Source organism: Klebsiella sp. HMSC25G12 (assembly GCF_001807705.1).
Lineage (GTDB): Bacteria > Pseudomonadota > Gammaproteobacteria > Enterobacterales > Enterobacteriaceae > Klebsiella > Klebsiella variicola.
This window is the reverse complement of the sequence record NZ_KV789880.1, coordinates 32,229-87,852: the sequence shown is the minus strand read 5'-3', so window position 1 is coordinate 87,852 and position 55,624 is coordinate 32,229. Positions and strand designations below refer to the sequence as shown.

The following is a 55,624-nucleotide window of genomic DNA, read 5'->3' as shown; positions in this document are numbered from 1 at the left end:
CACGGGGCGTTCTTTGGCGTCGGCGCGATTATCCTGTCGAAAATCGCGCCGCCGGGGAAGGTGACCGCCGCGGTGGCGGGGATGATCGGCGGGATGACGGTGGCTAACCTGGTGGGGGTCCCCGGCGGCACCTGGCTTGGGCATCACTTCAGCTGGCGCTATACCTTTGCCCTTATCGCCGTGTTTAACGTCGCCGTGTTGATGACTATTTTCTGCTGGGTGCCCACCCTCTATGATCGCACCAGCACCCGGCTGCGCGAGCAGTTCCGTTTTCTGGCCTCCCCGGCGCCGTGGCTGATTTTTGCCGCCACCATGTTTGGCAATGCCGGCGTGTTTGCCTGGTTCAGCTATATTAAGCCCTTTATGCTCAACGTCTCCGGCTTTGCCGAAGGCAGGATGATGCTGATTATGATGCTGGCGGGGCTGGGAATGGTGGTCGGCAATCTGTTCAGCGGCAAAATTTCCGGGCGCTTTAGCCCGCTGCGCATTGCGGCCATAACCGACGGGGTCATTGCCGTGACGCTACTGCTGATCTTTGCCTTCGGTGAGCATAAAGTCGCTTCGCTGACCCTGGCGTTTATCTGCTGCGCGGGACTATTCGCCCTGTCGGCGCCGCTGCAGATCCTGCTGCTGCAGAACGCCAAAGGCGGCGAGATGCTGGGGGCGGCAGGAGGGCAGATTGCCTTCAACCTCGGCAGCGCCATCGGCGCCTTCTGCGGCGGGATGATGATTGCCCAGGGCTTTGGCTGGAACAGCGTGGCGCTTCCTGCCGCCACGCTGTCGTTTCTGGCGATGAGCGCCTTGCTCATCTATGGCTGCCATCAGCGCCGACAAGCTTGCTAACGACGCTTACTCACGCCAGGGTTCGCCAAGGGTCAGCATCAGCCGGTTGGCCCAGGCGAAAAAGGCCGCCGACTGCAGCAGATCCAGCTGGGCCAGGGTATCTAAACCCTGCTCATCAAGCGCCGCCAGATGGCGGGCATTCAGCCCCGGCGGCGTCACCGACAGCGCAGCGGCGGCGTCGATTTCCGCCTGCCAGCGCGGCGACTGGCCGTCACTCAAATTCTCCCCCGGCGTCACCGCCAGCAGCGTGTCGACAGCGGTCTCGTCCTTCGCCAGCTGCGCCGCTTTGCGGGCATGCACCGAGGCGCAGTAAATACAGCCGTTGATTTTGCTGGTCACCGTGGCGGCCAGCTCGCGTTCGGCGCGCGGCAATCCTCCGGGGGTATAGAAAATGCCTTTATCGGTCAGCGTCCGCTGCTCCAGCACCGGCTGATTGCGCGCCAGCAGGCGAAAGTAGGGGGAGTCGCTATGGCCATATTTGGCCAGAATCGCCAGTTCTTCAGCGTTGAATTCCGCCAGCGGTTTATCGGCCAGCCAGGGTTCCCAGTGCAGCTCGTCGCGGGTGAAGCGAACCGGGGCCGCTTTGCCGCTCTGGGTATGCGGTGTGGTATGCCAGTATCCGGCGACCAGCGGCGTATCGGCGCTGACAGTGGGCTTATGGTTCAGCGCCCGCAGGCCCAGCAGCAGTCGGCTCTGGAAGCTGACAAAGGCCACCAGTTGCGCCAGAGTGACGATGCCCCGCAGGCTCCAGCCCGCGCCGGTTAAGGTGTGCAGCGCGCCGGGGGTGGCTTCGACGGGGGTGAAGGTGAGCAGGCGGGCAAAGGCCAGCGCCGGGACCAAACGATCGGTGGTTGGATCGGCGAGCCCGAAACCGGCATAGTGCGCCGCCAGCGCGTCCGCCTGGTGCAGTTTCGCCACCTTCGCGGCCACCGCGAAGCGTTCATCAAGAGGAAAGTCAGCGTCCTGCTGGCTGAACAGCACTTCATAACTTCCCTGGGCGTGACGGGTGGCGGCATCGCGTACGGCGCGCGCCTGGTCGAGCGGGGAACCGGGGGCAATCTCCGCCAGTTCGGCCAGAATATCCTGACTCAGCGTCATGGTGACTCCTTATCTGATGTGGGGGGCAATATGCTGAGCGATCAGCTCAATGGAACGCAGCGTATCCCGGTGCGAAGGCTCCACCGAGTGCACCTGAAACGAAATATCGGTGGCGCGGGCCAGCACGCTGTCCTGCGCCAGGGAGGCAATAACATGCTCAGGATCGCCGACGTGGGCATCCAACTGTTGCAGATAGTCGGTGACACTGTCACCTTCTATCGTATGACCCGCCGCCCGGTGCTGTGTCGCCTGCTTGCGCAGACCGGGCTCGGCGATCTGCAGGGCGTGGGCGTGACTGTCGGCGACGAAGGCGGTGCGCGAAGCGAGGATCCGCGGTGCAACCCCGTCCGGCAGCGCCGCCAGGTAGGCATCGATGATCGGGTTCTGGATCGCGTCCAGCGGCAGACGTGGCTCGCCGGGGGGCCTTGGCTGGGTGCGCGACAGCATCAGCCCGTGTCCCGCCTGACCGGCGCGGATGGCGCCCTCCGCCGAGAAGGTGGCGATCCAGATACGCTCCGCCAACTGCGGTGCGGGCGGATAGAGACGGTTGTCCGGGTGGCTCAGCGTGTCGCCGCGCCAGGCGCTATGGATCAGGTGCAGATGGTCGGCAAACACCGCCCCGCGCTGCTCGCTGGTCAGGCCGAAGGGCAGAAACGACGTTGGCGTGCCGCCGGAACCAAACCCCACCTCCAGACGCCCGTCGGTGAGTAAATCCAGTACCGCCGCGTCTTCGGCGACGCGCAGCGGATTTTCCATCGGCAGAGTGATAATCGCCGTGCCGAGGCGGATCCGGTCGGTCTGTGCCGCCACGTGGGCGAGAAACACCAGCGGCGATGGCAGGCCGCCTTCCTGTTCATGAAAATGGTGCTGGGCAATCCATGCGCTGTCGAAGCCCAAACGCTCCGCGTGGCGGATCTGTTCGGCCGCCAGCCGGTAGCGCGTTTGCGCGGAGCCCTGATCGAGCAGACGGGTAAAAAAGCCGAGGCGTTTAGGCATTATGCGTTCTCCGTGTGAGCCTGTGCTAAGCGGGGTGAAACCTGGGGAATGGCGGCGATCAGTTCGCGAGTGTAGGCCTGCTGCGGAGTGGCGAACAGGCGGTCAACGTCGCCATGCTCCACCACCTGGCCGGCGCGCAGTACCGTGACGCTGTCGGCAATCCGCCTGACCGTCGCCAGATCGTGGGTAATGAACAGGTAGCTCAGACCCAGCTGCTGCTGTAACTGCTGCAGCAGGGCAAGGATCTGCGCCTGAACGGTGACGTCGAGCGCCGAGGTCGCTTCGTCAAGGACCAGTATCGCCGGCTCGAGGATCAGCGCCCGGGCAATCGCCACCCGCTGCCGTTGACCGCCGGAGAGCTCCCGCGGCGTACGCGACAGTAGCTCCGGGGCCAGCGCCACCCGCGCGGCGACGGTCTCCACGCGCAGGCGACGCGCCGACGCGCTGAGGCGCTCAAAGTTCTTTAACGGCTCTTCGATAATCGCAAACAGCGTCTGGCGCGGGTCGAGCGAGGCGAAGGGGTTCTGGTAGACAAACTGGATTTTCCGCCGCAGCTGACGCTGCGCCTCGCGGCTGAGATGCCCGGCGTCGATACCGTCGATGGTCACCTGTCCGGCATCGGCGCGCTCAAAGCCCAGCAGGATCCGCGCCAGGGTAGTTTTCCCGGAGCCGGATTCGCCCACCAGCGCATGGGTGGTGCCGCGTCTGACCTCAAAACTGACGCTGTCGAGCGCCTGCAGCGCCTGTTTGCCCAGCGAGAAACGTTTACTGATCCCCTCCACGCGAATGGCCGGCGTGGCCAGCGGTCGGTGACGAGCCGCCGTCAGCCCCAACGGCGCATCCTGCAGGTCGTGGAGCAGCTGGCGGGTGTAAGGGTGTTGCGGACGCTGGACAATCGTCTCGGTGGCGCCCTGTTCCTGAATCTCTCCCTGACGAAACACCATGATCCGGTCGGCGCGTTCTGCGGCCAGCGCCAGATCGTGGGTGACAAACAGCACGGCGGTACCCGACTCGCGACGCAGGATATCGAGCAGGTCGAGAATGCGCTTCTGCACCGTGACGTCGAGAGCGCTGGTGGGCTCGTCGGCAATAATCAGATCCGGCTGCAGGGCAATGGCGATGGCGATCAGCACCCGCTGTTTCATCCCACCAGACAGCTGATGCGGATACTGGTCAAAACGCTGTTCCGGGTGGCTGAGACCGACTTTAGTGAGCAGGTTAAGGACCTGCTGTCGGCGCTCAGCGGCGGAGAGGGACTGATGCAGCCGCAGGATCTCTTCCACCTGCTGGCCAATGGTTTTTACCGGATTGAGCGAATTACCGGGATCCTGCGGGACCAGGCTGATGCTCACTCCGCGCAGGCGGTTAAGGCGTTTTGCCGACCAGTCGCTAATCACTTCGCCATTGAGGATAATCCGCCCGGCATCCCGGCGGGCATTATCCGCCAGCAGGCCGATTATGGCCTGCGCGGTGGTGGTTTTCCCCGAGCCGGATTCTCCGACGAAGGCCAGCATTTCGCCACGCTGGATGGAAAAACTCACGTTGTGCACCACCTCGCGCCATTCGCCCCGCGAGCGGTAGCTGATGCGCAGGTCTTCAACGGACAGAACGTTCATGGGCGTACTCCACTCCACTGGCGGCTAAGACGATTGGCGGCAAGGACCACGGCGACCACGGCGAGGCCGGGGAAGGTGGTCAGCCACCAGGCGGTCGACAGGTAGTTGCGACCTTCGGCGATCAATAATCCCCACTCCGGGACCGGCGGCGGGGTGCCGTAGCCGAGGAAGCTGAGGGTGGCCAGGGCCAACATCGCCTGTCCGAACTGCAGCGTCGCGAAAGCAAGCACCGCAGTGAGCGAGTTGGGCAGAATATGGCGCCAGAAGACGGCGAAAAAGGTGCCGCCGCTGCCCCGGGCCGCCTCGACGTAATCGCTGTGGCGCACGCGCACGACCTCCGCCCGCGCCAGGCGTGCGAAGCTGGCGATAGCCGCCACGCCAACCGCCACCGCCGCATTCACCGTGCCGAAACCAAGCAGAATAATTACCGTGAGCTGCAGCAGCAGGGAGGGGATGGCCAGCAGGACATCGACCAGGCGCATGATCGTGGATTCAACACGTCCGGTCAGCGCCCCGGCGAGCGTACCAAGGGCGGTACCTACCACCAGGCCGATGGCGACGGCGATCAGCGCCGCCGACAGGGAATGTACCGCGCCGTAAACCACCCGCGTCCACAGGTCGCGCCCCAGCTGGTCGGTACCCAGCCAGTAGTGCGCTTGCGGCGCCAGGCGCTGAGCGCCGGGGATCCCTTCCAGCGGGTTAGCGGAGGTAAACCACTGCGGGGCGAGGGCCATTAACAGCGCAGTGATCATCACCGCCCACGCCAGCCACAGGCCAGGCTGCAGACGCACCCTGCGCCATTCCGGGCGGCGGCGAACCGCGATGGCATAATCGACCAGGCTCATTTCGCACCTCCGGCCTGTAAATGGAGTCGGGGATCCAGTCGCGGCATGACCAGGTCGACAAGCAGGTTTATCAGGACGAAACCGAGGGCGGAGATCATCACCACTGCCTGCAGCACGGCGATATCCTGGTTATTGACCGCCTGCTGGGTCAGTTGGCCGAGGCCGCTGCGGCCGAAGACGGTCTCAGTGATCAGCGCCCCGGCAATCAGCTCGCCCAGCAGCAGCCCGGCAATATTCAGCGCCGGCAGCAGGGCATTACCCATCACATGGTGCCAGAGGACGCCGGTCTCGCTCATTCCCTTGGCGCGGGCGACCGCGACGAAGGGCTGAACCGCCACCTGATCCATGCTGCGCATCAGGATCTGCGCCAGCGGGGCCGAAATGGGCAGCGCGACGGCGATAACCGGTAAAATCAGCCCTTCCAGTGGGCCGGGGTTGATCACCGGGATCCAGCGCAGCTGAAACGAGAAGAGCTGGATCAGGGCGATACCCAGCCAAAAAGTCGGCAGAGAGATAAACAGCACCGGCAGCGACTGCAGGAGGTTACTCAGCCAGCGCAGCCCCGGCAGACGCGAGGCGAAGGCGAGGGCGAACGCCAGCGCCACGGCCAGCAGAAAGGCCGGCAGCGCGAGGCTTAAGGTATCCGGCAGGTTGCTGGCAATCAGACTACTGACCGCTAGCCCCGCCTGCAGAGAATAGCCGAAGTCGCCGTGCAGCATCGCCAGCAGCGTGTGCAGGTACTGGCGCCACAGCGGGCTATCGGCGCCGTAGGCCAGTCGCATGTCGGCGATTTGCGCCGGGCTCAGGCCAAGATCCGGATTCTGAAACTTGATCAGCACCGCATCTCCCGGCAGCACCTGCAGCAGGAAAAAAGTGAGGGTAAATGCCGCCCACAGGACCAGCAGCCCCTGGCCGAACCGTCGCAGAAGATAAGCGCTCATACCCGGCCTCTTAGTGCTTGTCCAGCCACGCGCCGTAGAACGACGGACGACCGACGGCCTCGAAGCTGACGCCTTTGACCCACGGCGCGCCGGCGAATACCTGCGGCTCTTCGAAAATGGGGATCACATAGGCGTTATCGATCAGATAGCGCTGGGCGTCACCGGTTAACTGCAAGCGCTGCTGCGGCTCTACCGCCGCGGAGATGCCGGTCAGCAGGTCATTCAGCTTATCATCGCGGAAATGCTGCACTTTATCGCTGGAGCCGCCTTTCTGCAGCAGCGCATCGCGGTTGTTGGGGAAGAACATACTTTTCACCACATCCGGGTCGGCGCGGCCCACTTCTGAGACGGTGAGCGGGGTTTTCTGCGGGTCAAGATTGTCCAGCGTACGGCTACCGGCATCCCCGGCTTTGACGGTCAACGCCACACCTACCTGGCGCCACTGCTGGGCGATCAGCTGCAGCACTTCCTTATTCTGCGGCTGCGGCAGCGACTCATAGACCGTCAGCGCCAGCCGTTGGCCGTCTTTACTGCGAATACCGTCGGCGTCGGGCTTCCAGCCGGCGTCGTCCAGCAACTGTCGGGCTTTGGCCTGGTCGAAGGTCAGTTTATCGCTCAGATTGACATAGCCGGCGGCGGAGCTGGCCAGTACGGAGGTCGCTTGCGGGTAGTTAGCGGAGAACAGCGTCTCCACCACCTGTTTGGCGTTGGTGGCATGAAGCAGGGCCTGGCGCACCCGCAGATCGGCGACCAGCGAGTTATCCGGGCGGAAGCTCAGGCTGTCGTTGACCCCGCGGGTAGGGGCGGCGTAGACCTTAAATCCCTGATCGGTCGCCTGCTTTTCATCGTAGGCCTGCACCTGGCGAATAAAGCCCGCCTGACCCGCCAGCAGCGCGCCGATGCGCACACTGTCTTCCGGGGTCACAATATAGGTGATGCCATCGAGGTTAGCGGGCCCCTGCTGGGCACTGTTTTTCGGCCCCCATTGATAGTCCTTGCGCGCCACCAGCGTCAGCTCGCGGCCTGGCTTTTCATCCTGCACCACAAAGGGCCCGGAGCCGATAATATGCCGGGCATCGCCCAGCTCTTCAAAATTGCGCTGCAGGGTGCTGAGTGATACCAGACCGGAGCCGATGGTGGCGGTTCCCTGCAGGAAGCCCGGCGACGGTTTGTTGAAGTAAAATTTCACCGTCAGCGGGTCGATCACTTCGCTGCGCTGGTAGTTATTGATGACCTCCGAGACGGGCAGGCGATGGGCTTTATCTCCCAGACCATAGGTGTCGAAGTTTTTAGCCACGGCGGCGGCGTCAAGCGGCGTGCCGTCCGAGAAGGTGACCCCTTTGCGCAGGTGGAAAGTGTACTCGGTTTTATCGGCATTGCTGGTCCAGCTCTCGGCAATCCACGGCTCAATCTCCAGCGTTTTCGGGTTCTGCCAGGTGAGCTTGTCGGTTATCTGATTGAGAATACCGCCATTCGGATAAAAGCCGCCGGCGGGCGGATAGAGATTGGTGTGCGGTTGCTGCTCCAGATAAATTAAGGTGCCGCCTTTAACCGGCGTGTCGGCGGCCCAGACGGAAAAGGCGCCGGAGAGAAACAGGGCGGCCAGCGCGGGCAGGCGAAAATGACGATGCATGGTGAATTCCTTTGTTATCTATTGTGTTGCCATCATCGGGCGCGGCTAAAAACAAAGGAACCAAGGAATTGCGCTAAGCATTTGCGGAAATTGGATTTACTTCGCGAGTGGGAAGCGTGGGGCAAGCGCCTCTCCCGGGCGGGAGAGGCGTTGGTGATTAGCTGCGCAGATCGATAACCATACGGCCGCGGATCTGACCCTGCTCCATCTCTTTAAAGATGGCGTTGATATCTTCCAGCGGGCGCAGGGTGACTTTCGGCACCACTTTGCCTTCGGCGGCAAACTGGAAGGCTTCCACCAGATCCTGACGGGTACCGACCAGCGAACCGACCACCTCGATGCCGTCGAGCACCAGACGTGGAATATCGAGGCTCATCGCCTCCGGTGGCAGGCCCACCGCGACCACGCGGCCACCGGCACGAACGGCATCTACCGCCGAGTTAAAGGCCGCTTTGGCCACCGCGGTCACTACGGCAGCATGCGCGCCGCCGGTTTTTTCCTGAATCACTTTCGCCGCATCTTCATTACGGGAGTTGATGGTCAGATCGGCGCCCATCGAGGCCGCCAGCTCCAGCTGCCCGTCGTTGACGTCGATAGCGATCACTTTGGCGTTAAAGACATTCTTCGCATACTGCAGCGCCAGGTTGCCCAGCCCGCCGAGACCGTAGATAGCGATCCACTGACCCGGTTTGATGTGAGAGACCTTGACCGCTTTGTAGGTAGTGACGCCCGCGCAGGTGATACTGCTGGCGGCGGCGGAGTCGAGGCCGTCCGGGACTTTTACCGCGTAGTTGGCGGTGACGATGCACTCTTCCGCCATGCCGCCGTCGACGGTATAGCCGGCGTTTTTCACCGAGCGGCACAGCGTCTCATTGCCGCTGTTACAGTAATCGCAGTGGCCGCAGCCTTCGAAGAACCACGCTACGCTGGCGCGATCGCCTGGCTTCAGGGAGGTGACGCCCGGTCCGACTTTTTGCACCCCCCCGATCCCTTCATGGCCGAGAATGACGCCGGTTTTATCGCCAAAATCGCCGTTTTTCACGTGCAGGTCCGTATGACACACGCCGCAGCATTCCATTTTCAACAACGCTTCACCGTATTCCAGCGGGCGCAGCGTTTTTTCCGTGACGTTAACCTGATGGTCGTGGGTAACAACAGCAGCCTTCATGCCTGTCTCCTTGTGAGGGGATTGTTTAATTTTATTAATGCAATAGTACCCAATAAGGATTAGACGCGATGGAGAAAAATACAAGGCGCTTTAGTATAGGATGTGGTTTTTTGCTACAGCGGTAGCACAAAATTCAGGCAATACCTCTAATTTTGGTAGGTAATAATAGCGTCACTGAATGGTCATGTTTTCTTCATCACCCAACTCTATCGTTTTGCGCATCAATTTCTTATAACAACAGAGTGATACAACAATGCATCTGGTAAAAACCATCCTCACTGCCGGTCTGTTTCTGTCCGCCGCCGCGCAGGCGCAGAACGTACTGGAATTCCCCCAGCCGGAAAACAACCCGGAAGAATTTTACGCCGTCACCGAGATCCCGGCAGGGGGCATCATTAAGTATGAAACCGACGCCAAAACGGGGTTTATCATCGCCGACCGCTTTCAGTCGATGCCGGTGGCTTACCCGGCGAACTACGGCTCGCTGACCCAGTCGCTGGCCGGAGATGGGGACCCGCTGGACGTGGTGTTTTACACTCGCGCGCCGATGGCGCCGGGTACACTGATTAAGCTGCGGCCGATCGGTGTCCTTAAGATGATAGACGGCGGTGAGAAAGACGACAAAATCATCGCCGTGCCGGCCAGTAAAATTGACCCAACCTATGACGACATCAAGACCATCACCGATCTGCCAAAAATCGAGCAGCAGCGGCTGGAGGCCTTCTTCCGGGTCTATAAAGAACTGCCAGAGGGGCGTAAAAAGGTTGAGCTGGCCGGTTTTAACGATGCCGCCGCTGCGAAGCAGGAGATCAAATCGGCCTGGGAAGCCTGGAAAGCGAAGAACCCGCAATAATATTCATCGCGGGCGCTGTCCGGCGCCCGCGGCATTCGCTTTCATGATCCCTGTGGCGGCGAAATCACAGGTCACACGGCAACGCTTATCCCACCATATTGCATCTTGACGCAGGATGAAGTTGATGGTTGTATTGTACAACCATTTCATTTTCTGGACCCGCTGCCATGCCTGACACCCCCTTAATCCAACAGATTCGTACCGCCTCGCGGTTAATGGTGCGCGAGCTGGGCTTTATGAGCACCACGCTGGCCGCCACCCATTATTCACCTTCGGCGGTGCACACCCTGCTTGAGGTATCGATGAGGGGGGAGATGACGGCCGCGCAGCTGGTCACGTTGCTGGGACTGGAAAAATCAAGCGTCAGCCGGATGGTCTCTCGTCTTCTGGCGGCCGGTGAGCTGGAGGAGCGTCCTTGCGCGGAGGATGCGCGCGCGAAATCACTCGCCCTGACGGCAAAGGGGCACGATACGGTGGCGAAAATTAACGCCTGGGGTACCCGTCAGGTGGTGGAGGCGTTAGACCATCTGGATGAGACGCAGCAGCACACTGTCGCCACTGGACTGGCGGCCTATGCCCGGGCGCTGGCGCAGTGTCGGGATAGCGCGCTCGCGGATACGGCTCCGCAAATTTCGCTGATGACCGGCTACCAGCCGGGGATGATCGGCCGGATAGCCCAGATGCACGGGGAGTATTACGCCCGTCATCATGATTTTGGCGTTTTTTTTGAAGGCAAGGTCGCCAGCGGCGTAGCGGAATTTGCCACCCGGCTTTCCTCCCCGGCCAACCAGATCTGGCTGGCGATCCGCGAAGGGAAAATCGTCGGTTCGCTGGCTATCGATGGCGAGGACCTCGGCCAGCAGGAGGCGCATTTGCGCTGGTTTATTCTCGATGACACCTGCCGGGGAACCGGCATTGGCAGGCGGCTCATCAGCGAGGCGATGGCTTTCTGCGATAGTCGCCAGTTTAGCGCGGTGCAGCTGTGGACCTTTAAAGGGCTGGACGCGGCCCGCAAACTGTATGAATCCTTTGGCTTCACGTTAACCCGCGAATGGCAGGGAGAGCAGTGGGGAAAGGTAATGACCGAGCAGCAATTTACCCGGTCCGGAAACACCGGCTAAGGGCGTGACGCCTTAGCCGGTGGGGGAACCTGGAGATTACGCCAACTGGTTAAGCAGGCGGTTAATCTCCTCTCGCCACTGCGCCTGAAGTGATGGCTTTTGATGTTTTGGCTTGCGGGCCATATCGTCAGCCAGCCATTGCTCCAGGTCAATCAGCCGCGCCAGCAGCGCCTCCTCATCATCGTCAGCCCCGGCGGGCGTACTCTGCAAAGCGAGTCGACTGTCCGGGGCGGGCGCCACGGCCTGCAGACGGGCATAGACCTCCTCCAGGCTGTGCCATTCCGTTAACCCGGCGTTGTCGATCAGCCAGAAGCGGTTACAGCTTTCGCTAATCAGCTGGCGGTCATGACTGACCAGCAGCACGCCGCCGGGGTAATCGCGCAGCGTCTGCGCCAGCGCCGCTTTACCCTCCATATCAAGATGGTTGGTGGGTTCATCCAGCAGCAGCAGACTGTAGCGCGCCAGCGAGAGGCCAACAAACAGTAGCCGCGACCGCTCGCCGCCGCTGAGGGTGCTGACCTTCTGGCTATGTCTCGCCCAGCCAAACCCGGCGGCGATCAGCGCCCGTTTACGGGTGTCGGCCGACGGGGCGAACGGCGTCAGCGCGTCGAGCAGGCTGGCATCGTCCGGTAACTGCTCCAGCGTCTGGTCATAGTAGCCGGGGTGCAGCCGGGGATGCAGGCGCAGCCCCGGGAGTGGCGATGCGTCGTTCATCTGCTGCCACAGCAGGCGCAGCAGGGACGATTTACCGCCGCCGTTGCGCCCCATGATGGCCACGCGATCGCCGCTGCGCAGGCGCGCCACGCCGGTGGTGAAGAGGGATGGCAGGCCCGGCGCGGGCGCGACGGGCAGGGTGTCCATCTCCAGCAGGCGGTCGGCCGGCAGGGCGTCCCCCTGCAATGACAGACGCCACGGCGGGCCGACGCTGAGCTCGGTTTGCTCGTCTTTCAGGCGGGCGACCTGCTTCTCCATCTGTTTGGCTTTACGGGCGAGGTCTTCGTTGTCATAGACGCGACCCCAGGTGGCCAACCGCCGGGCGCTGGCGCTGACCCGGTCGATCTCCTTTTGCTCGGCCTTATGGCGCAGCGCGGCGCTTTCATCCTGCTCCTGCAGTGCCTGACGGGCAGCGCTGCAGGGCAAGGCGAAGCTGTGCAGCGTCTGGTCGCGGAGGATCCAACTCGCATTAGTTACAGCATCCAGTAAGGTGTTGTCGTGTGACACCAGTACGAAGCTCCCCTGCCAGGTTTGCAGGAAGCTTTCCAGCCACAGCAGGGTCGGCAGATCGAGGTGGTTGCCAGGCTCATCCAACAGCAGCAGGTCAGGCTGGCGGATCAGCGCCCGGGCCAGCAGCAGGCGCGTGTGCTGGCCGCCGCTCAGGGTAGTGGTTTGCTGCTCCATCACCGCCGGGGTAAAGCCCATCTGCGCCAGCAGGCGTTCGGCCAGCCAGCGCTGCGCTTCCCGTACATCAGCGGGTAACGGGGCCAGTACTGCCTGCAACAGCGACTGCGAACGCAGCGCCTCCGGCAGATGCTGTTCAACGCGGGCCATCAGACACTGACCGGCGAGTGAGACGCTGCCCGAGGTGGGCGCGAGGGTGCCGTCCAGCACCTGCAACAGGGTGCTTTTGCCGCAACCGTTATGGCCGATGAGACCGATACGGTCGCCTTTCTTCAGGGTGAAGGAGAGGGTGTTAAACAGCGGCCCAAAGGCAGTCTCCACGTGGAGCGCATGGGCAGTTAGTAATGTACTCATAGTCAACTTACTCAAGAGTTACAGGCATGCAAATGCCTCGTCAAAACTCGCTGACGATAACCCGGTAAGCCGGAGAGAAGGGATTGCGTGAAGTGTCTTCGCTCAAGCCATAGTTATCGCAGCACGATACCGATAACGCTTGAGCTGGCGCAATTGCCTAATGCATGTGAAACAATAAACATTTCACAATACAGCATGGGGGGCCTCCTTTTTTATTCAGTCAGTGGGTGGGTGCTGGCAGTGTAGTGGGGAAAGGCTAGCGACGCCAGTGACAAAACTGGCAGGGGGCCCCGCCAGCTTTCACCTGCGCCGTCTTTGTCTACGATGCCGGGTTGGCGCAGAGGGCTTATGTGTTTGCTAGAACATGATGGGAAACCAGCGGGCGTGGTCGCGGGTATATTCCGTCATCGCCTGGGGATCCTTTATCGCCTGGCAGGGAGCCTCAAGAATATTCGGATACGCATCCGGATACCAATCCTCTTCGGTTGTTAAGGTAAAAAAGCGAGACTCACGGTGGGTTTCACAGGTATAGGCGTTTTTAATATTGTCGGCTTCGCGATGTCCCCTGGGATCGCGATATTCGATATACACTTTGTACTCAGAGCGGGTACCCCGCCACGCGCCCGGCTCCGGTTTCTGCCAGCGGACCGTCTGGTAGTAGCGCTCCCGCTCGCCGTAGCGATAGACAGGGGTCTCCCCGCCGGGAATCACGTCGGGTCTCAGGAAGAAAAACACCAGTCCTGCCAGCAGGAGTAACACCGGTGGGAGAATGTGGGTCAGCAGCCGCGGCGGGATCGTGCTGACGATAAAAGCAAAGAGGATTTTTGCCGGCGTATAGAGTTCATGCACCGAAACCTCGCCGGCTTTCGCCGCGTAAAACGCCTGCTTATCGCCGAAATACCAGTACTCACCGTGAAAGGCGCTGATGGCGCTCACCAACAACAGTCCGCTAAACAGCCCCAGCCAGAGGCGTAATATCGGTTGCAGAACCATTTTTTGCTGGCTCATTTACGGCTCCTGATGGTTTTAGTGACCAGCAGCTCGTCTTCAGAGACCGTATCCAGATCGGCAATCTGGCTACACTGGTTGGCAAGGACCTGCGGATTGATGTTCGGAAACCAGCCTTCATTGAATGACAGGGTGTAAAACTGGCTATGCCGCTCCACTTCACAGCGCCAGGCTCGGCCAAGATTGTTTCTGTCGATAAGCCAGCGGGGATCTTTTGCTTCAACAAAGGTTTCATATTTTGATTGCTTAGCGGAATGACTACCTGACCGGGTTTTCATCCAGAATATGGACGCATAATAGGTATTGTGTTTACCGTACTGAATACTGGCATCCCGACCCGGGGTGACCTCCGGGTGGAGGAAAATAAATATCCCGGCGGCAATCAGTACCATCAGCGGTAATATAGAATGCTGTATCGGCCGCCAGGGGATTTTACGTACCGCCAACAGCCAGACCAGGGTAATAATAAACACGTAGAGCAGGGCGAAGAAAAATTTACTCGGTTCATAGATGACGACATCCACCAGATCGCCGGTGGCGGGCTGATACTGTTCAGCCCGCGGGGTGAGCATCCACATATCACCGCTGAAGAGGCACATTCCGGTGATGATGGCGATACCGCCGATAAGAAACAAGACAATACGGATCAGAATCGCATTCGCTTTATTCGCGCCAGGGGTTAATTTTAGCATTTCACATTCCGTTGTGAGGGGGTGAGAAACACCTATTTTGCACAGCGGAGGGCGTGCGGCAAATGCTATCCGTTTTATATTTTTACGATGAATGAATATGGGCGAAAAAGGCGTTTCTATGGTGGGAGATATTATTCTGGCGTTATTAAAAACCGGGCCGATATATCGGCCCGGTGAGCGTGATTAAATCGAGGTGCGGCGATAATTGCGATATTCCGGCAGCCAGAAATTATCGCTAATGGCCTGCAGCAGCGCTTCAGCGGAGGTTTTCACCGCCACGCCTTGCTCCTGCGCCACCTTGCCGACCGCGAAGGCAATTGCCCGTGAGACGGTCTGGATATCCTTCAGCTCCGGCAGCACCGGACCTTCGCCGTTGTTCACCAGCGGCGAGTGTTTCGCCAGGGTTTCACTGGCGGCCATCAGCATCTCGTCGGTGACCCGCGACGCGCCGGAAGCAATCACGCCCAGACCAATCCCCGGGAAGATATAGGAGTTATTGCATTGCGCGATGGCGTACTGCTTGCCTTTCAGGGTGACCGGGGCAAACGGGCTGCCAGTGGCGACCAGCGCCTCGCCGTCGGTCCAGCTCAGGATATTCTGCGGCGTCGCTTCCACCCGTGAGGTCGGGTTAGAGAGCGGCATCACGATTGGCCGCGGGCAGTGCTTGTGCATCTCGCGGATAATCTCTTCTGTGAACAGCCCCGGCTGACCCGAGACGCCGATCAGAATGTTCGGCTTCACGTTACGCACTACGTCCAGCAGGGACAGCACATCGTTAGTGGTATCCCAGCCCTGCAGATGCTCACGCTTCTGCACCAGCTTGTTCTGGAACGGCAACAGATTAGGCATACCGTCGGTTAACAGGCCGAAGCGGTCAACCATGAACACGCGCTGGCGGGCCTCTTCTTCGCTAACGCCTTCGCGGACGATCTGGGCGATAATCTGCTCGGCGATGCCGCAGCCGGCGGAACCCGCGCCGAGGAAGACGATTTTCTGCTCGCTGAGCTGGCTACCGGCGCCGCGGCTGGCGGCGATCAGCGTCCCGACGGTGACCGCCGCGGTGCCCTGAATATCGTCATTAAACGAGCAGATTTCATTGCGATAGCGGTTGAGCAGCGGCATGGCGTTCTTCTGCGCAAAGTCTTCAAACTGCAGCAGGACGTCCGGCCAGCGGGCCTTAATCGCCTGGATCACGTCGTCAACGAACTGATAATACTCGTCGTCGGTAATGCGCGGATGGCGCCAGCCCATATACAGCGGATCGTCCAGCAGCTGCTGGTTGTTTGTTCCGACGTCCAGCACGATGGGCAGGGTATAAGCCGGGCTGATGCCGCCGCAGGTGGTGTACAGCGACAGCTTGCCGATCGGGATCCCCATCCCGCCGATCCCCTGGTCGCCGAGGCCGAGAATACGCTCGCCATCGGTGACCACAATCACTTTCACGTTATGGTTCGGGACGTTCTGCAGGATGTCGTCAAGGTTATGGCGATTCTGGTAAGAGATGAAGACGCCGCGGGCGCGACGGTAAATCTCGGAGAAACGTTCGCAGGCGGCGCCCACCGTCGGGGTATAGATAACCGGCATCATCTCTTCGAGATGGTTGCCGATCAGGCGATAAAACAGGGTTTCGTTGGTGTCCTGGATGTTACGCAGGTAGATGTGTTTGTCGATTTCAGTTTTGAATCCCTGATACTGGATCCAGGCGCGTTCCGCTTGCTCTTCGATGGTTTCAACCACTTCCGGCAGCAGGCCAAGAAGGTTGAAATTGCTGCGCTCTTCCAGACTGAAGGCGCTGCCCTTGTTGAGGAGGGGGAATTCAAGCAGAACGGGACCCGCGTAAGGGATGTACAGGGAACGGTTTTTCTTATGGGTAAATTGCATCGCACTAACTCCTTGATCATGACCACAGTCCCGGCGCGGCGATAAGCGAGGGCGGGTGGAAAGCAGCGGGCAGAGTATAGAGCAGATGGTCGTCAAGCGGGTAAACAAGCAATCAATTGCCATAAAAAAACACCATCCTGGCAACAGGACGGTGTTGTTTATCATCACTCAGACTGAAAATTAACCACCGCGGCGTTTGCGGCCGGTAGCATGGATGTGGTTGAGGGTGGTTTCTTCATCGCCTTCCAGCACCACTTTTTTCTGCTGGGAAAGCTTATAGTTCAGACCGAGAAGATGACGTGCCTGATGGTTCGATTTCATTCTGACTCCTTTATCCTGTTCTGGTTTCAAGGGCAAACCCGGTGGTGACCGGATGAAATGTAACCCAAAGTCGGCCGCACGTTTTTTGTGCGACCTCAGCTAGGGTGGTCCATTTTCAGGGCAATAGCAACCTTCGCGCGCCAGATTAAGAACAGTCTCCCTCACGCACAGCCGGGATCATCACTTCATCTCGCCGGTATTAACTTTGGCGCTTAACTCCAGCGAGCTGGTCTCCGCCAGGCCCGGCCACTGCGTCTCCATGGCCTTGATCACCCCGGCCGAATCCTGATGCGTCTTCAGCGCCTGCTCAAACTGCTGGAGATACGTTTTTGTGAAGCGCACCGCGCTGTCTCCCTCCGGCGGGGTGCCGAGGTAATGACCAGGGATCACCCGCTGCGGGTGCAGGGCGATCATCTGGTCCAGCGTGTGGCGCCATTGCTGGCGACTGGCCGATGTCTGGGTGTCGGCGGTCCAGAGATGCATGCCCCACGCCACGCCTGTGCCGCCGAGGATCGTTTTGTTCGCCCGGATCCAGACGAACGCCGCGTAGTCATGCGGCTGCATGATCGTTACTTTCTCACCGTCGATGGTAAAGCTGTTGGCCTTCAGCGCCTGCGGAACGTACACCTGTGTCGGCGCGCCATCTTTCATTTGCGGGCCCCAGTACGCCAGTTTGGCCGCTTTGGTGGCTTCAATATGTTTGACGACCTCCGGCGTGGCGACCACTTCCGCCTGCGGGAAGGCTTTCATCAGCGGTTCAAGACCAAAATAGAAATCCGGATCGCCAGAGGTGATCACAATCCGCGTGAGCGGCTTGCCGTTTTTCTTGATCATGTCTACCAGCTTTTCGCCGTCTTTGACGCTGAACTGCGCGTCAAACAGCACTGCTTCGTGCGGGCCGGAAACGAGAGTGGAGTTAACGGCAAAGAGGCCCTTTTCCTGCGGATTGTAGGTTTGCAGCGTCAGAGGCGCCGCGAAGATCGAACCGCTGAACAGGGCGGTGGCAACAGCAAGAGCAGATAATTTCATGATGTGTTCTCAGTAACAGGTGAATGCGTTCCATTGTACGGATTTCGCTATTTGATAGAATTCCTGAAATAAGAGATGCTGAGTTTCATAAATCGTGCAGGTGAAGGGGGGCATGATGGACAGGGTGATTGCTGCTCAGGTATACCTGCGCATCTGCGAGCTGGGAAGTCTCAGCGCCGCGGCGCGGGCGCTGGGGATGTCGCGTCCGATGGTCAGTCGCTATCTGGAGCAGATGGAGAACTGGGCTGGCGCCCGGCTGATCCATCGTTCCACCCGCCGGCTGACCCTGACGCCGGCGGGGGAAAAAGTGTTGCTTAAGACCCGCGGGTTGACGCGGATCGCCGATGAAATCGCCGGCGAGCGCCAGCGGGCCGACCCCAGCGGCACGCTGCGCATCGCCTGCGCGCACTTCACGGCAATGCAGCTGATCTCTCCGCTGCTGCCGGACTTCCTCGCTCGCTATCCGCAGCTGCGTCTGGAGCTGGATATCAATAACCATCCGGTCAGCCTGATCGGCGAGCGCATCGACGTGGCTATTCGCATTACCGACAACCCCGAGCCCGGGGCGATCGCTCGCCGCCTCGGGCTGTGTCGTTCGCTCCTCTGTGCCGCACCGCGCTGGCTCCAGCAGCATGGCCCGCTGGCGACGCTTGACGATCTGCAACAGCATAACTGTCTGTTATACAGCCACTTTGCCGGCCAGCGCTGGCAGTTCAGCGATGCGCAGGGGCAGGAGGCGTCGGTGGCGGTGAGCGGCAATCTGAGCGCGGGGATCTCTTCTCTGCTGCTGGAGGCGGCGGTCGCCGGGTGCGGCATTGCGATGCTCCCCGAACTGGAGGCGCGGAGCGCGTTGGCCAGCGGGGCGCTGGAGGTGGTGCTCCCTGACTGGACGCCGAAGGCGCTGAGCGTCTATGGCATCTATCTTTCCCGCGACTATCAGCCCGATGGGCTACCGCTGTTTCTGGATGCGCTGCAGCGACGTCTGGGGGAGATTGCCGCCGGGGCATGAACATGGCGTTGCGTTCAGCGGCAACACCGGCGGGCGGTGGCCCTGCCGGTGAGCTGACGATGAGACTTACTCGTTGCCCCATTGATTAAGGAAGTTGGCGATATCGTCAATTCGGCGTTCATCAATGGCCGCTTCGCGGGCCATCTCCTGCTGCGCCTCTTCATCGATCTCTTCGTTATTCATCAGCCGCTCAATCAGCAGTTGAAAATAGCGCGCCAGCGCATCGCGTTCCGTCTCTTTAACCGGGGAGGCCGCTTCGGTCTCGTACTCGTCCACGATGTCATAAAATTTCAGGGGGATCTCATTACTCATCAGTTGTCCTCAGGGTCAGCGCACAGCGGCGGGCGGATATCATAGCATGCAGCCGGCTAAACACGCTGCGGGAGAGGAAAAATCGCCACACAGGGGCTGCGCGGCGATCGTGTTGGGGAGGGACCGGCATGACGCCGGCCCGCTTATGGGCCCGGAGGCGACGGATTTAGACCACGCCGTCCCCGCCGTCAGAACACCACACCTGACCGGAGGTATAGGAGCAGGCGTCTGATGCCAGGGTGACGTACAGCGGGGCGATCTCGACCGGCTGCCCCGGGCGGCCCATCGGTGTGTCTTTGCCGAACTGTTTCACTTTCTCGTCCGGCTGGCCGCCGCTGGATTGCAGCACCGTCCAGTAAGGGCCTGGCGCCACGGCGTTGACGCGAATGCCTCGTTTCGCCACCTGCTTGGCCAGCGATTTGGTAAAGATCGCCAGGCAGGCTTTGGTCTGGGCATAATCGAGCAGGATCGGGCTGGGTTTATAGGCCTGCACCGAGGTGGTATTGATGATTGCGCTCCCGGCCTGGAGATGGGGCAGCGCCGCGCGAGTGATCCAGAACGGCGCGTAGACATTGGTTTTAAAGGTGGCGTCAAAGTCTTCGGTGGTGAGCTCCTCGAGCGTCTCGCAGTATTGCTGACGTCCGGCGTTATTGACCAGGATGCTCAGGCCTCCCAGTTGTTCCACCGCGTCTGCCACCAGCGACTGACAGAAGGACTCGGAGCGAATGTCCCCCGGCAGGGCCACTGCCGTGCGACCTTCGGCTTTGATCAGCGCGATGACTTCATCGGCATCCTCTTGCTCCTCCGGCAGATAGCTTATGGCGACATCGGCCCCTTCGCGGGCAAAGGCGATCGCCACCGCGCGGCCAATGCCGGAGTCGCCGCCGGTAATTAACGCTTTCTTACCCGCCAGCCGCCCGGTGCCGGTGTAGCTGGTTTCTCCGTGGTCCGGTGACGGCTCCATCTCCGCATCCAGACCCGGCGGGGTTTGTTCTTGCTCCGGGAACTCCGGACGGGGAGCCGTCTCTTCTGGCAACATGGAGGTGGGTAATTTTTTCATTGGCGGTTTTTCATCTTGCATAGTCATCTCCTTCAGACAGAACGGGCCAGACCTAAGGATAGGTCAGCTTCACCCCAGGCCAGGCAGCGCGAGAGGATCATCTCTCTTGTTTAACAGGCAAAATAGGGGCTTTATTTGACTTTAACCGGCTGATCCTTGGCGAATTTCGTTGTATGTCGCTGCGTTATTATTGGTGGTGTTAAATTAGGATTATTCCATCCTTAATTTGCGGTGCGGGGCTATTTTACCGGGCGGGCTGAATGACGGTATGCTTTTTTAAAGGCGAAGGGGTGTGTATTGTGAAAAAATAGTTTTTTGCACCTATGGATGGTTGATGAACTACTTCATTGTGAGTATTTTTATGACGGTGGTGTCTGGCTGATGAAAAAATAAAAAATCGCCCATCATTTTCATTTTTTTACAAAGGCGCCGGGGCGAAAAAATTCATGATAGTGAATGGTGATAACCTAAGGCGAATAAGTGAGTTACAATGTATTTATTTTTACTGCCGCTTCGTTATTTATTTTTTATTTGCCATTTGGCGTGGATAAAAGCCTGGCGTTAATTTGACTCCTGCGAGCATTCCTCTAGTGTTAGATATCGAGGGCGATGATTTGTAACAGGGTCATTTTCCATTTACCAACCGAGATCGAGTAAACCTAAAAGGTGAAATTATGGCAGAGCATAGAGGCGGTTCAGGTAACTTTGCAGAAGATCGTGAAAAAGCATCCGAAGCCGGGCGTAAAGGCGGACAGCACAGCGGCGGGAACTTTAAAAATGATCCTGAACGTGCATCCGAAGCCGGTAAAAAGGGTGGTAAGAACAGTCATGGCGGTGGTCGTAAAGCCGGTGACAGTTAATGACTGAAGCCTGAGGCGCTTTAAAAAGGGCGCCGAAAAAAAAACCTGTGGGCCTGCCGGTCCGCAGGTTTCTGTTTATATGGGCTGATAATAATAAATCTGGTCGAATACTCGTATTTATTTATCGGCAATACGCGAAGAGTAAATGAATCGGCAACATGCTGGTTAACGGTTAAGTATTTATAACATAGCAGGTAATAAAAATGAAACTGACACCGGCATTGATTAAACGTTGCCATCTTGTGGCCGCCGTGATGTGGGTCATTCTGGCAATACCCTCGTTAATCTGGTGGAAAAACAGCGTCCTGTGGGTCATTCTCATTAGCATCTATGCGAATATCGTTGGGCATTTATCCGGATATAGCGCAGCGCGAGCGGATCAGGCGGCGGAAGAGAATGAAGATCCCACATCCAAATAAAGGATTGGTTATCAGAGGTATTTATGACGGATATTGAAAATTACCATAACTGGCTGCGCGATGCACATGCGATGGAAAAACAGGCCGAAGTGATATTAATCGCCGCAATCAGAAGGAGTGAGAACTATCCGCCACTGCGCACGCGTCTTGAACAACATCTCTATGAAACCCGCCGGCAATTATCGTCTCTGCAGGATATCATTGCCCGTAATCATATTTCCCGCTCCGCGCTGCAGGATGCGATGAGCCGGGTCGCCGCATTGGGCCAGTCCATTGGGATGATGCTGCCCGGCGATGAGGTCATTAAAGTCATTATCACGGCCTATGTTTTTGCGCAATTCGAGGTCGCCTGCTATACCGCCTTATTGACGGCGGCGAAACGGGTGGGCGACCACCATGCCATCCACGCCCTGGAGGCGATGCTGGCGGAGGAGCGAGGCATGGCTGACTGGCTGCTTCATCATCAGCCGACGATCGTCGGGCAATTTCTGCATCGTGCCGATCTGCCTGGCGTTGAGGCCGGAAAATAAGCCGCCGGAGAAAAACTATGGTTAAACGCCACACGATCGCGCTCCATGCTGTCGAGGAACAGGTTCCTCTGAAATTAACCGCCAGACAGCAGGCTCTGGTGGACGCGGTGGCGAATCGGGCGCCTTCAGCGGAACACGCTACCGTATCGCCTGTCGCTAAACCCCGGCCGACGGCGAGGGGCGGACGTAAACCGCGCTGAATCTGCTGGCGAGTGACGGGCCACCCGTCAGGGTGAATAAGCAAGGTGATAGTGATGCAACGGGAACAGTGGTTTCACAGAGCGGTCATTTATCAGGTTGATAGTTCACTGTTTTATGACGCTAACGGTGACGGCTACGGCGATCTCGCCGGTATTCGCCAAAAGCTACATTACATTCGCAGCCTCGGGGCGACGGTGCTCTGGCTGACGCCTTTCTATCTCACCCCTCTGCAGGATGATGGCTATGATATCAGCGACCATCTGCAGCCCGATCCGCGCTTTGGCACCATCGCCGACGTGATTGAGCTGATTGCCCGCGCCCGGGAGCTGGGGCTGCGGGTGATTGTTGAGCTGGTGATCCAGCACACTTCCGCCCAGCACCCGTGGTTTCAGGCGGCGCGACGCGATCCCCGCTCACCGTGGCGGCCATACTATCTTTGGGCCGACAGGCCGCCGGAGAAGGACGATCCCCCCATGTTTCCCGGCGTCGAGGAGAGCGTCTGGCGCTGGGATGAACAGGCCGGGCAATACTATCGCCACATGTTTTATCGTCATGAGCCGGATCTGAATCTTGCTCATCCGCCGGTGATCGCTGAGATCGAAAACATCATTACCTTCTGGCTGCAGGCGGGGGTGTCAGGTTTTCGCCTCGATGCCGCGTCGCATCTGGTGAAACAGGCTGGGAAGGGTGACGAGGCGCGCGGCTACCCGCTACTGACCCATCTCCGGCAGGTCGTTCAACGCCTCAATCCCGAGGCGATACTGCTGGGTGAAGTAGACGTTGCGGTAGAAGATTACCGCCATTATTTTGGCCACGGCGATCGGCTGCAGATGGTGCTCAATTTCTGGCTTAACAAATACCTCTATCTCAGTCTGGCGCAGCAGCGCGCCGCGCCGGTGGTGAAAGCCCTGCAGGCGATGGTGACCCCGCCGGACGGGTGCTGCTTCGTCAACTGGCTGCGTAACCATGATGAACTGGATCTCGAGGGGATCGGCGAACGCAATAAACGCCAGGTTATCCGCACCTTTGCCCCTGATAAATCCATGTCCGTTTACCAGCGTGGCGTACGCCGGCGACTGGCGCCGATGCTGGATGGCGATACCCGGCGCATGGCGCTGGCCCATGCGATCCTGCTGGCGCTGCCCGGCGTGCCGGTGATGCGCTATGGCGACGAGATTGGCATGGGAGACGATCTGAGCTTACCGGAGCGCTACGCGGTCAGAACGCCGATGCAGTGGTCGGCGGCGCCCAACGGCGGCTTTTCCCGGGCGGCGCGGGACGATCTGCCGGTAAAACCGATAGCCAGCGGGCGGTGGCGTTACCAGCGGATCAATGTCGAAGCAGCGCTGCGCCACCCCCGATCGCTGCTGAACCGGGTGCGCAATATGGTGCTGGCGCGGGCGGAATATACCGAGCCGGGCTCCATTCCTTTCGCCATCCTCGCGGTGAAGCCTGCTGCGGTACTGGGCCTGTGCTATCGCAGCGAATCGCGGGAAGTGCTGATGCTGGCGAACTGCAGCCAGCAGGCGGTAGAGGTCCTGCTCCCGCCGCTGGCCGAGGGCTACTGGAGCCCAATTCTGGAAGATAAGCTCTATCAGGATGGGCTACACGGCGGGAAAGATGCGCGGCTGGCGCTTTCCGGGTATGGGTACCGCTGGTTCAGCCGGAGCCTGGATTAACGCCGTTTCCCGGAACGACGGAACAACGCCCGCAGAGCCATCGTCGCCACCGCTACCCCGACGCCGGCAGCCACTTTTCCCGGGAGATCGGCGCTAATGGTCACCGCTTTACGCCGTGCGCCATCGTTAAAGGGGCCGTGTCCGGGGTGATTGCCGCGTACCGGCGTGAACAGGTCGTCCTGATGCTCTGCCGGCTTCGGCTGGCCGGTAAACTGTCCCTCCCACGCCTTTTTCACCATCAGCCGATCGAGCAGGCGAGGAAAGAAGACCTGACCGAGGATCGACTGGATGGTGCTTTTCCCGACCCACAGTTCGTTGACCGGACGCTGGATGACGCTATAGATAGCCTCGGCGGCGACTTCTGGCTGATAGACCGGCGGCACCGGCTGCATGGCCTGATCCATTTTATTCCGCGCCCAGCCAAACTGGGCGGTGTTCATCCCCGGCAGCTGGACCATGGTCAACTGGATGTGGCTTTTCTCGTGCATCAGTTCGGTACGCACGGCATCGGTAAAGCCGCGGATCGCCGCCTTGGCTCCACAGTAGGCCGATTGCAGGGGAATCGACCGCCAGGCCAGCGCCGAGCCGGCCTGAATAATCACTCCCCGATCCCGGGGCGCCATCACCTCCAGCGCCGCGCGGGTGCCGTTGACATAGCCGAGATAGGTCACCTCCGTCACCCGGCGAAATTCCTCCTCGCTCATCTGACGAAAGGGGGCCAGCACGGTGGTCATGGCGTTGTTGATCCAAACGTCTATCGCGCCAAGTGTGGCTTCCACCTCGGCGGCGGCGCGCTGCAGCGCCCCGGCATCGGCGACGTCGGCGCTAATGGCCAGCGTTTTAATGCCAAATCGTTCGCAGGCCTGCTGGGCTTCCTGCAGACCCGTCTCATCTCGGGCGATCAGCGCCACGTGGTATCCTGCGCGAGCGAAACGCAGTGCGGTGGCTTTGCCCGCCCCCGCGGTTCCCCCGGTAATTACCATCACAGACATAGAGACCTCATTTTTTTTGGCTAGCGCAATATTAACTGCACAGATCGGTTAATTATTCCTCACAAATGACAATGACGAGGTGGGAAATATCCTGGAATATACGCAGTGTGAATCAGACGACATATCCGGATGATGCTGGCTGGATCGTGCCTGCATCGGCGAGGACGTTCTATAATCTGTTAGAACCCTGTCAACCCGCGAGGAGGAAAAATGGTGACATTAAACATGCTTAGCGTTGAAAAAGAAGAGGATGATGCCACCCGCGCCCCCGAATCAGGTGATAAACAACCGGAGCGCGATAAATAAAATTGAGACTATTCCTTTTCAGGAATAATGGATATCTGGCCGTTACGCTCGAGGATAGCGAATTTGATCGCTTTGAGCGCATAGATCCCATGGTGCTGCCTGGCTGCCAGCAGGATATCATCGACAGAGATATTGACGAGCTTTATCTTTTCGTCGATGACAGCACCATTTTCCACCACAATAACCGGGCTGCCATCAATGAAATTTTCCGCCTGCGAGAAGCGTTTCTTAATATAGCCGAATAAAATATCAACACCCACCAGGGTGACGATGGTGAGCATCGAACCGGTGACGGAATAGTCTGTGCTGAGCATCGCCTGTTGCGTGGCTTCGCTAATTATCAGCAGCAATATTAGATCAAAGTTGGTTAACTGCATCAGCGTTCTTCTGCCAGCAATCTTAAAAATAATCAACAGGATAAAATAGATTGCTGCGGCTCTGAGGACCATTTCCATAGCCACTCCTAGGGATAGACAAACTGGTTCCAGGTGACAGGCGCGCGATCGTTCACTGCCGCCTGCAGGGAAATATTGCCGGCTGTTTTTGGGGTAATGGATAACCACACGGACATCGGCGAGCGGTTGGCCGCTTGCTGATACACGAGGTATAATTTCCCCTCGGCACTGTACATTTTATCCGGCTGCGGGCGGATATCACCGACCTGGTAGCGCGATAAAAACGGGGCGGTGAAGCTGATAATTTTTTCACTACCTCCATCGGGTTTAATCTGAATATTCACTTCGGTTTCACTCATCAGTCTGGCATACCGCTGATAATCGACGCTTAATTCACCTTTGGCACTTTCCCGGTGCGCTTCACTGAAATAACCGGAGGACCACAGACCGCTTAGCGCGGTAAGAATGATGAGACTCAGAACAATTATCCCATAGCGCCGGAATCGATATTCGAAGCGTAGTGCTCGTTCATTCTCGTCAACGATGGGACAATCCTGTTGATTCTTAATCATTATTATTTTCCCCGCGTTTCGTTTCGGCAACAGCGTAACGATAAGGACATTCTTATATTAGTCGATATCAGAACAATTGACTTTGTAAAAGTGAATCGCCTCAGCCAGGCTTTATTCTAATCATCGGTAAAATGACGGAGGGATGATGAAAAAATTAGCGCTCGCTATGGCCTGTGTACTCGCCGTGGGTATTGCACAGGCGGACGATAAGGGCGGTTTTAGTCAGGATGCCGCACCGCCGCCGCCGCACAAACTCGATGACGGCTATCGCGGCGTCGAGGATGGCCGGATCATGACCGTTGAGCAGGCGAAAACCATGCACGATGGCGCGACTATTTCACTGCGCGGTAATGTGCTCACCCGCCAGGACAATGACCGTTATCAGTTTCGCGATAAAAGCGGCACCATCACTGCCATCATTCCGGCCGCCGCGTTTAACGAACAGCACGTAGAGCCTGACGATCTGGTCAGCATCAACGGTAGCCTCGATCGCAAAATGACGCCGCCGGTGGTGCGTGTCGATCGTCTGCTCAAGCAGTCGCCTAAGTAATCGGAGAACGCCGATATGAGTAACACATCTCAGCCGCAAGGTGAGCAGGGCGGAAAACATCCTGCGCGCGAGGCGCCTGCCGAGCATGGCGAAGTGCCGCGTAAACGGGACGACAGCAAGGACGACAAAACCGATCCTTATCAGCCACACGATGGTCGTTAGCGAGGCTGACCACGAGATCCTTAAGGGCACAGTGATGCCCAGGCCGCAGAAAAGGCGCAGGTTCGGCATCACGCACTATACTTTTTGTTCGACATCATCACAGGAGGAGTCACATGGCGATTCATAAGAAAGGGCTGGCGCACTGGGAAGGCGATCTGAAACATGGCAAAGGCACCGTGTCGACAGAGAGCGGGGCGCTGAGCCAGCAGCCCTACGGCTTTAACACCCGTTTTGAAGGGGTGAAAGGCACTAACCCTGAGGAGCTGATTGGCGCCGCGCATGCCGCCTGTTTCTCAATGGCCCTGTCGCTGATGCTCAGCGAAGAGGGCTATACCGCAACGTCTATCGACACGACGGCGGTGGTCACCCTCAATAAAACCGACGGCGGCTTTGCGATAACCGACATCGCGCTGCAAAGTCAGATTGTTCTGCCGGACGTTGCGCCGGCGGCGTTCGATGAGATCATTCAGAAAGCGAAGGCCGGTTGCCCGGTATCGCAGGTGCTGAAAGCCAATATCACTCTCGACTACCAGCTGAATCCGTAAGCTGTCGTGCCCGCGCGCAGCGGGCACCCTTTCCCGATATCTCTCCCTGCGCTGCCCAATAGTGGTATCTTTTGTCCTTTAATTGCACGTAAGGGACATCATCATGATCGGCATTCGCGGGATGATCGAGGCGCAGGTGCTCGGCCTGACCGGCATGGCGCTAAAAGAGATCGATTTTGAACAGCCTAAAGGGGAGCCGGGGCTTTTTGGTCCGCAGTCGGCCATCTGGCAGGTACACGGCGATTTTACCTCGATGCTCTGCGGCGGCATCAGCGCGCTGCTGCTGCAGATGCTGCATCCCCTGGCGCTGGCCGGCGTCTGGGATCACTCCCGTTTCCGTGAGGACATCTTTGGCCGCCTGCGCCGCACCAGCCAGTTTATTTCCGCCACCACCTTTGCCACTACCCCCGACGCCGAGCGGCTCATCGCCAAAGTGCAGGGGATCCATCAGCGGATCGGCGGGGTGGATAAGGACGGAACGCCTTATCAGGCCAGCGATCCGGCGCTGTTGACCTGGGTGCACGTCGCCGAGTGCAGCCGCTTTATGGCCTCCCACCTGCGCTACAAGCGGACAGTAGTCAGCGCCGAGCGCCAGGAGGACTATTTCCGCGAGTCGGCGGAAATCGCCCGTCGGCTGGGGGCCCAGGACATCCCTCAGACGCCGCAGGAAGTGGCGGACTATCTCGAGGCGATGCGCCCGCAGTTGCGCTGTGACGAACGTACCCGGGAGGTAGCCGAGGTGCTGCTCTCTACTCGTCTGCCGGGTAGGCTGAGCCAGCCGGTGGGTCAGGTCATGATGCGCGCCGGGATCGATCTGCTGCCGGAATGGGCGCAGGAGATGCTGGGGCTGTCGCTCACGCCGCTGCAGCGGCGCACGACGCGCCTGCTGGTGCATGGCGTGGCCCGCGTGCTCCGTGCCTCGGTACGCAACGGCGCCTGGCATTGCGCCATGCGCCGGATGCAAGTGGAGTGAAGGTCACTCCGCCTAGCCCAGCTGTCGGGCAATCAGTGCCTCCAGGCTGCCATCCGCCCGCCACTCGCTGAGCGCGTCATTCACCGCGTTGAAGCCAGCGACATCCGCCCGGGCGACGCAGATGGCCTGCTGGATCTCAGTAAAATTATCCGCCAGTACCCGCACCCCAGCGTGCTGACGGGCTGTCGCCTCCAGCGGCTGTCGGATACCGGCGACCATATCTCCTTCACCGGCGAGGAAGGCGTCGATGGCCTCCTGCGAGGAGGGAAGGCGATTCAGGCTGGCGTGCTGCAGATGACGGGTTAACCACAGATCGTAAGCGGCGTTTTGCCCGACGTTAATGGTGGTTGCCGGGCGATCCATGTCAGCCACCCGCTGACAGGCCGAATCGGCTCTCACCAGCGCGGTCCCCTGGATGGTGATGTAGGGAGGCGTAAAACGCAGGGTCGCTTCCCGGGCCGGGTCGATGGCCAGAAACGCAATGTCCCAGTGATCACCGCCGGCGTCAGCCACCACTTTTCCGGCGGCAGGATAGGGGACGAACTCGGCGGTGACGCCCCAGCGCGTCGCCAGCCGATGGCTAAGCTCGACGGTGAGACCTGCGGGCTCCCCCGTCTCCCCGAGATGGGCCAGGACCGCGTTGCCCAGGTTAATGGCAAAACGCAGCCGGGATGAGGTGTTCTCTGACATCGCTGACTCCTGTGGTGGTGAAGAGAAAGTGGCCCGACCTGCCGGGCCAGTCATAAGATAGCCCATCCGCGCGCGGTTGTACCTGTCCTGCCACCCTTTCAGAATATATTAATAATCGACAGCGCCGATATCGTTAAACGGAAAGGCAATGGCTTTTATATTGTTAAGCATAAACTCAGCTTGTCAGTTTATTCTTCCCGCTCACAAAGGGAGAGAAATAATGACACAACATAATTTTGAAAATGATAATAAATATCATGAGCGTTCGGTGCAGGCGCGAAAGAGTACCCTTATTAGCGTGGTGGTCAATATTTTCCTTTCCGTGTTTCAGGTTGTGGTGGGAATATTCTCTGGCTCCCAGGGGTTGATTGCTGATGGAATGCACTCTTTTTCCGATCTGGTCGCCGATGGGGTGGTGCTGGTGGCGAATAAAAAGAGCCGTCGACCCTCAGACCACGATCACCACTATGGACACTGGCGCTACGAGAATGGCGCCTCGCTGATCCTCGGCGCGATCCTGGTGCTGGTCGGGGTCGGCATGCTGTGGTCCGCGGCAGGTCACCTGGCGCAGCCGCAGACGATTCCGGCGGTGCACAGCGTGGCGCTGTGGATGGCGCTGGTGGCGCTGGCCGTTAAGGAGGGGCTGTTTCGCTATATGCTGGCGGTCGCCACGCGGCTGAATTCATCGCTGCTCATCGCCAACGCCTGGCATGCCCGCTCCGATGCCGCGTCATCTCTGGTGGTGGCGCTGGGGATTATCGGTAACCTGGCCGGGTTCGCCTGGTTCGATCCGCTTGCCGCGCTGGCGGTGGGACTGCTAATCACCCGCATGGGCTATCGTTTCGCCGCCACGGCGCTGCACGATTTAATGGACCGCGCGGTCGATGAAGAGACGCAGCGGGCGATCGCCGGCACGCTGCAGGCCACGCCGGGCGTGGCGGGTCTGCACGATTTGAAAACCCGTAAGGCGGGGGATCTGGTGCTGGTGGATGTCCATCTCGAGGTGGCGGGAGAGATGTCGGTAGCCGAGGGACATCAGATTGCCCGTCAGGCGCGGGAGCGGGTCCTGGCGCAGCATCCGGTGCTTAACGTAATGGTGCATCTTGATCCCAGCGACGCGGCCAGCGCGCTAGGCGGGGCTGACAAAAGCGGCCTGGCGCACCCGGTGTCCTGAACCGGCAATTTTATTGGCTCAGCGGCTATTTTTTCCCTGAGCCTTAATTGCTGGCGCATCGATTGCCTGAAATATAAAAAAAGCACATACTAAAAACGCCATTACCATCGCTAAATAATGGCGAAGATCTGCCCATCGCAGTTAACGATAAAATAAACCAATCGGTTCATAGATAATCTCTATTCTTTATTCAGAGATAATGACCAGAGCGGTAATTCAGGAAGTCAGACAATGATCATTCGGCCAGAACAACACTGGTTTCTTCGCTTATTTGACTGGCACGGCTCCGTGCTGTCGAAAATCATCTTTCGTCTGCTGCTTAATGTGCTGATGTCCATCATCGCCATTATCAGCTATCAATGGTACGAGCAGCTGGGGATCCACTTAACGGTGGCGCCGTTCAGCCTGCTGGGGATTGCGATTGCGATTTTTCTCGGCTTTCGCAACAGCGCCAGCTACAGCCGGTTCGTCGAAGCGCGCAATCTGTGGGGGACGGTGCTTATCGCCGAACGTACGCTGGTACGCCAGTTGCGCAATATCCTGCCGGCCGAACACGATGTCCATCGCCGCATCGTCAGCTATCTGGTGGCCTTTAGCTGGAGCCTGAAGCACCAGCTGCGCAAAACCGATCCGACGGCTGACCTGCGGCGGCTGCTGCCGGATGACAAGGTGGCGGAGATCCTCGCCAGCTCAATGCCCACCAACCGGATCCTGCTGCTGGTCGGCAACGAAATTGGCCAGCTGCGGGAGGCGGGCAAGCTCAGCGACATCACCTACGGGCTGATGGACAACAAACTCGATGAGCTGGCGCACGTGCTGGGCGGTTGTGAAAGGCTGGCGACCACCCCGGTGCCATTCGCCTATACCCTGATCCTGCAGCGCACCGTGTACCTGTTCTGCACGCTGCTGCCGTTCGCGCTGGTCGGCGATCTGCACTACATGACGCCGTTTGTCTCGGTGTTTATCTCCTACACCTTTTTGTCGTGGGATTCGCTGGCGGAAGAGCTGGAAGATCCTTTCGGTACCGCCGCCAATGATCTGCCGCTGAACGCCATGTGCAATACCATTGAGCGCAATCTGCTCGACATGACCGGTCAGCATCCGCTGCCGGAGACGCTGCGTCCGGACCGTTACTTCAATCTGACCTGAATCAGACCCACCGGGCGGTTTCCGCTGCCCGGTCATCGCTTTCCCGTGGGTCTTTTATCCGTCAGCGCACAGCGACGATAACCGCGAAAATTTGCAAATAAGTTAAATTTAACACCTGATAGATAACATCAATTATACAGATTTGTGGTGTATGTTATTATTCAGTTAACAAACGCAGTACCTACGCTTTCCCATCGTACTATCCTTGAGAAACCGCATCCTAATCAGGTGACGCCGTGCTAACCACGCCACGTCGCCCGGGGCCGTCGTACGCCTTTTTTCAGGCTGCGGCGGCCAGAACAGAGCAGCAGGAGTTAAAAGATGACCAATAAAAGACGCGCGGTGCCCGGTGTTCACCCCTATGATGGCCCGGCAGGCGGGTGGGGCGCCCTGAAGGCCACGGCCATCGCTGTGCGTACCCAGATGGATGCTTTCGAAGCGCCCGCCACGCTGCTGCGAACTAACCAGCCGGATGGGTTTGACTGCCCGGGCTGCGCCTGGCCGGATAAAGAGCATAAATCCACTTTTCAGTTTTGCGAAAATGGCGCCAAAGCCGTGACCTGGGAAGCGACCACCAAACGGGTGACGCCCGCGTTCCTCGCGGCCAACACCGTGACCTCCCTGCTGGCGAAGAGCGATTTCGAACTGGAGGGCTATGGCCGCTTAACGCATCCTTTAGTCTACGACCGCGCCAGCGATACTCTGCGTCCGGTGGCGTGGGAGCAGGCCTTCGCCCGCATCGGCGAGATCCTTCGCGGCCTGCAGCCTGATGAGGTCGAGTTCTATACCTCTGGCCGGGCGTCCAATGAGGCAGCGTGGCTGTTCCAGCTGTACGCCCGCGAGTATGGCACCAACAACTTCCCCGACTGCTCCAACATGTGCCACGAATCCACCAGCGTGGGCCTGCCGCAGTCGATCGGGATTGGCAAAGGCACCGTCTCCCTCGACGATTTTGACCAGACCGAGCTGGTGATCTCCATCGGCCATAATCCGGGCACCAACCACCCACGGATGATGGGCACCCTGCATGAGCTTTCCCGCCGCGGCGTGCCGATTATCGTTTTCAATCCGCTGCGTGAGCGGGCGCTGGAGCGTTTTGCCGACCCGCAGAACGTGATGGAGATGGCGACCCGGCGCTCGACGCCGATCGCTTCGACCTACTACCAGGTGCGGGCCGGCGGTGACGCGGCGGCGCTGAAAGGGATCGCCAAAGCGCTGCTGCAGCTGGAGGAGGAGCAGGGCAATGTGCTCGACCACGCGTTTATTACCCAGCATACCCAGGGATTCTCTGCCTTCGCCGAGGATCTGCATGCCACCCGCTGGCAGGATATCGAACAGGAGTCCGGCCTGACGCGCGAATCCCTGACCCAGGTCGCCGTGGCTTACGCCAAATCCAGGGCCACCATCGTCACCTACGGCATGGGTATTACCCAGCATAATAAAGGCACTTCCAACGTCCGTCTGATTGCCGACCTGCTGCTGATGCGCGGCAACATCGGCAAGCCGGGCGCTGGCATCTGTCCGCTGCGCGGCCACTCAAACGTGCAGGGAAACCGCACCGTCGGGATCAGTGAAAAACCCTCTGCGGCCTTCCTCGACAGCCTGCAGCGGGTGATGGGGATTACGCCGCCGCGGCATCATGGTCACGATGCGGTGAAGGCCCTGGAGGCCATGATCGCCGGCGACGCCAAAGCCCTGATTTGCCTCGGGGGCAACTTCGCTGTGGCGATGCCGGATCACGAACGCGCCTTCCCGGCGATGCGCGGCCTTGAGCTTAGCGTTCACGTCGGCACCAAGCTCAACCGCTCGCACCTGCTGACGGCGAAAGAGACCTTTATTCTGCCGTGTCTGGGCCGCACCGAGCTTGACCTGCAGGCCAGCGGCCGGCAGTCGATCACTGTCGAGGATTCGATGTCGATGGTGCATGCGTCGTCAGGCAAGCTTAAGCCCGCCTCGCCGACGCTGCGCTCGGAGCCGGCGATTGTCGCCGGTCTGGCGAAGGCCACTCTGCCGGCCAGCAAAGTGGACTGGCTGTATCTGGTGGAAGATTACGACCGCATTCGCGATCTGATCGAACAGACCATTCCGGGGTTCGAGGAGTATAACCAGCGTATTCGTCATCCAGGGGGCTTCCGCATGCCGCTACCGCCGACCGAGCGCATCTGGCCAACGGCCACCGGTAAAGCGATGTTCTCCGTCTTCAAAGGGGTGCATGAGAACGTGGTGGTGGAGGGCGAAGATGTGATGCGCTTAGTGACGCTGCGCAGTCATGATCAGTACAACACCACCATCTACGCGATGGATGACCGCTACCGCGGTGTTTTTGGCCGCCGCGACGTGCTGTTTATGAATGAACAGGACATGGCTGCCCAGGGGCTGGAACATGGCGATCGGGTAGATATTCATACCGCGCTGCCAGACAGCGAGCTGACGCTGGAAGATATCACGGTGGTAGCCTACGGCATCGCGCCCGGCACCGTCGGGGCCTATTATCCGGAAGCCAACGTGCTGGTGCCGCTGAACTATCTGGATGAAGAGAGCGGCACCCCTTCATATAAGTCGGTTCCCGTTCGTCTGACGCTGCGCTCGAAAGAGATCCGTCCGCTGGCCGGCGTACGCTAAAAAGCAGGGCGCAGGGCGGCATCGCGCCGTCCTGCGCCCCACAGCACCTCGTGATATCCTCGCTTGAATTTATCGCTACTGAAACTAACATTCTGGTAACCTGTGCGCGGCCCCGGGGGTGAACGGCGGGGTTCAAACGGGAAAGAGAATGGATATTAAGCAACTCAAGTATTTGATCGCGCTCGATCAGACGCGCCATTTTGGCCAGGCGGCGGCGGCCTGCCATATTACTCAGCCGACCCTCTCCATGCGCATTCGTAATCTGGAAGAGGAGCTGAACCTGACGCTTATTCAGCGCGGCCAGCGCTTTGAGGGGTTTACCCCGGAAGGTGAGCGGATCCTGGCCTGGGCGCGGGCGGTGCTGGCTGCCCATGATGGTCTGGCGGCAGAGGCGGCGATCTGTCGCGGGCAGATGGTCGGTCAGCTGCGGGTCGGCATGGTGCCGCTGGCGAGCCTGAACCCGATGCAGCTGATTAAACCGCTGGCGGAGAAATACCCGGCGCTGCAGTTTAGCCTGCTGTCGATGACCTCGGAGCAGATTATCGATGGCGTCAGCCGTAACCAGTTGGATCTGGGCATTTGCTATCTGCAGCATCTGGACCAGCGCCTGTTTAAGGTCGCCCGGTTGCCGCAAACCCGGATGGGGCTCCTGCATGATAAACGCCATTTCGACTTCAGCGGTGCGACGCCGGGGTGGGAGGCGCTGGCGACGTTGCCCCTCGGTTTTCTGACCAAGGGAATGTACTACCGGGAATCCATTGAAATCAGCTTTAAGGCTAAAGGGCTAACGCCGAAGTATGTTTTTGAAAGCGATTCGACGTTTCAGATTATCCAGGCGGTGCAGGCGGGGATCTGCTGCGCGATTATGCCGCTCAACAACGGCCTCGAAGCGCTGAGCGATAATCTTGAAATTCTGCCGATCGCCGAAACCCAGGTCGATTCACAGCTGGCGCTCATTATGCGCCAGCAGGAGCCGGTATCAACCCTGGCGGAAAAATGCTTCGCCGAGGCGCAGGGGATTTTTGGCTGAGGCCAGTCCCTGCGACAACCTCAGATATTCTCCAGACGAATACCCCGCGTTTTGGGGCCGAAGATCCCTACCGACAGCATCACCATCAGCATACTGACGACGATAAAGCTAATCACCCCCGGCGTGCCGGCGTATTGCAGAATAATGCCGATCAGGATGCTGGTCACCGCGGTGGAGAGCCGGCTGAACGAGTAGCAGAAGCCGACGGCGCGGGCGCGAATATGGGTCGGGAACACCTCGGCCTGGTAGGCGTGGTAGCTGATGGTCAGCCAGGCGTTGGACCAGGTGATCATAAACCCGCAGATCACCAGCAGAATCGGGCTGTTTTGCAGGGCGAACAGGGTCCCGAAGATGACAGTCATCAGCGCGGAGAGGACAATTTGCCACTTGTTCTCAAAGCGATGCACGAAGCGGGTGCAGAACAGGCAGCCCAGAGGATAGGCGAGGGTGATAAAGAAGGCGTACAGCAGACTGTGAGTGATGCTGGCCCCCTGACCGGAGAGCAGCGCCGGCAGCCAGTTGCCAAAGCCGAAGAAGCCGATCGCCTGGAAGAAGTTCATCACCATTAGCATCAGGGTGCGCTGCCGATACTGCGGCGCCCAGATTTCGCGGAAGGTGCCGCGTTTGACGACGCTCTGTGCCGCATGCGCATGCGCATGCTTCGGCGACGGCGTCACGCCACAGCGGGCTTCCATCTCACTCATCACCGCATGCGCGTCATCATGCCGCCCTTTGCTTTCCAGCCAGCGCGCTGACTCTGGCAGCTTTTTGCGGATAAACCAGATCGCCAGCGAGAACAGCGCGCCAAAGATGATCACCCAGCGCCAGCCGCTGAGGCCGAAGAGGGTGGTTGGCACCAGCATCCAGGACATCAGCGCCACCGCCGGAACCGACAGGAACTGGATGAAGAAAGCGAAAGCAAACGCTTTATTGCGCAGATGGGTTGGCATCCATTCGCTGAGATAGGTGTCAATGGTCACCAGCTCAATACCGAGGCCGATCCCCACCAGAAAGCGGAAAAAGATCACCCCTTCCGCGCTGCTCTGCGTCGCCATCAGCAGCGAAAAGAGGCCGTACCAGGCGAGCGCCACCATAAACGTCAGACGTCGCCCCAGCCTGTCCGCCAGCGGCGCCAACAGACTGGCGCCAATAAACAGCCCCATAAAGGTGGCGGAGGCAAAAGCCGCCTGATCGGCAATCCCGAATATCCCCGCCTGCCCGGTGTGGAAAATCCCGTCGGCCAGCAGCCCTGCGCTGATATACCCGGTCTGGAACAGGTCGTAGAGCTCGAAGAAGCCACCGAGGGAGAGCAGGGTGATAAACGACCATAAACCGAAGGAGGCGGGCAGCGCATCAATGCGTCCGGTTAAGCTGGCGTGCGGTTGTCCTGGCGAGGCATAAGGCGCGCCGCCGAGAACCTGGGTGGTAGACATGGTGTTGTATTCCTCAGGATGAATGGTTTGCCTGCTAATGTTAATTGATTGTTAATAGTTTTATATTTTTAATCCTACGCGTTAGCTGCAATCTTTAGCGCAAGATATCGCGGTACACCATGAAAAATGAGATTCATGCTAGTTTACGCCGCATGCCAGGCGAAGAATTGAAGTAAATCACCGCGGACGGTATTTCCCGTTGTGCGATTCGCCAACCCGCAGGAAAGCGGCTAGAATGGCCTCCTCGCAGGAGGTTATAAGAATGTTAAAAGAGGGATGTATGGCGTCGTATTCAGATCAGCCAGAGATGGCGACTGAGTTTCGCTTTACCCGTGTGATGGCCGAGCAGGCGGCGCGGGCGCGTCTGACGCTCGATGACGATCAGCTGTCGCTGATCGCTCGCCTGGATGCTCTGGGCCAGCAGCTGTTGTCCGCGGCTGGTACGCCGCAGGGGCTGTACGTCTGGGGGCGGACCGGGCGGGGGAAAAGTTTTATCCTCGACCACTTTTTTGCCAGCCTGCCGCTCGCCGCCCGGCGGCGGGTCCATTTTCATCACTTCTTCCGCGAGCTACATCAGCGGCTGAATGCTCCCGGCGCGCCCGACCTGCAGGCGGTGATGAGGCAGATGACTTCCGGCTGTCGCCTGCTGTGCTTCGACGAATTTCATCTTCACGACCCTGGCGACGCGATGCTGATCAAGGTCTTACTGGCGCATCTCTTTCAGCGCGGTATTGTGCTGTTGGCGACGTCAAACTATCCGCCGGAGATGCTGCTGCCCAATCCGCTGTATCACGATCGCTTTTTACCGTCGATCGCGCTGATCCGCGCCCACCTGGCGGTCGTCGCGCTGAACGGTGAGGAGGATTATCGCCAGCGTCATCTGAGCGTCGATAATGCCTTCTGCAGCGGGCGGATGTGGGTTAATCCGAATACACAACAGCGTCAGCTGTATGACCTGCCGTCGTTACCTGCCGAACCGGTTTCGCTGACGGTAGGTTATCGCACCCTGCTGGCTGCCACGGCGTCATCCACTCTGCTCCACTTCACCTTTGCCCAGCTCTGTCAGGCCGCCACGGCGGTGATGGACTATCTGACGCTCAGCGAAAGCTATACGGTCTGGTTACTGGAAGAGGTGCCGCCGCTGGCTACGGTGGGGCCGGCGGCCCAGCAGCGCTTTATCAACGTGATCGATGTGCTGTATGAAAAGCAGATCCGCCTGCTGCTGGTAACCTGCTGCGATCTGGAGACGCTGGTGGCCGGGGTGGAACTGGAGGATATTCAGCGTACGCGGAGTCGCCTGCAACAGTTGCCGCGGGCGGTATAAGCAAAACGCCCCGGCGGGTGCCGGGGCGGGGGGATTACAGATCGAAACGGTCGAGATTCATCACCTTAGTCCAGGCGGCGACGAAGTCATGCACCAGCTTCTGCTGCCCGTCGGCGCAGGCGTATACTTCCGCCAGCGCGCGCAGTACAGAGTTGGAACCAAACACCAGATCCACGCGGGTGGCGCTGTACTTCGCCTCGCCGGTTTTACGGTCGCTGCCGGTAAACAGCTCCGCGTGGTCATCGGCCGCTTTCCAGACGGTGGCCATATCCAGCAGGTTGACGAAGAAGTCATTGCTGAGCACGCCGACGCGGTCGGTGAACACCCCGTGTTTGCTGCCGTCGTAGTTCGCGCCCAGTACGCGCAAGCCACCGACCAGCACGGTCATTTCCGGGGCGGTTAGCGTGAGCTGCTGGGCTTTATCGATCAGCAGCGTTTCCGTCGAGACACCGCCTTCGATACGGCGATAGTTGCGGAAGCCATCCGCCAGCGGCTGCAGCAGGTCAAACGACTCGACGTCGGTCTGCTCAGGCAGGGCGTCGACGCGGCCTGGGGTAAACGGCACGTTAACGCTGACGCCGGCGGCAGCGGCCGCCTGCTCAACGCCGACCACGCCAGCCAGCAGGATGATATCGGCTAACGACGCTTTGCCGGAGGCGCGCTGGATCGCCTGCAGAGTCGGCAGCACCCGGCTGGCGATAGCATTGACCGGCCAGTCTTTCTGCGGAGCGAGGGCCAGGCGTGCGCCGTTGGCGCCGCCGCGCTTATCGCCGCCGCGGAAGGTGGAGGCGGAAGCCCAGGCGACCGAGACCAGCTCACTGACCGACAGGCCGGCGCCGGCGATGGCGGTTTTCAGGCTGGCGATATCCTCAGCGCTCGGCTGATGAGTCGCTGCCGGCAGCGGATCCTGCCAAATCAGATCTTCTTTCGGCACTTCCGGACCGAGGTAACGGGATTTTGGCCCCATATCACGGTGGGTCAGCTTGAACCACGCCCGGGCAAACGCCTCGTTAAAGGCCTGCGGATCGTTGAGGAAGCGGCGGGAGATCTTTTCAAACTCCGGGTCGAAGCGCAGGGTCAGGTCGGTGACCAGCATGGTCGGTTTGCGCTTTTTCCCCGGATTAAACGGATCCGGGATAATTTCCGGCGCATCTTTGGCTTCGAACTGGATAGCGCCAGCCGGGCTGCGGGTCTGCACCCATTCATATTTAAACAGGTTCTCGAAGAAGTAGTTGCTCCACTGGGTGGGCGTCTGCGTCCAGACCACTTCCAGACCGGAGGTGATGGCATCCGCACCTGCGCCGCTGCCGTAGCTGGAGTGCCAGCCCAGGCCTTGCGCTTCCAGTGGGGCGGCTTCCGGCTCGGCGCCGACGTGGCTGGTTTCGGCGGCGCCGTGGGTTTTGCCCAGCGTATGGCCGCCGGCGATCAGGGCGACAATCTCTTCATCGTCCATCGCCATATTGCCGAAGGTGGCGCGAATGGCCGCTGCGGCGGACAACGGCTCGCCGCTGGCGTTCGGTCCTTCAGGGTTGACGTAGATTAGCCCCATTTCGGTGGCGCCGATGGCCTGTTTGGCCAGGCTTTCCGGGTGACGGTGGGCCAGCCACTCTTTCTCATCGCCCCAGTCGACGTCCAGATCCGGTTCCCAAACATCTTCACGACCGGCGCCAAAGCCAAAGGTGCGGAAGCCGGCGTTTTCCAGAGCGACGTTACCCGCCAGCATGTAAAGGTCGGCCCAGGAGATTTTCTGGCCATATTTCTGTTTTACTGGCCACAGCAGACGACGGGCTTTATCGAGACTGACGTTGTCTGGCCAGGAGTTCAGCGGCGCAAAGCGCTGCTGCCCACGGCCTGCGCCGCCGCGACCGTCAACGGTGCGGTAGGTGCCGGCGCCGTGCCAGGCCATGCGAATAAACAAGCCAATATAGCTACCCCAGTCTGCCGGCCACCACTCTTGCGAGTCGGTCAGCAACGCTCTGAGGTCAGCTTTCAGCGCGGAGTAGTCGAGCTTTTTAAACTCTTCCCTGTAGTTAAAATCCTCACCCAACGGGTTGGAACGACTGGAGTGCTGGTTCAGCAGATCGACACGCAGCTGGTTAGGCCACCAGTCGCGGTTGCCGGTGCCGCTGCCGGCGCTCTGTTTTGGCGTCTCGGCGTGGAAAGGGCACTTTCCGGCGGATGCGTTGTTGGATGGGTCGTTAGACGTGCTCATATCAGGCTCCGTTTGCTTTTGTGAATGCCATTACGATATACACTGCTACCAATAAGCGATATTTGAATGAGTCTACAGATTTAATAGCTAATTCCGTTCAACGAAGGGTAAACATCCCCTTATATGACCAGGTAGACCTGGCGGTTAGTATAAACCTCACCATTAACCATAGACGTAACGAGACGGCAAAGGAAACGATCTGCGTCAATCAGGGAGCCGGATTGCTAATTGTTTGAGATATGACAATTTTCCTGCGAGAAAAGGATGAGGGCTGTCCGTTGCGCGAGCGTAACGAATGTTCGGTACGGGGGTTGTTGGCGGACACAGAATAAGCTAATACTTAGGCACCATGTGACTGGCGCTGAAGACAGAATACTGTCGGGGAGCATGGTCGACGTCGCCGCGCGCCTGGGCATTACCGATAGCTGGAGATAAGTTATGCCTGAATTCGCTTCATTAATGGCCTTTGCCGTGGTGGCGCTGGGGTTGGTGTTAACCCCAGGCCCCAACATGATGTATCTCACTTCGCGTTCGATTTGCCAGGGAAAACGCGCTGGCTTTATCTCCCTTGCCGGCGTGGCCGTGGGATTTTTCTTCTATATGTTGTGTGCCGCTTTCGGCATCACCGCGTTGGTTTTCGCGGTCCCATACGCCTACGATGCCTTGCGTTTATGCGGGGTCGCTTATTTGCTCTATCTGGCGTGGCAGGCGATCAAACCGGGAGGGCGGCCGATATTTGCGGTGCGCGACTTACCCGCGGACAGTGGGCGTAAGCTGTTTCTGATGGGATTCCTCACCAGCCTGGCGAACCCCAAAGTTGCCATCCTGTATCTGTCCCTGCTGCCGCAGTTTATCACCCCTGGACTCGGCAGCGTGCTCAGTCAGTCGTTAATATTAGGCTGTACCCAGGTGATCATCAGCGTGGCGGTGAACGGCATGATTATCTTGCTGGCCGGGCAGGTGGCGTTATTTCTTGGTCGGCGGCCGGGCTGGCAACAATTTCAACGCTGGCTGATGGCGACGGTACTGGCGGGAATGGCGGTTAAGATCGCTTTTGAGGCCAGAAAATAAGCGGGTTGATCGTGTAAACAGATGCCAGCCGTCCCCGTTGCTGGCTAACCTCGCACTCTGATGCCTTTCTCCTGCACAGAAAGGCTTCCCACGCTCTAACATGCTGAAACATTTCTGCCAGATCATTAGCAACCTTTCAGTAGGGCTGGCGCCGCGATAAGGCTATGCTTCCCGGCCGTTACGCTGTTGGCTTTTCTTGTGATTCAGGTGATGTACCGCTAATGCCCCTTTTGAGAGATGAAATTCGCGACCACTCCGCGGAAGAGATGCTGTTTATCCGCCGGGCCGCAATTGCTTTTCTGCTGGTGGTGGTCTGCTTTGGCGTGCTGATCGCCAACCTCTACCATCTGCAGGTGGAGCAGCATGATTTCTACCAGACCCGATCGAACCAGAACGACATTAAGATGCTGCCCATCGCCCCCAGCCGCGGGCTGATATTCGATCGCAATGGCATTCCGCTGGTGCAGAACATTACCCTGTATCGCCTGCAGGTGATCCCGAGCAAAATTCCCGATATGACCGCGCTGCTGCAAAGCCTGACGCCGATCGTCGACCTGACGCCGGATGACATCGCCAGCTTCCGCGACGATATGCACCACAACAGCCGCTATAAAGCGGTGACGCTGAAGTCCGACCTCAGCGACGTGGAGGTGGCGCGCTTCGCGGTTAACGAATTCCGTTTCCCCGGCGTGACGGTGGAGAGCTATCAGCAGCGCGAATACCCGTACGGCGCCGAGCTGGCGCACGTGGTGGGCTATGTGTCGAAAATTAACGACAACGACCTGCAGCGGCTGGCGAAAGACGGCGAAGAGGAGAACTATGCTGCCGACCACAATATCGGCAAGCAGGGGATCGAGGGCTATTACGAAAAAGCGCTCCACGGCACCACCGGCTATCAGGAAGTGGAGGTCGATAACCACGGCCGGGTGGTGCGTCTGCTGAAAGAGGTACCGCCGGTGGCCGGGAAAAACCTCTATCTGACCCTCGACCTGCACCTGCAGCAGTATATTGAGTCGGTGCTGAAGGGGCAGCGCGCGGCGGTGGTGGTGGTCGATCCCCGGGATGGCGGCGTGCTGGCGATGGTCTCCAGCCCCAGCTACGATCCTAATCCGTTCGTCAAAGGCATTGGCTATCAGGCCTATAAATCGCTGCTCGATAATCCGGACCGGCCGCTGATCAACCGCGTCACCCAGGGGCTGTATCCCCCGGCCTCGACGGTGAAGCCCTATATGGCGCTGTCGGCGCTCTCCGCAGGGGTCATCACCCCGAACACCACCTTCTTCGGCGCGCCGACGTGGACGCTGCCGGGCACGCAACGCCGCTACCGCGACTGGCTGAAGACCGGCCACGGGATGCTCAACGTGACCAAAGCCATCGAAGAGTCGGCTGACACCTTTTTCTATCAGGTCGCTTTCGAGATGGGCATTGACCGGATCCATGAGTGGCTGAGCAAGTTTGGTTACGGCCAGTCCACCGGCATCGACCTTAATGAGGAGTATGCCGGCGTACTGCCCAGCCGGGAGTGGAAACAGCGGGTGCATAAAAAGCCCTGGTATCAGGGGGACACCATCTCGGTCGGCATCGGCCAGGGGTACTGGATCGCCACGCCAATTCAGATGGTGAAGGCGCTCACCACCCTGCTGAACAATGGCAAGGTGCAGGATCCGCATCTGCTCTATTCGATGAAGCAGGGCAACCATGTGGAACGTTATCAGCAGCCGGCGAACCTGCCGCAGGTGGGCGATCCGAAATCGCCATACTGGGGCATTGTGCGCAACGGCATGTATGGGATGGCGAATCTGCCCAACGGCACCGGCTACAAGCTGTTCCATACCGCGCCGTACCAGATCGCGGCGAAGTCCGGCACCTCGCAGGTGTTCAGCCTGAAGCAAAACCAGACCTATAACGCCAAAATGATCCCGGTGCGTCTGCGCGACCATATCTTCTATACCCTGTTTGCCCCTTATCAGCATCCGAAGGTGGCGATGGCGCTGATCCTGGAGAACGGCGGCGGGGATGGGGTGGTGGCCGGACCGACGGCGCGCGCCATTCTGGACCACATCTTTGTTCCGCAGCAGGCGTCATCAGCGGCGGCTGACGTGCCGCAGCGTGACAGCGCCGATGCCCAGTAAGCGGCTGGACTTATTCCGGACGCGCACCGTTCATAGATATTGGTTATTTGTCCCGCGGCTTTCCGGGCGGCATAGTGATGGCAGGAACATGACCCGGAGCGAGGAGGAAGGGTGACACGTAACCGATTATTGCTGGTTCAGACCGGCACGCCGCCGGCAGCCATCCGCGAGGAGCATGGCGATCTGCCGCACTGGTTCCGTACGCTGCTGGCGCCGTGGCAGGCGCAGCTGACCGCGGTGCGGGTCTTTGAAGATGAACCGCTGCCGGCGCCGGATCGCCAGACCGTGGCGGTTCTCACCGGTTCGTGGGCAATGGTGTCCGATCGCCTGGCATGGAGCGAACGGACCGCCGACTGGATCCGTCAGGCGGTGGCTATCGGCATGCCGCTGTTCGGCGTCTGCTATGGTCATCAACTGATGGCCCATGCGCTGGGCGGTGAGGTGGCTTACCATCCTGCCGGGCGGGAAAGCGGCAGCAAAACGATTGCGCTTTCGCCGTGGGGTGTCGATGACCCGCTGCTGAGCGGCCTGCCAGCGACATTCCCCGCGCATTTGAGCCATTTGCAAACCGTGACCCGTTTGCCGGAGGGGGCTACCGTGCTGGCCGCATCCTCCCACGATCCCCACCAGATTGTGCGCTACGGGCCGCAGGCGGTCTCCACGCAGTTTCACCCGGAATTCACCGCGCCGATTGCCCGCTCGCTGATCCGCTACCGGGAGGCGGTGCTGCAGGCGGAAGGCATCGACCCACAACAGTTACACGAGGAGGTCCAGGAGAGCCCGCAGGCCGCGGCGATCCTCACCCGCTTCGTCAGCGACTTTCTGACCCCGGATGCCCCCGGCCATTAACTCCCTGTCGTGAACAGCACTCGCCAGCGACGACGCCGGCGGGTCATCTCACGCCACAGGGCGACCACCTCTTCAACGCGCAGCGCGTCAGCCGCCTGCGGCGTCACCCCCGGCAAGTTATACTCCTGGCGCAGCGCGTCCAGGGCGCGCACCTTCGGCGGTACCCGGGAGCGGGCCTGAGCGGCCAGCCGCTGCTGTAACAACCTGAAGGTCGCCTCATCCATGGGGTCCAGCTGGCGCAGAAAGGTTTTACAGCAGCGGAGGAGTTCTCCGGGACGGCGTTCCGGGGACTGGAGCGCCATCAGCAGCCCATCGCGATCGGCAACGCGCTGATAGCGGCAGCTCACCACATAGCCTATCTGCTGCTCCACCCGCAGGCGCTGGAAAAACGGCGGCTCGCAGAACTGCGCCAGCACCCGCAGGGCCGCCAGCGGAGCGCCTTCCGGCAGCGGAAGAAAGACCAGTAGCGCCGTGTCGCCCCGGGGATAAGCCAGCCGCTCGACGCCGCCGCGGCAGGGGGCCGGAGCGGGCATCGGCGGATTAACCGGGACGGTAAGCCGGCTCAGCTGACGCGCTACCCACTGCGCATCTTCCGCGCTGCCGCCAATCAGGGCCGCCAGCCAACCTTCCTGGTGCGCTGACGTACCCAGCCGTTCGGGGAGCTGGGCCATGAGATGACGGATCGCAATACTCTCCGGCGGTGGGGGCAGCGGGGCGACCGGGAGCGCGAGCTGCCGCACGATGGCCTGCAGAATCGCCTCCGGCCGTTGGCCGGACGCAGGCAACTGCAGGATCAGCTGCCAGCTGCCGTCGAACAGATGCCACTCGCCGTGTCCCCCGGCATGGCGCAGGGCGGCAAGTAATGGACGCAGCTGTTCCCCGCGCGCCAGCCCCCCGGCCGGCGTGGGCGAGCAGTAGAAGGGCGGTCGCAGCAGGAGCGTCGGCGGCTCTCCCGGTGACGGGAGGTGACGCAGTGGCGCGGCTTCCGCCGGGCTTTCGGCCACGAGCTCGCCAGCGGCCTGCGGATAAAAAGCGAATGCCAGCGCCGGGTCAGAGACCGGACGTGGCGACCAGCGGCTGAGCGGCAGGCTAAAGCCCTGGGTGGCTACCGTTGCTCCGGGGGGCTGCGTCTGGCAGGCCAGGCTGACCGTGGGGGCGGCCAGCAGGGCGGCGCAAAAATCGGCGAACCCGGTGGGCGGCGCCCCGGGGGCAAAGCCGAATGCCCGCTGGCGCAGCTGATCGAGGGGCGACAGCGCCTGAAAACGGCGCCGGGACAGCTGATAGTAGTGTTGCTGCTGCTCAGGCGTCGTCTGCTGTAGCGCCTGCAACCAGTGGGTTATCTGCCGGTCGACCTGTTCCGGCCGGTCGCTGGCGAAAATCAGCGCCAGCCAGCCGAAGTGCTGATCCTGATACAGCCAGTTCAGCGCCACGTCCTCGGCCATCCCGCGCTGGCGCAGGCCGGCCATCAGGCTACCGGGGGCTTCATCCAGCAAAAACTCGCGCAGTAACGTGACATTGTCACTTAAGGCGATCAGCGGGCAGCGCCACAGCGCGGGCTGGCTGGAGACGGCCAACTGCAGTTGAGGGGGCTCGCCCAGACTGAGCGGCGGCGCTGGCGGCGGTGCCTCGCCCGGGGCAAGCCCAGTGGCGAAACGGGTCGCCAGTTCGCCGAGCACCTCCAGCGACTGCGGCCCCTGCAGCCAGAGTTGCATCCGGCGGGCGACGTAGTGGCTGCGGTGAAAGTCACGTAAGGCCGCCTGTAGCGCGAGGAAATCCTCCCCCAGCGACCCGGCGTCGCCGACCTGAAAGCGGCGAAACGCCGCGGGCGCGATGGCGGCGTGACGCACGGCGGCTTCCCGTCGCGACAACTCATGCTGTTGGATCAGGCGGTTTTCGGCGTCGATAACCGCGACTTCGCGTTGAATATCGTCCCTGAGCAGCAGCGGCGCCTGCAGCATCTCCTGCAGGCGCGCGACGCCGTCAGCCAGATCCTCGGCGGCGACCTCGAAAAAGAAAGCGCTGTGGCTGGATAGGGTGGTGGCATTCACATTCCCTGCCTGGCGCTGCACCCAGCTCATCAGCCGTTCATCATTGCGGTAGCGCTCACCGCCGTAAAACAGCAGGTGTTCCAGCAGGTGCGCCAGACCGGGGAAGCACGACGGTTCATGGTGGCTGCCGGCGGCAACCCGCACCAGGGCCGCCGCGCGATCGGCCTGCGGCTGATGAACCAGGGTAGCCTGCAGGCCGCCCGGCAGAGTGACAGTGCGGGTCGCCAGCGTCATTACAGTTCCCGGGTTTTGTAGATAAGCTGCGAGCGGGTACGGTTGCGGAACTGCAGCTGGCTGACTTTGATGTCGCTGCAGGCCGCTTCGCGCCGGGCCTCAAGGATTTTGTGATGATGTGGGGATTTGCTGCACACCGGGTCGGCGTTATCGGCGCTGCCGGTCAGCATAAAGGCCTGACAGCGGCAGCCGCCGAAGTCTTTCTCTTTTTCATCACAGGAGCGGCACGGCTCCGGCATCCAGTCATACCCGCGATAACGGTTGAAGCCGAACGAGTCATACCAGATCGATTCCAGACTCTGCTCCAGCACCGACGGGAACGCCACCGGCAGCTGGCGCGCGCTGTGGCACGGCAACGCAGTGCCTTCCGGAGTGACGCTGAGGAAAATCGATCCCCAGCCGCCCATACAGCCTTTCGGGCGTTCCTCGTAATAGTCCGGGGTGACGAATAGCAGGTTGGTGAGGTTACCGCTGGCGGCCATTTTCTGCCGGTAATCGGCGACCACCTGCTCGGCGCGGGCGATCTGTTCCCGGGTCGGCAGTAACCCCTCGCGATTAAGAAACGCCCAGCCGTAAAACTGGCAGGTGGCGAGCTCGACGTCATCGGCTTCCAGCTCAATGCACAGCTCGATAATTTTATCGAGCTGGTCGATGTTATGCCGGTGGAGGACGAAGTTCAGCACCATCGGGTAGTCGCGCGCTTTCACCGCTCTGGCCATCGCCAGCTTCTGCTGGAAGGCTTTTTTATTGCCGGCAAGAGCGGCGTTGAGCACCTCATCGCTGGCCTGGAAGCTAATCTGGATATGGTCCAGTCCGGCCTCGCTGAAGGCGTCGAGTTTGCTCTCGGTTAGCCCAATTCCCGAGGTGATCAGGTTGGTATAGAACCCGAGGTCGCGCGCGGCGCGGATCAGCTCCGGCAGATCTTTACGGGTCAGCGGCTCGCCGCCGGAAAAGCCCAGCTGTACGCTGCCCATCGCTCGCGCCTGGCGAAAGACCTCGATCCATTGTTCGGTGGTCAGCTCCTTTTCCTGCCGGGCGAAGTCCAGCGGATTGGAACAGTAGGGACACTGCAGCGGGCAGCGGTAGGTCAGCTCCGCCAGCAGCCACAGCGGCGGATTGACGGCGGGTTTATTCTGGCTCACGGCAGGTGATCCACTTCTGTTGACAGGCGATCTGCAGGAACTCGACGACGTCGTCATCGACGCCGCCGGCTTCCGGGAAACGTTCGTTAAGCATGGCGCTAATCGCCGCGACGTCGCGCCGGCCATCGACCAGCTCGAGGATCGCCGCGGCGGTCTCATTGAGTTTAGCCATTCCCTCCGGATAGAGGATCACATGACTCTCCTGGGCGGCTTCCCACTGCAGTCGGTAGCCGCGACGAAAGGCAACGATGGACGTTTTTTGCATGATTACACCAGTCGGGTCGTGTGCCAGGCCGCCTTGTCGGTGACCGTGTGATAGGGCGGGCGCTGCAGAGCGTAGGCCATGGTCATGGCATCGAGCATCGACCACAGGATGTCGAGCTTAAACTGCAGGATCTCCAGCATCCGGTTCTGTTTTTCAGCGCTGTCACAGTAGGTCTTCGCCAGCGCCAGACCATGCTCAACGTCGCGGTTAGCCTGGCTCAAACGACTGCGGAAGTAAAAATAGCCTTCCTCTTTGATCCACGGATAGTGCTGCGGCCAGCTGTCGAGGCGCGACTGATGGATCTGTGGGGCGAACAGCTCGGTCAGGGAGCTGCAGGCCGCCTCCTGCCAGCAGGCGCGACGAGCGAAATTAAGATAGGCATCCACCGCGAAGCGCACGCCGGGCAGCACGTGACGCTCGCTGAGCAGGTCGTCGCGGCTCAAACCGACCGCTTCCCCCAGCCGCAGCCAGGCTTCAATCCCGCCATCTTCGCCGTGGCTACCGTCGTGGTCGAGGATCCGCTGCACCCATTTGCGACGCGTCTGCGCATCCGGGCAGTTGGCCATAATCGCCGCGTCTTTCAGCGGAATGGTGGTCTGGTAATAAAACCGGTTCGCCACCCAACCCTGAATTTGCTCGCGGGTCGCTTCGCCGTTATGCATGGCGATGTGGTAAGGGTGGTGAATATGGTAGAAGGCGCCTTTAGCCCGCAGAGCCTCTTCAAAGGCCTGCGGCGACAGCGTGTCGGTGATCAGCATGCGGTATCCTGAAGGGTGATTGCCATCCCGTCCCAGCTCACTTCAATCCCCTGTTGCGTTAGCGCCTGGCGCTGGGGAGACTGCTCGTTAAGGATCGGGTTGGTGTTATTAATATGAATGAGAATTTTGCGTTTTGCCGGCAGGGAGGCCAGCAGGGCCATCATCCCGTGCTCATCGCTGAGCGCCAGGTGTCCCATATCACGGCCGGTATTGCGCCCAACGCCGGCGGCCTGCAGCTCGTCATCCTGCCAGACGGTGCCATCGATCAGCAGACAGTCCGCTTTTTGCAGCCACGGCAGAAGGGCTTCATCCGGCTCACCCAGCCCCGGGGCATAGAACAGCGTCTGCCCGTTGCGGCGGTTTTCGATAAACAGCGCCACGTTATGGCCCGGCAGCGGCCGGTCGCGATACGGCGAATAGGGCGGCGCGTTGCTGGCGATAGGCACGGCGGTAAACTGCAAATCAGGGCAGGCGTCAACGGTAAAAGGCTGCTGCGGGGCGATGGGATGATGCACCAGGCCGCCGTTCCAGTGTCGCAGCATGGTAAACACCGGGAAGCCGGTAGAGAGATCCTCATGAACCTCCGGCGTGCACCACACCTGGTGCGGGCAGCCTTCGCGCAGGCTCAGCAACCCGGTGGTGTGGTCGATCTGGCTGTCGGTGAGAATAATGCCGCCGATAGACGTCCCGCGCAGTACGCCGGGTTTATTTAACTCGGGGGTATGGGCAATCTGCTGGCTGATATCCGGCGAGGCATTGCACAGCACCCACTCTTTGCCGTTATCGCTGACGATGATCGACGACTGGGTGCGGGCACTGGCCTGAATGGTGCCGTTGCGCAGACCCTGACAGTTGGCGCAGTTGCAGTTCCATTGCGGGAAACCGCCGCCGGCGGCGGAGCCGAGGACTTTAATGAACATGAAGACGGACCGGGTAATGAATGAAGGTGCCCGCGCGAACGGCGGGCGGGGCGATTAACGGTTAGAAATGTACAGCGTCACTTCCAGACCGAGACGTAAATCGATAAAAGCAGGTTTCTTCCACATGTTTTGTTCCTCTTAAAAATGACGACAGGCCTCACGGATAATGCTGGATCTGTGACGGCCGCCGCATATTGCGCTTCACCGGGAGAGAGATCAACCCGGAATCTGTAAGGAATTAACTTTATGTTTACAATATAACCTATTGTTGCCAAACCTTTTTTAATACCCGCAGCCAGTTGTTCCACAGCAGCTTATCCAGCACCAATTGATCATAGCCATTGTCCCGCAAGGCATTGATAAGCCGCGGTAAGCCGGCCACATCCCCCAGCTCGTCGGGCAGGGTGATGCCGTCAAAATCCGAGCCGAGAGCCACATGATCCTCACCCATTATGTTAATAAGATAGTCGATATGCCGGACAATGGTGGTTATGGGCGTGTCGCTGTCGCGCCGTCCGTCGGCGCGCAGGAAAGCATTGCCGAAATTGACGCCCACTACGCCTCCGCTGTCGCGGATCGCCCGCAGTTGCCGGTCGGTCAGATTGCGCGGCTGTGGGCACAGGGCGTGGGCATTAGAGTGGGTGGCCACCAGTGGGGCGGTGGAATGGTGGGCGGTATCCCAAAAGGCCTGTTCATTCATGTGCGAAACATCGATCTGCATCTTCAGGGCGTTGGCCTGAGCGATGAGCGCAATGCCCTCGCGAGTGAGACCCGGCCCGCTGTCCGGGCTGCCGGGAAAGGCGCCGGTGACCCCGCAGCCGAAGCGATTGGCGATGTTCCAGAACGGACCAATGCTGCGCACCCCGGCGCGATAAAAGGCCTGCAGATCTTCGCCTTGCGCGTCGAACCCGCCAGCACCTTCTATGTGCGCCACCATCGCCAGCGCGTTATCCTGGCGACAGCGTTCGATATCCGCCGCGCTCAGGCACAGCCGCGCGCGACTGGCGTCATGGGCGCAAATCGCCTTGAGGATAGCCAACTGCTGCCAGAGGATCGCCCGCGGATCCCACGCCTCGCTGGCGTACTGCGGCGCCACGCGGGCGATATACTCCTGCGGCGGCACAAAGAGGGCGAACAGGCCGCCGGCCAGCCCGCCCTGGCGGATACGCGGATAGTCGAGATGGCCGTTTTCTATCCCGGCAAAGAAGGCGCTTACCGGATCCTCACGATGGTGAAGCCAGAGATTCAGCAGCAGGTCATTGTGACCATCAAAAATCGCCATAGCGGGTTCCTGCGTTCTTAAGTGGTGAAAAATGCCTGCCACGGTAACGGATTTATCTCCTGGGGCAAGCATAAATTCACATGCCCGCAACAATTGCCAACCTCGACTCTGTATCACACTGTATCTCGCGGCGCAGCGCTGACATTAAGAGATAAAAATGGCCCCGGTCGGGCACATGGCAGATACAAATTTCCGCTTTACTGGTCACGTACTCTCTTGATGATGATAAAAGGTGAGAAAGTGATGAACAGATTATCCCTGATCCGCTATACCAGCGCCGCGGCGCTGGGGTTATCCACCCTGTGGTCCGCTGCCGTTTGCGCCGCGGAAGACGCGGGGGCGTTCGACAAGATCCACCAGATCCGCGCCGGCGACCTGAATATAGGCTACGTGGATATCGGCCCGCGCGACGGCCAGCCGGTGATCCTGCTGCACGGCTGGCCCTACGATATTCAGAGCTATGCTCAGGTGGCGCCGGCTTTAGCGCAGAAGGGTTACCGGGTCATTGTGCCGTATCTGCGCGGCTACGGCACGACCCGTTTCCTCTCCGCCAGCACGCCGCGTAACGGTCAGCCGTCGGCGATGGCGGCCGATATTGTCCATCTGATGGACGCCCTGAACATCAGGCAGGCGGATCTGGCCGGCTTTGACTGGGGCGCGCGCACGGCGGATATCGTCGCCGCGCTGTGGCCGCAGCGGGTGAAATCCCTGGTCTCGGTGAGCGGGTATCTGATCAGCAGTCAGCAGATTGGCGAAAAACCGCTGCCGCCGCAGGCGGAGCTGTCGTGGTGGTATCAGTTCTATTTTGCCACCCCGCGCGGCGAAGCCGGTTACCGGCAGAACACCCACGACTTTGCGAAATTTATCTGGCATCAGGCGTCGCCGCAGTGGAAATTCAGCGACGCGACTTTTGCCAGAACCGCCCGGGCGCTGGATAACCCGGACCACGTGGCGATCACCATCAGCAACTACCGCTGGCGCCTGGGGCTGGAGAAGGGGGAAGCGAAGTATGCCGGCTATGAACAACGGCTGGCGGCGCTACCGCCGATAACCGTGCCCACCATCACCCTTGAAGGGGCGAATAACGGCGCGCCGCATCCGGCTCCCGCCAGCTACCGGGCTAAATTTACCGGAAAATATGAACACCGGGATCTGCAGGGGGCGGTGGGCCATAATCCGCCGCAGGAGGACCCGGCAGACTTTGTCCAGGCGGTGGTGGACGCCGACCGTTTGTAATCCGCGCCTTGCCGGCGGCGCGACGTTGCGCTTCCGGCAACACGGCTTATGCTTGTGAAGAGTTTATTTTGCCGCAGGAGCACCCTTTGGAGCGTATTGACCACATCCTGGTCGTCGATGACGACCGCGATATTCGGGAACTGATTGTCGACTATCTGGAAAAATCGGGATATCGCGCCAGCGGCGCGGCGAACGGCAAAGCCATGTGGTCGGTGCTCAAAAATCATCAAATTGACCTGATTGTGCTGGATATCATGATGCCGGGCGAGGACGGCTTAACGCTCTGCCGCCAGCTGCGCGCCAACCCGCAGCAGGATATTCCGGTGCTGATGCTCACCGCCCGCACCGACGACAGCGACCGGATCCTCGGACTGGAAATGGGGGCTGACGATTATCTGATTAAACCCTTTGTGGCCCGCGAACTGCTGGCGCGCATCAAAGCCATTTTACGCCGCACCCGGGCGCTGCCGCCCAATCTGCAGATCACCGAGGCGGGCAGGCTGATCGCCTTTGGCGACTGGCTGCTCGACACTGCCGCCCGCCACCTGCTGGACGACAGCGGCGCCATCGTCGCCCTCAGCGGGGCGGAGTATCGGCTGCTGCGGGTGTTTCTCGATCACCCCCAGCGGGTATTGAACCGCGATCAGCTGCTGAATCTGACCCAGGGACGCGACGCGGAACTGTTTGAGCGGTCAATTGACCTGCTGGTGAGCCGACTGCGCCAGCGGCTACGGGAGGATGCCCGCGAGCCGGCCTACATTAAAACGGTGCGCAGCGAAGGCTATGTGCTGTCGGTGCCGGTCTCCATCCGCGAGAGGCATGAATGAGGTTTTGGCCCGCCTCGCTGCAGTCGAGGCTGATGGCGCTGCTGTTTCTGGCGCTGCTGCTGGCGAATACTTTAACCCTGTCGCTGCTGTTTTATGAGCGCATGAGCAGCGCTCGCAGCGTGATGCTGGGCAATCTGGCTTCCGATGTCGCCACCAGCGTGGCTATCCTTGACCGCCTGCCGGCCGCTGAGCGCCCACAGTGGCTGCCGAAGCTGGCGCGCGGCAATTATCGCTATCTGCTGGGCTCCGGCGAGCGCGGCGACTACCCGGACAGCTGGCGCGCCCGGGACGCAGCCCGCTCCCTGCAGGAGGCGCTGAGCGCGCAGTACCCGGTAAGTATTGTGACGATCCCCGGCCCGCGGCAGCATATTCAGGCCCATATTACCCTCCACGACGGCGCCCCGTTGACTCTCGATCTGTGGCCGAAGCTACCGGCCATCGCCCGCTGGCTGCCGGTGGTGCTGATCGCTCAGTTTGTTCTCCTGCTGGCCTGCGCCTGGTATGCCGTTCGCCAGGTGTTGCTGCCCATCACCCGTTTTACCCGCGCAGTGGACGCCCTTGAACCGGCCAGCGACACGGCGGGAACCATGGCCGAGCAGGGGCCGGAAGAGGTCCGCCGTGCCGCTCGCGCGTTTAACGCGATGCAGGCGCGCATCCACGACCATCTGCAGGAGCGGGCGCGGATCCTCGCCGCTATCTCCCACGATCTGCAAACCCCGATCACCCGAATGAAGCTGCGGGTGGAGATGGTCGACCAGCCGGAACTGCGCGATAAGCTGCTGCAGGATCTCGACAATATGACCCGCCTGGTGCGGGAGGGCATCGCCTTCGCCCGCACCTCGCAGCCACTGGCGGAGGCGCGCCAGCGGCTGAACCTTGACGCCTTTCTCGACACCATCGTCTGCGATTATGCCGATGTCGGCCGGCCGGTGCGTTTTTGCCCGGAGGAGACCGCCGGGGTGGTGTCGATCCCACCGCAGGCCCTGCGCCGGGTGATGACTAACCTTATCGATAATGGGTTGAAATTCGGCACCACGGTCACGGTAACTCTGACCCGCGACGCCGCCGGGGATGTCACCCTCCATGTACTGGATGAGGGGCCGGGGATCCCGGAGGCCGCGCTACAGGCGGTGCTGCAGCCGTTTTATCGCCTGGAGGACTCGCGCAATCGCGATACCGGCGGCACCGGTCTGGGGCTGGCGATCGCTGCGCAGCTGGTCAGCCAGATGAACGGCGCACTGCGCCTGGCCAACCGCCCGCAGGGCGGCCTGGACGCCAGCGTTCGCCTTGCCGCGGCGGGATTGTATCCTGCTGTATCTCCGGCGCAGACGGATAATTAAGCCGACAATTCTCCCCCTTTCCCGACACATTCGCCTTACATGGCCTTGCGGTAATGTCGTGGCTGCCACTCCCGGCAGCGACGACATAATGAGGAGAAGGCGATGTCGATATTCATTGCATTTTTGGGCGGAATGTTAACCCTGCTGAGCCCCTGTACGCTGCCGGTGATCCCGCTGCTGTTCGCCAGCGTCCGGGGCCGCCGGGGGCAGCTGGCAATTATGCTGGCTGGAATGGCGCTGATGTTCGGCGCGGTTTCGTGGCTGGTGACGGTCGCCAGCGGCTGGGTGGTGAATCTGACCCTCGCAGGCCGCGGCCTGGCGCTGGCGTTCTTCGCCCTGGTCGGGCTGAGCCTGCTTTCGCAGCGCGTCGCGCAGCGGCTGACCTCACCCCTGGTGGCGCTGGGAAATCAGCTTAACAACGCCAGCTCACGCCAGCGCGGCTGGATCGGTTCGCTGCTGGCCGGGCTGGCGGTGGGCCTGTTGTGGGCCCCGTGCGCCGGGCCGGTATTGGGGGCGATACTGAGCCTGGGCTTTGTGCATCCGGGCCAGGCGACCACTGGCGGGTTGCTGCTGGCTTACGGCAGCGGCGGGGCGCTGATGTTATTCCTGCTGGGGTGGTGTGGTGCAGCATTGATTGCCCGTCTGCGTCGTGGGCTGGCGTTCGGCGAACGGCTGCGCCGGCTGGCGGGGGTGGCGATGCTGGCCTCGGTGGCACTGATCGCCAGCGGCGGCGATCGCTATCTGCAAAGTGCGGGAGGCTGGAGTCAGGCGCTGGAGCAGCGGCTGGCCGCCCGTCTGCCGCAGCCGGAGCAAAAGACCATCCTCCAGCCGATCGCCGTGCCGCAGCCCAGCAGCGCGATGCCCTCCCTGGCGGGAGGCAGCGCGTGGCTCAACAGCCCGGCGTTAACTCCGGAGCGTCTGAAGGGCAAAGTGGTGCTGGTGGATTTCTGGACCCGGGAGTGCATCAACTGTCAGCATACCCTGCCTTACGTGCGCGACTGGGCGAACAAATACCGCGCGGCCGGGCTGGTGGTGATTGGCGTCCATACCCCGGAATATCCCTGGGAGCGTTCGCTGCCGCTGCTGCGCCAGGCGGTGAAGGACTGGCGGATAACCTACCCGGTGGTGGCGGATAATGAGTACGCCATCTGGAACGCCTTCGGCAATCAGTACTGGCCGGCGCATTACATTTTCGACGCTCGCGGACAGTTGCGTTATACCGCCTTCGGCGAAGGGGATTATGCCCGCCAGGAGCAGGTGATCCAGCAACTGCTGCAGGAGAGCAAAGCCTGACCCGCGGCGTAGGCGTCTGGCGGACGGTTCCCTCCAGCCCTTATACCTGATGCCGGGCGGCGCTGCGCTTGCCCGGCCTACAGGAGCGCGCAGGGAGAATGTCGGCGCGGTAAGGCGCAGCCGCCACCGGGCATCGAAGCGGGAGAGGCGCTGGATGCCCATTGTCGGTGACTGCCGGACGGTTCCCTTTATCCCTTGTGCCCATTGCCGGGCGGCGCTGCGCTTGCCCGG

At 60.2% G+C, this 55,624-nt stretch carries 54 protein-coding genes and 1 riboswitch (1 of these 55 running past the window's edge); of the genes, 26 read left to right on the top strand and 28 right to left on the bottom strand.

Features of this window, described 5'->3' with window-relative positions:
- Window positions 1-843 carry the 3' portion of an MFS transporter AraJ gene (gene araJ, locus HMPREF3096_RS12035; protein ID WP_070544454.1) on the top strand. The gene continues 312 nt to the left of window position 1, outside the view, so 843 of the gene's 1,155 nt are visible here — the last part of the coding sequence; its start codon lies beyond the left edge, outside the window; the stop codon is at window positions 841-843.
- A gap of 6 nt (window positions 844-849) precedes the next feature.
- On the opposite strand, the gene HMPREF3096_RS12030 is transcribed toward araJ, so the two are convergent.
- From HMPREF3096_RS12030 to adhP, 7 genes are all read right to left on the bottom strand, one after another.
- Window positions 850-1,941, bottom strand: a complete 1,092-nt coding sequence (locus tag HMPREF3096_RS12030; protein WP_070544453.1) for an alkylhydroperoxidase domain protein — start codon at window positions 1,939-1,941, stop codon at window positions 850-852.
- 9 nt (window positions 1,942-1,950) lie between these two features.
- Entirely contained in the window at window positions 1,951-2,937 is a 987-nt protein-coding gene (locus HMPREF3096_RS12025) for a putative FMN-dependent luciferase-like monooxygenase (protein ID WP_032754485.1), read from the bottom strand.
- Entirely contained in the window at window positions 2,937-4,553 is a 1,617-nt protein-coding gene (locus HMPREF3096_RS12020) for a dipeptide ABC transporter ATP-binding protein (protein WP_070544452.1), read from the bottom strand. The genes HMPREF3096_RS12025 and HMPREF3096_RS12020 overlap by 1 nt, the downstream gene beginning before the upstream one ends.
- A complete protein-coding gene (locus HMPREF3096_RS12015; protein WP_023297686.1) occupies window positions 4,550-5,398 on the bottom strand; it encodes an ABC transporter permease in 849 nt (282 codons plus the stop codon). The genes HMPREF3096_RS12020 and HMPREF3096_RS12015 overlap by 4 nt, the downstream gene beginning before the upstream one ends.
- The gene (locus HMPREF3096_RS12010; RefSeq protein ID WP_049009687.1) at window positions 5,395-6,339 is read right to left on the bottom strand and encodes an ABC transporter permease; all 945 of its coding nucleotides are present in this window, start codon (window positions 6,337-6,339) and stop codon (window positions 5,395-5,397) included. The genes HMPREF3096_RS12015 and HMPREF3096_RS12010 overlap by 4 nt, the downstream gene beginning before the upstream one ends.
- A gap of 10 nt (window positions 6,340-6,349) precedes the next feature.
- Window positions 6,350-7,972 carry a TIGR04028 family ABC transporter substrate-binding protein gene (locus HMPREF3096_RS12005; protein ID WP_008804746.1) on the bottom strand — a complete coding sequence of 541 codons (1,623 nt, stop codon included), beginning with the start codon at window positions 7,970-7,972 and terminating at the stop codon, window positions 6,350-6,352.
- 157 nt (window positions 7,973-8,129) lie between these two features.
- On the bottom strand, window positions 8,130-9,140 hold the full coding sequence (adhP, locus tag HMPREF3096_RS12000) for an alcohol dehydrogenase AdhP (RefSeq protein ID WP_070544451.1): 1,011 nt from the start codon (window positions 9,138-9,140) through the stop codon (window positions 8,130-8,132).
- 253 nt (window positions 9,141-9,393) lie between these two features.
- Between adhP and HMPREF3096_RS11995 the strand changes: the two genes are divergently transcribed.
- Complete coding sequence (locus HMPREF3096_RS11995; RefSeq protein WP_012968118.1) at window positions 9,394-9,993, top strand: inorganic diphosphatase; 600 nt, start codon at window positions 9,394-9,396, stop codon at window positions 9,991-9,993.
- A 167-nt stretch (window positions 9,994-10,160) separates the two neighbouring features.
- Window positions 10,161-11,114 carry a bifunctional helix-turn-helix transcriptional regulator/GNAT family N-acetyltransferase gene (locus HMPREF3096_RS31890; protein WP_070544450.1) on the top strand — a complete coding sequence of 318 codons (954 nt, stop codon included), beginning with the start codon at window positions 10,161-10,163 and terminating at the stop codon, window positions 11,112-11,114.
- A 36-nt stretch (window positions 11,115-11,150) separates the two neighbouring features.
- Here the strand turns inward: HMPREF3096_RS31890 and HMPREF3096_RS11985 are convergent, their stop codons facing one another.
- From HMPREF3096_RS11985 to HMPREF3096_RS11970, 4 genes are all read right to left on the bottom strand, one after another.
- Window positions 11,151-12,866, bottom strand: coding sequence for an ABC-F family ATP-binding cassette domain-containing protein (locus tag HMPREF3096_RS11985; protein ID WP_012968120.1), 1,716 nt, complete (start codon window positions 12,864-12,866; stop codon window positions 11,151-11,153).
- Between the two features lie 357 nt (window positions 12,867-13,223).
- The gene (locus HMPREF3096_RS11980) at window positions 13,224-13,874 is read right to left on the bottom strand and encodes a hypothetical protein (protein ID WP_046619975.1); all 651 of its coding nucleotides are present in this window, start codon (window positions 13,872-13,874) and stop codon (window positions 13,224-13,226) included.
- Window positions 13,871-14,566, bottom strand: a complete 696-nt coding sequence (locus HMPREF3096_RS11975) for a glycosyl transferase (RefSeq protein WP_070544449.1) — start codon at window positions 14,564-14,566, stop codon at window positions 13,871-13,873. The genes HMPREF3096_RS11980 and HMPREF3096_RS11975 overlap by 4 nt, the downstream gene beginning before the upstream one ends.
- A gap of 183 nt (window positions 14,567-14,749) precedes the next feature.
- Window positions 14,750-16,447, bottom strand: coding sequence for an NAD-dependent malic enzyme (locus tag HMPREF3096_RS11970; RefSeq protein WP_008804752.1), 1,698 nt, complete (start codon window positions 16,445-16,447; stop codon window positions 14,750-14,752).
- Window positions 16,448-16,502: 55 nt separating this feature from the next.
- Between HMPREF3096_RS11970 and HMPREF3096_RS30895 the strand changes: the two genes are divergently transcribed.
- A complete protein-coding gene (locus HMPREF3096_RS30895; protein WP_046619973.1) occupies window positions 16,503-16,631 on the top strand; it encodes a hypothetical protein in 129 nt (42 codons plus the stop codon).
- Here the strand turns inward: HMPREF3096_RS30895 and sra are convergent.
- Entirely contained in the window at window positions 16,628-16,768 is a 141-nt protein-coding gene (gene sra / locus HMPREF3096_RS11965; RefSeq protein ID WP_012541615.1) for a stationary-phase-induced ribosome-associated protein, read from the bottom strand. The two genes, HMPREF3096_RS30895 and sra, sit on opposite strands and share 4 nt — an antisense overlap.
- A gap of 180 nt (window positions 16,769-16,948) precedes the next feature.
- Window positions 16,949-17,797 (bottom strand): Vmh family MBL fold metallo-hydrolase, encoded by an 849-nt coding sequence (locus HMPREF3096_RS11960; protein ID WP_070544448.1) that lies wholly within the window; start codon window positions 17,795-17,797, stop codon window positions 16,949-16,951.
- Window positions 17,798-17,912: 115 nt separating this feature from the next.
- Here HMPREF3096_RS11960 and HMPREF3096_RS11955 point away from each other — a divergent pair, with 115 nt between their 5' ends.
- Complete coding sequence (locus tag HMPREF3096_RS11955; protein WP_070544447.1) at window positions 17,913-18,806, top strand: LysR family transcriptional regulator; 894 nt, start codon at window positions 17,913-17,915, stop codon at window positions 18,804-18,806.
- A 66-nt stretch (window positions 18,807-18,872) separates the two neighbouring features.
- Here the strand turns inward: HMPREF3096_RS11955 and HMPREF3096_RS11950 are convergent, their stop codons facing one another.
- Window positions 18,873-19,118, bottom strand: coding sequence for a DUF2543 family protein (locus HMPREF3096_RS11950; RefSeq protein ID WP_008804755.1), 246 nt, complete (start codon window positions 19,116-19,118; stop codon window positions 18,873-18,875).
- Between the two features lie 166 nt (window positions 19,119-19,284).
- Entirely contained in the window at window positions 19,285-20,199 is a 915-nt protein-coding gene (locus HMPREF3096_RS11945; RefSeq protein WP_008804756.1) for an SDR family oxidoreductase, read from the bottom strand.
- A 653-nt stretch (window positions 20,200-20,852) separates the two neighbouring features.
- Here HMPREF3096_RS11945 and HMPREF3096_RS11940 point away from each other — a divergent pair.
- The 5 genes from HMPREF3096_RS11940 to HMPREF3096_RS11920 all read left to right on the top strand — a co-directional run bounded on the left by HMPREF3096_RS11940 (window position 20,853) and on the right by HMPREF3096_RS11920 (window position 23,867).
- Complete coding sequence (locus tag HMPREF3096_RS11940; RefSeq protein WP_008804757.1) at window positions 20,853-21,038, top strand: con-10 family general stress protein; 186 nt, start codon at window positions 20,853-20,855, stop codon at window positions 21,036-21,038.
- A gap of 203 nt (window positions 21,039-21,241) precedes the next feature.
- On the top strand, window positions 21,242-21,457 hold the full coding sequence (locus HMPREF3096_RS11935; protein ID WP_008804758.1) for a hypothetical protein: 216 nt from the start codon (window positions 21,242-21,244) through the stop codon (window positions 21,455-21,457).
- Between the two features lie 23 nt (window positions 21,458-21,480).
- Window positions 21,481-21,987: a ferritin-like domain-containing protein gene (locus tag HMPREF3096_RS11930; protein ID WP_012968125.1), complete on the top strand. Its 507-nt coding sequence runs from the start codon at window positions 21,481-21,483 to the stop codon at window positions 21,985-21,987.
- Window positions 21,988-22,004: 17 nt separating this feature from the next.
- Window positions 22,005-22,187, top strand: coding sequence for a hypothetical protein (locus HMPREF3096_RS11925; protein WP_012968126.1), 183 nt, complete (start codon window positions 22,005-22,007; stop codon window positions 22,185-22,187).
- Window positions 22,188-22,241: 54 nt separating this feature from the next.
- Window positions 22,242-23,867, top strand: coding sequence for an alpha-amylase family protein (locus HMPREF3096_RS11920; RefSeq protein WP_070544446.1), 1,626 nt, complete (start codon window positions 22,242-22,244; stop codon window positions 23,865-23,867).
- Here the strand turns inward: HMPREF3096_RS11920 and HMPREF3096_RS11915 are convergent.
- The 3 genes from HMPREF3096_RS11915 to HMPREF3096_RS11905 all read right to left on the bottom strand — a co-directional run bounded on the left by HMPREF3096_RS11915 (window position 23,864) and on the right by HMPREF3096_RS11905 (window position 26,132).
- Entirely contained in the window at window positions 23,864-24,859 is a 996-nt protein-coding gene (locus HMPREF3096_RS11915) for an SDR family oxidoreductase (RefSeq protein ID WP_012968128.1), read from the bottom strand. The two genes, HMPREF3096_RS11920 and HMPREF3096_RS11915, sit on opposite strands and share 4 nt — an antisense overlap.
- Before the next feature lie 314 nt (window positions 24,860-25,173).
- On the bottom strand, window positions 25,174-25,620 hold the full coding sequence (locus HMPREF3096_RS11910) for a DUF421 domain-containing protein (RefSeq protein ID WP_070544445.1): 447 nt from the start codon (window positions 25,618-25,620) through the stop codon (window positions 25,174-25,176).
- 8 nt (window positions 25,621-25,628) lie between these two features.
- Window positions 25,629-26,132 (bottom strand): hypothetical protein, encoded by a 504-nt coding sequence (locus tag HMPREF3096_RS11905; RefSeq protein WP_023297676.1) that lies wholly within the window; start codon window positions 26,130-26,132, stop codon window positions 25,629-25,631.
- Between the two features lie 145 nt (window positions 26,133-26,277).
- Here HMPREF3096_RS11905 and HMPREF3096_RS11900 point away from each other — a divergent pair, with 145 nt between their 5' ends.
- The 4 genes from HMPREF3096_RS11900 to HMPREF3096_RS11890 all read left to right on the top strand — a co-directional run bounded on the left by HMPREF3096_RS11900 (window position 26,278) and on the right by HMPREF3096_RS11890 (window position 28,362).
- Window positions 26,278-26,682, top strand: a complete 405-nt coding sequence (locus HMPREF3096_RS11900) for a YdeI family stress tolerance OB fold protein (protein ID WP_008804764.1) — start codon at window positions 26,278-26,280, stop codon at window positions 26,680-26,682.
- Window positions 26,683-26,697: 15 nt separating this feature from the next.
- Window positions 26,698-26,844 (top strand): hypothetical protein, encoded by a 147-nt coding sequence (locus tag HMPREF3096_RS30890; RefSeq protein ID WP_012541624.1) that lies wholly within the window; start codon window positions 26,698-26,700, stop codon window positions 26,842-26,844.
- A 113-nt stretch (window positions 26,845-26,957) separates the two neighbouring features.
- The gene (locus HMPREF3096_RS11895; RefSeq protein ID WP_008804765.1) at window positions 26,958-27,389 is read left to right on the top strand and encodes an OsmC family protein; all 432 of its coding nucleotides are present in this window, start codon (window positions 26,958-26,960) and stop codon (window positions 27,387-27,389) included.
- A gap of 103 nt (window positions 27,390-27,492) precedes the next feature.
- Window positions 27,493-28,362: an oxygenase MpaB family protein gene (locus tag HMPREF3096_RS11890; protein WP_012541625.1), complete on the top strand. Its 870-nt coding sequence runs from the start codon at window positions 27,493-27,495 to the stop codon at window positions 28,360-28,362.
- A gap of 12 nt (window positions 28,363-28,374) precedes the next feature.
- Here HMPREF3096_RS11890 and HMPREF3096_RS11885 read toward each other — a convergent pair whose 3' ends face one another.
- Window positions 28,375-29,052: an ABC transporter substrate-binding protein gene (locus HMPREF3096_RS11885; RefSeq protein ID WP_070544444.1), complete on the bottom strand. Its 678-nt coding sequence runs from the start codon at window positions 29,050-29,052 to the stop codon at window positions 28,375-28,377.
- Window positions 29,053-29,272: 220 nt separating this feature from the next.
- Between HMPREF3096_RS11885 and HMPREF3096_RS11880 the strand changes: the two genes are divergently transcribed.
- The 4 genes from HMPREF3096_RS11880 (at window position 29,273) to HMPREF3096_RS11865 (ending at window position 35,027) form a co-directional block, all read left to right on the top strand.
- Window positions 29,273-30,226, top strand: coding sequence for a cation diffusion facilitator family transporter (locus HMPREF3096_RS11880; RefSeq protein WP_042947889.1), 954 nt, complete (start codon window positions 29,273-29,275; stop codon window positions 30,224-30,226).
- Between the two features lie 231 nt (window positions 30,227-30,457).
- Window positions 30,458-31,375 (top strand): bestrophin family protein, encoded by a 918-nt coding sequence (locus HMPREF3096_RS11875; protein WP_012968132.1) that lies wholly within the window; start codon window positions 30,458-30,460, stop codon window positions 31,373-31,375.
- A 321-nt stretch (window positions 31,376-31,696) separates the two neighbouring features.
- Window positions 31,697-33,997 (top strand): FdhF/YdeP family oxidoreductase, encoded by a 2,301-nt coding sequence (locus HMPREF3096_RS11870; RefSeq protein WP_032700946.1) that lies wholly within the window; start codon window positions 31,697-31,699, stop codon window positions 33,995-33,997.
- A 148-nt stretch (window positions 33,998-34,145) separates the two neighbouring features.
- Window positions 34,146-35,027, top strand: coding sequence for a LysR family transcriptional regulator (locus HMPREF3096_RS11865; protein WP_012541629.1), 882 nt, complete (start codon window positions 34,146-34,148; stop codon window positions 35,025-35,027).
- Between the two features lie 20 nt (window positions 35,028-35,047).
- Here HMPREF3096_RS11865 and HMPREF3096_RS11860 read toward each other — a convergent pair whose 3' ends face one another.
- Window positions 35,048-36,460, bottom strand: coding sequence for an MFS transporter (locus tag HMPREF3096_RS11860; protein WP_016161113.1), 1,413 nt, complete (start codon window positions 36,458-36,460; stop codon window positions 35,048-35,050).
- Window positions 36,461-36,722: 262 nt separating this feature from the next.
- Between HMPREF3096_RS11860 and zapE the strand changes: the two genes are divergently transcribed.
- Complete coding sequence (gene zapE / locus HMPREF3096_RS11855) at window positions 36,723-37,784, top strand: cell division protein ZapE (protein ID WP_070544443.1); 1,062 nt, start codon at window positions 36,723-36,725, stop codon at window positions 37,782-37,784.
- Window positions 37,785-37,818: 34 nt separating this feature from the next.
- Here zapE and katG read toward each other — a convergent pair whose 3' ends face one another.
- Window positions 37,819-39,996, bottom strand: coding sequence for a catalase/peroxidase HPI (katG, locus tag HMPREF3096_RS11850; protein WP_070544442.1), 2,178 nt, complete (start codon window positions 39,994-39,996; stop codon window positions 37,819-37,821).
- A 341-nt stretch (window positions 39,997-40,337) separates the two neighbouring features.
- Window positions 40,338-40,417, top strand: a riboswitch (ZMP/ZTP riboswitch).
- A 17-nt stretch (window positions 40,418-40,434) separates the two neighbouring features.
- On the opposite strand from katG, the gene HMPREF3096_RS11845 reads away from it, so the two are divergent.
- From HMPREF3096_RS11845 to HMPREF3096_RS11835, 3 genes are all read left to right on the top strand, one after another.
- Complete coding sequence (locus HMPREF3096_RS11845) at window positions 40,435-41,067, top strand: LysE family translocator (RefSeq protein ID WP_070544441.1); 633 nt, start codon at window positions 40,435-40,437, stop codon at window positions 41,065-41,067.
- A gap of 221 nt (window positions 41,068-41,288) precedes the next feature.
- Complete coding sequence (mrdA, locus tag HMPREF3096_RS11840) at window positions 41,289-43,199, top strand: penicillin-binding protein 2 (RefSeq protein ID WP_064144362.1); 1,911 nt, start codon at window positions 41,289-41,291, stop codon at window positions 43,197-43,199.
- 111 nt (window positions 43,200-43,310) lie between these two features.
- A complete protein-coding gene (locus HMPREF3096_RS11835) occupies window positions 43,311-44,048 on the top strand; it encodes a glutamine amidotransferase (protein ID WP_070544440.1) in 738 nt (245 codons plus the stop codon).
- On the opposite strand, the gene pqqF is transcribed toward HMPREF3096_RS11835, so the two are convergent.
- The 7 genes from pqqF to HMPREF3096_RS11805 form a co-directional block, all read right to left on the bottom strand.
- Window positions 44,045-46,330, bottom strand: coding sequence for a pyrroloquinoline quinone biosynthesis protein PqqF (pqqF, locus tag HMPREF3096_RS11830; protein WP_070544439.1), 2,286 nt, complete (start codon window positions 46,328-46,330; stop codon window positions 44,045-44,047). The two genes, HMPREF3096_RS11835 and pqqF, sit on opposite strands and share 4 nt — an antisense overlap.
- Complete coding sequence (gene pqqE / locus HMPREF3096_RS11825) at window positions 46,330-47,472, bottom strand: pyrroloquinoline quinone biosynthesis protein PqqE (RefSeq protein WP_008804778.1); 1,143 nt, start codon at window positions 47,470-47,472, stop codon at window positions 46,330-46,332. Before pqqE ends, pqqF begins: the two co-directional genes overlap by 1 nt.
- Complete coding sequence (gene pqqD / locus HMPREF3096_RS11820; protein ID WP_070544438.1) at window positions 47,459-47,737, bottom strand: pyrroloquinoline quinone biosynthesis peptide chaperone PqqD; 279 nt, start codon at window positions 47,735-47,737, stop codon at window positions 47,459-47,461. Before pqqD ends, pqqE begins: the two co-directional genes overlap by 14 nt.
- Before the next feature lie 2 nt (window positions 47,738-47,739).
- Complete coding sequence (gene pqqC / locus HMPREF3096_RS11815; protein WP_008804780.1) at window positions 47,740-48,495, bottom strand: pyrroloquinoline-quinone synthase PqqC; 756 nt, start codon at window positions 48,493-48,495, stop codon at window positions 47,740-47,742.
- A complete protein-coding gene (pqqB, locus tag HMPREF3096_RS11810; RefSeq protein ID WP_008804781.1) occupies window positions 48,489-49,415 on the bottom strand; it encodes a pyrroloquinoline quinone biosynthesis protein PqqB in 927 nt (308 codons plus the stop codon). Before pqqB ends, pqqC begins: the two co-directional genes overlap by 7 nt.
- A gap of 54 nt (window positions 49,416-49,469) precedes the next feature.
- Complete coding sequence (pqqA, locus tag HMPREF3096_RS29195; RefSeq protein WP_002905689.1) at window positions 49,470-49,541, bottom strand: pyrroloquinoline quinone precursor peptide PqqA; 72 nt, start codon at window positions 49,539-49,541, stop codon at window positions 49,470-49,472.
- A gap of 136 nt (window positions 49,542-49,677) precedes the next feature.
- The gene (locus tag HMPREF3096_RS11805) at window positions 49,678-50,697 is read right to left on the bottom strand and encodes a dipeptidase (RefSeq protein WP_012968141.1); all 1,020 of its coding nucleotides are present in this window, start codon (window positions 50,695-50,697) and stop codon (window positions 49,678-49,680) included.
- A gap of 243 nt (window positions 50,698-50,940) precedes the next feature.
- Between HMPREF3096_RS11805 and HMPREF3096_RS11800 the strand changes: the two genes are divergently transcribed.
- From HMPREF3096_RS11800 to HMPREF3096_RS11785, 4 genes are all read left to right on the top strand, one after another.
- Window positions 50,941-51,933: an alpha/beta fold hydrolase gene (locus HMPREF3096_RS11800; RefSeq protein WP_023322671.1), complete on the top strand. Its 993-nt coding sequence runs from the start codon at window positions 50,941-50,943 to the stop codon at window positions 51,931-51,933.
- A gap of 86 nt (window positions 51,934-52,019) precedes the next feature.
- Window positions 52,020-52,760 carry a response regulator gene (locus tag HMPREF3096_RS11795; protein WP_004180014.1) on the top strand — a complete coding sequence of 247 codons (741 nt, stop codon included), beginning with the start codon at window positions 52,020-52,022 and terminating at the stop codon, window positions 52,758-52,760.
- A complete protein-coding gene (locus HMPREF3096_RS11790; RefSeq protein ID WP_070544437.1) occupies window positions 52,757-54,100 on the top strand; it encodes a sensor histidine kinase in 1,344 nt (447 codons plus the stop codon). The genes HMPREF3096_RS11795 and HMPREF3096_RS11790 overlap by 4 nt, the downstream gene beginning before the upstream one ends.
- Window positions 54,101-54,202: 102 nt before the next feature.
- Window positions 54,203-55,393 carry a cytochrome c biogenesis protein/redoxin gene (locus tag HMPREF3096_RS11785; RefSeq protein ID WP_070544436.1) on the top strand — a complete coding sequence of 397 codons (1,191 nt, stop codon included), beginning with the start codon at window positions 54,203-54,205 and terminating at the stop codon, window positions 55,391-55,393.
- Window positions 55,394-55,624 lie beyond the last annotated feature (231 nt).

Excerpts from the sequence above, each read along its gene's own strand:
- HMPREF3096_RS12030 (WP_070544453.1), bottom strand. The coding sequence starts at position 1,941 with ATGACGCTGAGTCAGGATATTCTGGCCGAACTGGCGGAGATTGCCCCC.
- HMPREF3096_RS12025 (WP_032754485.1), bottom strand. The coding sequence starts at position 2,937 with ATGCCTAAACGCCTCGGCTTTTTTACCCGTCTGCTCGATCAGGGCTCC.
- HMPREF3096_RS12020 (WP_070544452.1), bottom strand. The coding sequence starts at position 4,553 with ATGAACGTTCTGTCCGTTGAAGACCTGCGCATCAGCTACCGCTCGCGG.
- HMPREF3096_RS12015 (WP_023297686.1), bottom strand. The coding sequence starts at position 5,398 with ATGAGCCTGGTCGATTATGCCATCGCGGTTCGCCGCCGCCCGGAATGG.
- HMPREF3096_RS12010 (WP_049009687.1), bottom strand. The coding sequence starts at position 6,339 with ATGAGCGCTTATCTTCTGCGACGGTTCGGCCAGGGGCTGCTGGTCCTG.
- HMPREF3096_RS12005 (WP_008804746.1), bottom strand. The coding sequence starts at position 7,972 with ATGCATCGTCATTTTCGCCTGCCCGCGCTGGCCGCCCTGTTTCTCTCC.
- adhP (WP_070544451.1), bottom strand. The coding sequence starts at position 9,140 with ATGAAGGCTGCTGTTGTTACCCACGACCATCAGGTTAACGTCACGGAA.
- HMPREF3096_RS11995 (WP_012968118.1), top strand. The coding sequence starts at position 9,394 with ATGCATCTGGTAAAAACCATCCTCACTGCCGGTCTGTTTCTGTCCGCC.
- HMPREF3096_RS31890 (WP_070544450.1), top strand. The coding sequence starts at position 10,161 with ATGCCTGACACCCCCTTAATCCAACAGATTCGTACCGCCTCGCGGTTA.
- HMPREF3096_RS11985 (WP_012968120.1), bottom strand. The coding sequence starts at position 12,866 with ATGAGTACATTACTAACTGCCCATGCGCTCCACGTGGAGACTGCCTTT.
- HMPREF3096_RS11980 (WP_046619975.1), bottom strand. The coding sequence starts at position 13,874 with ATGAGCCAGCAAAAAATGGTTCTGCAACCGATATTACGCCTCTGGCTG.
- HMPREF3096_RS11975 (WP_070544449.1), bottom strand. The coding sequence starts at position 14,566 with ATGCTAAAATTAACCCCTGGCGCGAATAAAGCGAATGCGATTCTGATC.
- HMPREF3096_RS11970 (WP_008804752.1), bottom strand. The coding sequence starts at position 16,447 with ATGCAATTTACCCATAAGAAAAACCGTTCCCTGTACATCCCTTACGCG.
- sra (WP_012541615.1), bottom strand. The coding sequence starts at position 16,768 with ATGAAATCGAACCATCAGGCACGTCATCTTCTCGGTCTGAACTATAAG.
- HMPREF3096_RS11960 (WP_070544448.1), bottom strand. The coding sequence starts at position 17,797 with ATGAAATTATCTGCTCTTGCTGTTGCCACCGCCCTGTTCAGCGGTTCG.
- HMPREF3096_RS11955 (WP_070544447.1), top strand. The coding sequence starts at position 17,913 with ATGGACAGGGTGATTGCTGCTCAGGTATACCTGCGCATCTGCGAGCTG.
- HMPREF3096_RS11950 (WP_008804755.1), bottom strand. The coding sequence starts at position 19,118 with ATGAGTAATGAGATCCCCCTGAAATTTTATGACATCGTGGACGAGTAC.
- HMPREF3096_RS11945 (WP_008804756.1), bottom strand. The coding sequence starts at position 20,199 with ATGCAAGATGAAAAACCGCCAATGAAAAAATTACCCACCTCCATGTTG.
- HMPREF3096_RS11940 (WP_008804757.1), top strand. The coding sequence starts at position 20,853 with ATGGCAGAGCATAGAGGCGGTTCAGGTAACTTTGCAGAAGATCGTGAA.
- HMPREF3096_RS11935 (WP_008804758.1), top strand. The coding sequence starts at position 21,242 with ATGAAACTGACACCGGCATTGATTAAACGTTGCCATCTTGTGGCCGCC.
- HMPREF3096_RS11930 (WP_012968125.1), top strand. The coding sequence starts at position 21,481 with ATGACGGATATTGAAAATTACCATAACTGGCTGCGCGATGCACATGCG.
- HMPREF3096_RS11925 (WP_012968126.1), top strand. The coding sequence starts at position 22,005 with ATGGTTAAACGCCACACGATCGCGCTCCATGCTGTCGAGGAACAGGTT.
- HMPREF3096_RS11920 (WP_070544446.1), top strand. The coding sequence starts at position 22,242 with ATGCAACGGGAACAGTGGTTTCACAGAGCGGTCATTTATCAGGTTGAT.
- HMPREF3096_RS11915 (WP_012968128.1), bottom strand. The coding sequence starts at position 24,859 with ATGTCTGTGATGGTAATTACCGGGGGAACCGCGGGGGCGGGCAAAGCC.
- HMPREF3096_RS11910 (WP_070544445.1), bottom strand. The coding sequence starts at position 25,620 with ATGGAAATGGTCCTCAGAGCCGCAGCAATCTATTTTATCCTGTTGATT.
- HMPREF3096_RS11905 (WP_023297676.1), bottom strand. The coding sequence starts at position 26,132 with ATGATTAAGAATCAACAGGATTGTCCCATCGTTGACGAGAATGAACGA.
- HMPREF3096_RS11900 (WP_008804764.1), top strand. The coding sequence starts at position 26,278 with ATGAAAAAATTAGCGCTCGCTATGGCCTGTGTACTCGCCGTGGGTATT.
- HMPREF3096_RS30890 (WP_012541624.1), top strand. The coding sequence starts at position 26,698 with ATGAGTAACACATCTCAGCCGCAAGGTGAGCAGGGCGGAAAACATCCT.
- HMPREF3096_RS11895 (WP_008804765.1), top strand. The coding sequence starts at position 26,958 with ATGGCGATTCATAAGAAAGGGCTGGCGCACTGGGAAGGCGATCTGAAA.
- HMPREF3096_RS11890 (WP_012541625.1), top strand. The coding sequence starts at position 27,493 with ATGATCGGCATTCGCGGGATGATCGAGGCGCAGGTGCTCGGCCTGACC.
- HMPREF3096_RS11885 (WP_070544444.1), bottom strand. The coding sequence starts at position 29,052 with ATGTCAGAGAACACCTCATCCCGGCTGCGTTTTGCCATTAACCTGGGC.
- HMPREF3096_RS11880 (WP_042947889.1), top strand. The coding sequence starts at position 29,273 with ATGACACAACATAATTTTGAAAATGATAATAAATATCATGAGCGTTCG.
- HMPREF3096_RS11875 (WP_012968132.1), top strand. The coding sequence starts at position 30,458 with ATGATCATTCGGCCAGAACAACACTGGTTTCTTCGCTTATTTGACTGG.
- HMPREF3096_RS11870 (WP_032700946.1), top strand. The coding sequence starts at position 31,697 with ATGACCAATAAAAGACGCGCGGTGCCCGGTGTTCACCCCTATGATGGC.
- HMPREF3096_RS11865 (WP_012541629.1), top strand. The coding sequence starts at position 34,146 with ATGGATATTAAGCAACTCAAGTATTTGATCGCGCTCGATCAGACGCGC.
- HMPREF3096_RS11860 (WP_016161113.1), bottom strand. The coding sequence starts at position 36,460 with ATGTCTACCACCCAGGTTCTCGGCGGCGCGCCTTATGCCTCGCCAGGA.
- zapE (WP_070544443.1), top strand. The coding sequence starts at position 36,723 with ATGTTAAAAGAGGGATGTATGGCGTCGTATTCAGATCAGCCAGAGATG.
- katG (WP_070544442.1), bottom strand. The coding sequence starts at position 39,996 with ATGAGCACGTCTAACGACCCATCCAACAACGCATCCGCCGGAAAGTGC.
- HMPREF3096_RS11845 (WP_070544441.1), top strand. The coding sequence starts at position 40,435 with ATGCCTGAATTCGCTTCATTAATGGCCTTTGCCGTGGTGGCGCTGGGG.
- mrdA (WP_064144362.1), top strand. The coding sequence starts at position 41,289 with ATGCCCCTTTTGAGAGATGAAATTCGCGACCACTCCGCGGAAGAGATG.
- pqqF (WP_070544439.1), bottom strand. The coding sequence starts at position 46,330 with ATGACGCTGGCGACCCGCACTGTCACTCTGCCGGGCGGCCTGCAGGCT.
- pqqD (WP_070544438.1), bottom strand. The coding sequence starts at position 47,737 with ATGCAAAAAACGTCCATCGTTGCCTTTCGTCGCGGCTACCGACTGCAG.
- pqqC (WP_008804780.1), bottom strand. The coding sequence starts at position 48,495 with ATGCTGATCACCGACACGCTGTCGCCGCAGGCCTTTGAAGAGGCTCTG.
- pqqB (WP_008804781.1), bottom strand. The coding sequence starts at position 49,415 with ATGTTCATTAAAGTCCTCGGCTCCGCCGCCGGCGGCGGTTTCCCGCAA.
- HMPREF3096_RS11805 (WP_012968141.1), bottom strand. The coding sequence starts at position 50,697 with ATGGCGATTTTTGATGGTCACAATGACCTGCTGCTGAATCTCTGGCTT.
- HMPREF3096_RS11800 (WP_023322671.1), top strand. The coding sequence starts at position 50,941 with ATGAACAGATTATCCCTGATCCGCTATACCAGCGCCGCGGCGCTGGGG.
- HMPREF3096_RS11790 (WP_070544437.1), top strand. The coding sequence starts at position 52,757 with ATGAGGTTTTGGCCCGCCTCGCTGCAGTCGAGGCTGATGGCGCTGCTG.
- HMPREF3096_RS11785 (WP_070544436.1), top strand. The coding sequence starts at position 54,203 with ATGTCGATATTCATTGCATTTTTGGGCGGAATGTTAACCCTGCTGAGC.